Origin of the sequence: Rhodanobacter sp. OR87 (assembly GCF_000473345.1) — a bacterium.
GTDB classification, from domain to species: Bacteria; Pseudomonadota; Gammaproteobacteria; order Xanthomonadales; family Rhodanobacteraceae; genus Rhodanobacter; species Rhodanobacter denitrificans.
The window spans coordinates 1-54444 of the sequence record NZ_AXBJ01000012.1 but is presented as its reverse complement, the minus strand read 5'-3'; the positions used below and the strand labels follow the sequence as shown (position 1 = coordinate 54444).

61 protein-coding genes (1 of these 61 only partly in view) are annotated in these 54444 nt (G+C 67.5%); 21 read left to right on the top strand and 40 right to left on the bottom strand.

What is annotated here, in order from left to right; genetic code table 11:
• From RHOOR87_RS0112115 to dnaE, 11 genes are all read left to right on the top strand, one after another.
• A protein-coding gene (locus tag RHOOR87_RS0112115) for a 1-deoxy-D-xylulose-5-phosphate reductoisomerase (RefSeq protein WP_007512035.1) crosses the window boundary here: on the top strand, window positions 1-618 show its 3' portion. It extends 558 nt beyond the left edge of the window; 618 of the gene's 1176 nt are visible here — the last part of the coding sequence; its start codon lies off the left edge, out of view; its stop codon occupies window positions 616-618.
• Window positions 619-654: 36 nt separating this feature from the next.
• Complete coding sequence (rseP, locus tag RHOOR87_RS0112110) at window positions 655-2001, top strand: RIP metalloprotease RseP (RefSeq protein ID WP_015447104.1); 1347 nt, start codon at window positions 655-657, stop codon at window positions 1999-2001.
• A 192-nt stretch (window positions 2002-2193) separates the two neighbouring features.
• Window positions 2194-4614: an outer membrane protein assembly factor BamA gene (bamA, locus tag RHOOR87_RS0112105; protein ID WP_007512033.1), complete on the top strand. Its 2421-nt coding sequence runs from the start codon at window positions 2194-2196 to the stop codon at window positions 4612-4614.
• Between the two features lie 131 nt (window positions 4615-4745).
• Window positions 4746-5774, top strand: a complete 1029-nt coding sequence (gene lpxD / locus RHOOR87_RS0112100) for a UDP-3-O-(3-hydroxymyristoyl)glucosamine N-acyltransferase (protein WP_007512032.1) — start codon at window positions 4746-4748, stop codon at window positions 5772-5774.
• Window positions 5767-6240: a 3-hydroxyacyl-ACP dehydratase FabZ gene (gene fabZ, locus RHOOR87_RS0112095; protein WP_007512031.1), complete on the top strand. Its 474-nt coding sequence runs from the start codon at window positions 5767-5769 to the stop codon at window positions 6238-6240. Before lpxD ends, fabZ begins: the two co-directional genes overlap by 8 nt.
• Window positions 6237-7010, top strand: a complete 774-nt coding sequence (gene lpxA, locus RHOOR87_RS0112090; RefSeq protein ID WP_015447103.1) for an acyl-ACP--UDP-N-acetylglucosamine O-acyltransferase — start codon at window positions 6237-6239, stop codon at window positions 7008-7010. The genes fabZ and lpxA overlap by 4 nt, the downstream gene beginning before the upstream one ends.
• A 51-nt stretch (window positions 7011-7061) precedes the next feature.
• The gene (lpxB, locus tag RHOOR87_RS0112085; RefSeq protein ID WP_027485153.1) at window positions 7062-8276 is read left to right on the top strand and encodes a lipid-A-disaccharide synthase; all 1215 of its coding nucleotides are present in this window, start codon (window positions 7062-7064) and stop codon (window positions 8274-8276) included.
• Window positions 8269-8922: a ribonuclease HII gene (gene rnhB, locus RHOOR87_RS0112080; protein WP_007512028.1), complete on the top strand. Its 654-nt coding sequence runs from the start codon at window positions 8269-8271 to the stop codon at window positions 8920-8922. The genes lpxB and rnhB overlap by 8 nt, the downstream gene beginning before the upstream one ends.
• Window positions 8923-9136: 214 nt before the next feature.
• Complete coding sequence (locus RHOOR87_RS0112075; protein WP_015447101.1) at window positions 9137-9340, top strand: hypothetical protein; 204 nt, start codon at window positions 9137-9139, stop codon at window positions 9338-9340.
• A gap of 67 nt (window positions 9341-9407) precedes the next feature.
• A complete protein-coding gene (locus tag RHOOR87_RS0112070; RefSeq protein WP_007512027.1) occupies window positions 9408-9947 on the top strand; it encodes a TlpA disulfide reductase family protein in 540 nt (179 codons plus the stop codon).
• 111 nt (window positions 9948-10058) lie between these two features.
• Complete coding sequence (dnaE, locus tag RHOOR87_RS0112065; RefSeq protein WP_027485152.1) at window positions 10059-13598, top strand: DNA polymerase III subunit alpha; 3540 nt, start codon at window positions 10059-10061, stop codon at window positions 13596-13598.
• Window positions 13599-13719: 121 nt separating this feature from the next.
• Here dnaE and RHOOR87_RS0112060 read toward each other — a convergent pair whose 3' ends face one another.
• Window positions 13720-14094, bottom strand: coding sequence for a YajD family HNH nuclease (locus tag RHOOR87_RS0112060; RefSeq protein WP_027485151.1), 375 nt, complete (start codon window positions 14092-14094; stop codon window positions 13720-13722).
• A 159-nt stretch (window positions 14095-14253) separates the two neighbouring features.
• On the opposite strand from RHOOR87_RS0112060, the gene RHOOR87_RS0112055 reads away from it, so the two are divergent.
• The 5 genes from RHOOR87_RS0112055 (at window position 14254) to RHOOR87_RS0112035 (ending at window position 18525) form a co-directional block, all read left to right on the top strand.
• Entirely contained in the window at window positions 14254-15210 is a 957-nt protein-coding gene (locus tag RHOOR87_RS0112055) for an acetyl-CoA carboxylase carboxyltransferase subunit alpha (RefSeq protein WP_015447098.1), read from the top strand.
• A 63-nt stretch (window positions 15211-15273) separates the two neighbouring features.
• Window positions 15274-16008, top strand: coding sequence for an NYN domain-containing protein (locus tag RHOOR87_RS0112050; RefSeq protein WP_007512021.1), 735 nt, complete (start codon window positions 15274-15276; stop codon window positions 16006-16008).
• The gene (tilS, locus tag RHOOR87_RS0112045; RefSeq protein WP_027485150.1) at window positions 16005-17309 is read left to right on the top strand and encodes a tRNA lysidine(34) synthetase TilS; all 1305 of its coding nucleotides are present in this window, start codon (window positions 16005-16007) and stop codon (window positions 17307-17309) included. Before RHOOR87_RS0112050 ends, tilS begins: the two co-directional genes overlap by 4 nt.
• 75 nt (window positions 17310-17384) lie before the next feature.
• Window positions 17385-17642, top strand: a complete 258-nt coding sequence (locus tag RHOOR87_RS0112040) for an exodeoxyribonuclease VII small subunit (RefSeq protein WP_007511994.1) — start codon at window positions 17385-17387, stop codon at window positions 17640-17642.
• Window positions 17626-18525, top strand: a complete 900-nt coding sequence (locus RHOOR87_RS0112035; RefSeq protein WP_015447096.1) for a farnesyl diphosphate synthase — start codon at window positions 17626-17628, stop codon at window positions 18523-18525. The genes RHOOR87_RS0112040 and RHOOR87_RS0112035 overlap by 17 nt, the downstream gene beginning before the upstream one ends.
• Before the next feature lie 66 nt (window positions 18526-18591).
• Here the strand turns inward: RHOOR87_RS0112035 and RHOOR87_RS0112030 are convergent, their stop codons facing one another.
• Together RHOOR87_RS0112030 and pmbA are read right to left on the bottom strand one after the other, a co-directional pair.
• Window positions 18592-18993: a DUF4870 domain-containing protein gene (locus RHOOR87_RS0112030; protein WP_015447095.1), complete on the bottom strand. Its 402-nt coding sequence runs from the start codon at window positions 18991-18993 to the stop codon at window positions 18592-18594.
• A gap of 238 nt (window positions 18994-19231) precedes the next feature.
• Window positions 19232-20599 (bottom strand): metalloprotease PmbA, encoded by a 1368-nt coding sequence (gene pmbA / locus RHOOR87_RS0112025; RefSeq protein WP_027485148.1) that lies wholly within the window; start codon window positions 20597-20599, stop codon window positions 19232-19234.
• 107 nt (window positions 20600-20706) lie between these two features.
• Between pmbA and RHOOR87_RS0112020 the strand changes: the two genes are divergently transcribed.
• On the top strand, window positions 20707-20976 hold the full coding sequence (locus RHOOR87_RS0112020; protein WP_007511986.1) for a DUF1653 domain-containing protein: 270 nt from the start codon (window positions 20707-20709) through the stop codon (window positions 20974-20976).
• A gap of 29 nt (window positions 20977-21005) precedes the next feature.
• Entirely contained in the window at window positions 21006-21557 is a 552-nt protein-coding gene (yjgA, locus tag RHOOR87_RS0112015) for a ribosome biogenesis factor YjgA (protein ID WP_007511983.1), read from the top strand.
• A gap of 313 nt (window positions 21558-21870) precedes the next feature.
• On the opposite strand, the gene RHOOR87_RS0112005 is transcribed toward yjgA, so the two are convergent.
• The 4 genes from RHOOR87_RS0112005 to rng all read right to left on the bottom strand — a co-directional run bounded on the left by RHOOR87_RS0112005 (window position 21871) and on the right by rng (window position 30591).
• Entirely contained in the window at window positions 21871-23256 is a 1386-nt protein-coding gene (locus RHOOR87_RS0112005; protein WP_231381784.1) for a cytochrome C, read from the bottom strand.
• Window positions 23257-23591: 335 nt separating this feature from the next.
• The gene (gene tldD / locus RHOOR87_RS0112000; protein ID WP_027485146.1) at window positions 23592-25031 is read right to left on the bottom strand and encodes a metalloprotease TldD; all 1440 of its coding nucleotides are present in this window, start codon (window positions 25029-25031) and stop codon (window positions 23592-23594) included.
• Between the two features lie 61 nt (window positions 25032-25092).
• Window positions 25093-29082: a YhdP family protein gene (locus RHOOR87_RS0111995; RefSeq protein WP_027485145.1), complete on the bottom strand. Its 3990-nt coding sequence runs from the start codon at window positions 29080-29082 to the stop codon at window positions 25093-25095.
• Window positions 29083-29118: 36 nt separating this feature from the next.
• Window positions 29119-30591: a ribonuclease G gene (gene rng, locus RHOOR87_RS0111990; protein WP_007513409.1), complete on the bottom strand. Its 1473-nt coding sequence runs from the start codon at window positions 30589-30591 to the stop codon at window positions 29119-29121.
• 153 nt (window positions 30592-30744) lie between these two features.
• Here rng and RHOOR87_RS0111985 point away from each other — a divergent pair, with 153 nt between their 5' ends.
• Window positions 30745-31464 (top strand): ATP-binding protein, encoded by a 720-nt coding sequence (locus tag RHOOR87_RS0111985; RefSeq protein ID WP_027485144.1) that lies wholly within the window; start codon window positions 30745-30747, stop codon window positions 31462-31464.
• Window positions 31442-31969: a mismatch-specific DNA-glycosylase gene (locus RHOOR87_RS0111980; protein WP_027485143.1), complete on the top strand. Its 528-nt coding sequence runs from the start codon at window positions 31442-31444 to the stop codon at window positions 31967-31969. Before RHOOR87_RS0111985 ends, RHOOR87_RS0111980 begins: the two co-directional genes overlap by 23 nt.
• Before the next feature lie 111 nt (window positions 31970-32080).
• Here the strand turns inward: RHOOR87_RS0111980 and RHOOR87_RS0111975 are convergent, their stop codons facing one another.
• Together RHOOR87_RS0111975 and RHOOR87_RS0111970 are read right to left on the bottom strand one after the other, a co-directional pair.
• Window positions 32081-33370: a cytochrome c gene (locus RHOOR87_RS0111975; RefSeq protein ID WP_027485142.1), complete on the bottom strand. Its 1290-nt coding sequence runs from the start codon at window positions 33368-33370 to the stop codon at window positions 32081-32083.
• A complete protein-coding gene (locus RHOOR87_RS0111970; protein ID WP_196806981.1) occupies window positions 33367-34140 on the bottom strand; it encodes a c-type cytochrome in 774 nt (257 codons plus the stop codon). Before RHOOR87_RS0111970 ends, RHOOR87_RS0111975 begins: the two co-directional genes overlap by 4 nt.
• Before the next feature lie 98 nt (window positions 34141-34238).
• Here RHOOR87_RS0111970 and RHOOR87_RS0111965 point away from each other — a divergent pair, with 98 nt between their 5' ends.
• Window positions 34239-35852: an amidase gene (locus RHOOR87_RS0111965; protein ID WP_027485140.1), complete on the top strand. Its 1614-nt coding sequence runs from the start codon at window positions 34239-34241 to the stop codon at window positions 35850-35852.
• Window positions 35853-35859: 7 nt separating this feature from the next.
• Here the strand turns inward: RHOOR87_RS0111965 and RHOOR87_RS0111960 are convergent, their stop codons facing one another.
• From RHOOR87_RS0111960 to tuf, 31 genes are all read right to left on the bottom strand, one after another.
• Window positions 35860-36669: a hypothetical protein gene (locus tag RHOOR87_RS0111960; RefSeq protein ID WP_027485139.1), complete on the bottom strand. Its 810-nt coding sequence runs from the start codon at window positions 36667-36669 to the stop codon at window positions 35860-35862.
• Window positions 36670-36769: 100 nt separating this feature from the next.
• Entirely contained in the window at window positions 36770-38149 is a 1380-nt protein-coding gene (locus RHOOR87_RS0111955) for a 3-deoxy-7-phosphoheptulonate synthase class II (RefSeq protein WP_007513393.1), read from the bottom strand.
• A gap of 29 nt (window positions 38150-38178) precedes the next feature.
• Complete coding sequence (locus RHOOR87_RS0111950) at window positions 38179-38682, bottom strand: disulfide bond formation protein B (protein ID WP_007513391.1); 504 nt, start codon at window positions 38680-38682, stop codon at window positions 38179-38181.
• A gap of 187 nt (window positions 38683-38869) precedes the next feature.
• Window positions 38870-39253, bottom strand: coding sequence for a 50S ribosomal protein L17 (gene rplQ / locus RHOOR87_RS0111945; protein ID WP_007513389.1), 384 nt, complete (start codon window positions 39251-39253; stop codon window positions 38870-38872).
• A 104-nt stretch (window positions 39254-39357) separates the two neighbouring features.
• Complete coding sequence (gene rpoA / locus RHOOR87_RS0111940; RefSeq protein ID WP_007513388.1) at window positions 39358-40356, bottom strand: DNA-directed RNA polymerase subunit alpha; 999 nt, start codon at window positions 40354-40356, stop codon at window positions 39358-39360.
• A gap of 17 nt (window positions 40357-40373) precedes the next feature.
• Window positions 40374-41000 carry a 30S ribosomal protein S4 gene (gene rpsD / locus RHOOR87_RS0111935; protein WP_027485138.1) on the bottom strand — a complete coding sequence of 209 codons (627 nt, stop codon included), beginning with the start codon at window positions 40998-41000 and terminating at the stop codon, window positions 40374-40376.
• A gap of 81 nt (window positions 41001-41081) precedes the next feature.
• Window positions 41082-41468, bottom strand: a complete 387-nt coding sequence (gene rpsK / locus RHOOR87_RS0111930) for a 30S ribosomal protein S11 (RefSeq protein ID WP_007513384.1) — start codon at window positions 41466-41468, stop codon at window positions 41082-41084.
• A 16-nt stretch (window positions 41469-41484) separates the two neighbouring features.
• Window positions 41485-41841, bottom strand: coding sequence for a 30S ribosomal protein S13 (gene rpsM, locus RHOOR87_RS0111925; RefSeq protein ID WP_007513382.1), 357 nt, complete (start codon window positions 41839-41841; stop codon window positions 41485-41487).
• 135 nt (window positions 41842-41976) lie between these two features.
• Window positions 41977-43299 (bottom strand): preprotein translocase subunit SecY, encoded by a 1323-nt coding sequence (gene secY / locus RHOOR87_RS0111920; RefSeq protein WP_015447082.1) that lies wholly within the window; start codon window positions 43297-43299, stop codon window positions 41977-41979.
• A 4-nt stretch (window positions 43300-43303) separates the two neighbouring features.
• Entirely contained in the window at window positions 43304-43735 is a 432-nt protein-coding gene (rplO, locus tag RHOOR87_RS0111915) for a 50S ribosomal protein L15 (RefSeq protein ID WP_015447081.1), read from the bottom strand.
• A 5-nt stretch (window positions 43736-43740) separates the two neighbouring features.
• The gene (gene rpmD, locus RHOOR87_RS0111910; RefSeq protein WP_007513375.1) at window positions 43741-43938 is read right to left on the bottom strand and encodes a 50S ribosomal protein L30; all 198 of its coding nucleotides are present in this window, start codon (window positions 43936-43938) and stop codon (window positions 43741-43743) included.
• Entirely contained in the window at window positions 43931-44440 is a 510-nt protein-coding gene (gene rpsE, locus RHOOR87_RS0111905) for a 30S ribosomal protein S5 (RefSeq protein ID WP_007513373.1), read from the bottom strand. The genes rpmD and rpsE overlap by 8 nt, the downstream gene beginning before the upstream one ends.
• A 107-nt stretch (window positions 44441-44547) precedes the next feature.
• Complete coding sequence (rplR, locus tag RHOOR87_RS0111900) at window positions 44548-44907, bottom strand: 50S ribosomal protein L18 (RefSeq protein WP_174315851.1); 360 nt, start codon at window positions 44905-44907, stop codon at window positions 44548-44550.
• Window positions 44908-44992: 85 nt separating this feature from the next.
• Complete coding sequence (gene rplF, locus RHOOR87_RS0111895; RefSeq protein WP_007513369.1) at window positions 44993-45520, bottom strand: 50S ribosomal protein L6; 528 nt, start codon at window positions 45518-45520, stop codon at window positions 44993-44995.
• A gap of 11 nt (window positions 45521-45531) precedes the next feature.
• Entirely contained in the window at window positions 45532-45927 is a 396-nt protein-coding gene (rpsH, locus tag RHOOR87_RS0111890; protein WP_007513367.1) for a 30S ribosomal protein S8, read from the bottom strand.
• Between the two features lie 219 nt (window positions 45928-46146).
• Window positions 46147-46452, bottom strand: a complete 306-nt coding sequence (gene rpsN, locus RHOOR87_RS0111885; protein WP_007513366.1) for a 30S ribosomal protein S14 — start codon at window positions 46450-46452, stop codon at window positions 46147-46149.
• Between the two features lie 18 nt (window positions 46453-46470).
• On the bottom strand, window positions 46471-47013 hold the full coding sequence (gene rplE / locus RHOOR87_RS0111880) for a 50S ribosomal protein L5 (protein WP_174315863.1): 543 nt from the start codon (window positions 47011-47013) through the stop codon (window positions 46471-46473).
• A 9-nt stretch (window positions 47014-47022) separates the two neighbouring features.
• Window positions 47023-47337 (bottom strand): 50S ribosomal protein L24, encoded by a 315-nt coding sequence (rplX, locus tag RHOOR87_RS0111875; protein WP_027485137.1) that lies wholly within the window; start codon window positions 47335-47337, stop codon window positions 47023-47025.
• 14 nt (window positions 47338-47351) lie between these two features.
• Window positions 47352-47720, bottom strand: coding sequence for a 50S ribosomal protein L14 (gene rplN, locus RHOOR87_RS0111870; protein ID WP_007513359.1), 369 nt, complete (start codon window positions 47718-47720; stop codon window positions 47352-47354).
• A 14-nt stretch (window positions 47721-47734) separates the two neighbouring features.
• On the bottom strand, window positions 47735-47995 hold the full coding sequence (gene rpsQ, locus RHOOR87_RS0111865; RefSeq protein ID WP_027485136.1) for a 30S ribosomal protein S17: 261 nt from the start codon (window positions 47993-47995) through the stop codon (window positions 47735-47737).
• A gap of 12 nt (window positions 47996-48007) precedes the next feature.
• Entirely contained in the window at window positions 48008-48193 is a 186-nt protein-coding gene (gene rpmC, locus RHOOR87_RS0111860; RefSeq protein ID WP_007513354.1) for a 50S ribosomal protein L29, read from the bottom strand.
• Window positions 48193-48606, bottom strand: a complete 414-nt coding sequence (gene rplP / locus RHOOR87_RS0111855) for a 50S ribosomal protein L16 (protein ID WP_007513352.1) — start codon at window positions 48604-48606, stop codon at window positions 48193-48195. The genes rpmC and rplP overlap by 1 nt, the downstream gene beginning before the upstream one ends.
• Window positions 48607-48617: 11 nt before the next feature.
• A complete protein-coding gene (rpsC, locus tag RHOOR87_RS0111850; RefSeq protein WP_007513351.1) occupies window positions 48618-49373 on the bottom strand; it encodes a 30S ribosomal protein S3 in 756 nt (251 codons plus the stop codon).
• 15 nt (window positions 49374-49388) lie between these two features.
• Window positions 49389-49724 carry a 50S ribosomal protein L22 gene (rplV, locus tag RHOOR87_RS0111845; RefSeq protein ID WP_007513348.1) on the bottom strand — a complete coding sequence of 112 codons (336 nt, stop codon included), beginning with the start codon at window positions 49722-49724 and terminating at the stop codon, window positions 49389-49391.
• Window positions 49724-49996 carry a 30S ribosomal protein S19 gene (rpsS, locus tag RHOOR87_RS0111840; protein ID WP_007513347.1) on the bottom strand — a complete coding sequence of 91 codons (273 nt, stop codon included), beginning with the start codon at window positions 49994-49996 and terminating at the stop codon, window positions 49724-49726. The genes rplV and rpsS overlap by 1 nt, the downstream gene beginning before the upstream one ends.
• 12 nt (window positions 49997-50008) lie before the next feature.
• Window positions 50009-50833, bottom strand: coding sequence for a 50S ribosomal protein L2 (gene rplB, locus RHOOR87_RS0111835; protein WP_007513344.1), 825 nt, complete (start codon window positions 50831-50833; stop codon window positions 50009-50011).
• 17 nt (window positions 50834-50850) lie between these two features.
• Window positions 50851-51144, bottom strand: a complete 294-nt coding sequence (gene rplW, locus RHOOR87_RS0111830; RefSeq protein ID WP_007513343.1) for a 50S ribosomal protein L23 — start codon at window positions 51142-51144, stop codon at window positions 50851-50853.
• Complete coding sequence (gene rplD, locus RHOOR87_RS0111825) at window positions 51141-51743, bottom strand: 50S ribosomal protein L4 (protein ID WP_027485135.1); 603 nt, start codon at window positions 51741-51743, stop codon at window positions 51141-51143. The genes rplW and rplD overlap by 4 nt, the downstream gene beginning before the upstream one ends.
• An 11-nt stretch (window positions 51744-51754) precedes the next feature.
• Entirely contained in the window at window positions 51755-52396 is a 642-nt protein-coding gene (gene rplC / locus RHOOR87_RS0111820) for a 50S ribosomal protein L3 (protein ID WP_027485134.1), read from the bottom strand.
• A 20-nt stretch (window positions 52397-52416) separates the two neighbouring features.
• On the bottom strand, window positions 52417-52728 hold the full coding sequence (rpsJ, locus tag RHOOR87_RS0111815) for a 30S ribosomal protein S10 (protein ID WP_007082173.1): 312 nt from the start codon (window positions 52726-52728) through the stop codon (window positions 52417-52419).
• Window positions 52729-53252: 524 nt separating this feature from the next.
• Window positions 53253-54443: an elongation factor Tu gene (gene tuf, locus RHOOR87_RS0111810; protein WP_027485133.1), complete on the bottom strand. Its 1191-nt coding sequence runs from the start codon at window positions 54441-54443 to the stop codon at window positions 53253-53255.
• Between the last annotated feature and the right edge of the window lies 1 nt (window position 54444).

Below are 54444 nucleotides of genomic sequence, written 5' to 3'. Positions count from 1 at the left end.
CGCACGCGCGCCGAGCTGGCCGACATCACGCCGGACCAGGCCTGCAAGCACCCGAACTGGGTGATGGGGCGCAAGATCTCGGTCGATTCGGCCACGCTGATGAACAAGGGCCTGGAGGTGATCGAGGCGCACCACCTGTTCGGCGCGCCGGCCGAAGCGATCGACGTGGTGGTGCACCCGCAGAGCCTGGTGCATTCGATGGTGGAGTACGTCGACGGCTCGGTGCTGGCCCAGCTCGGCAACCCGGACATGCGCACCGCGATCGCGCACGCGCTGGCGTGGCCGGAGCGGGTCGAATCCGGCGTGGCGTCGCTGGACCTGGCCGCCTGCGCGCCGCTGCAGTTCGAATCGCCGGACCTCAACACCTTCCGTTGCCTGGCGCTGGCATTCCAGGCGCTGCGTGCCGGCGGCGATGCCCCGGCCGTGCTGAACGCTGCCAACGAGATCGCCGTGGAAGCCTTCCTGGCCGGCGCGCTGCCGTTCCTGTCGATCGCCGACGTGGTCGAGGCCGTGCTTGCGGAACTGCCGGCACAAGCCGTGGTCGATGTTGAAACCCTTTGTGAACGCGACCGCACGGCCCGGGAGGCGGCCCGCCGCATCCTGCGCAATGCTTGCTGATATTCTTGCTTCGATGACTTTTCGCCACGGTACTTGATGACTTCCTTCTTCGGCTCGGTGTTCTGGCTGCTGGTCACGCTTGGCGTGCTGGTGACCTTCCACGAATTCGGCCACTACTGGGTCGCGCGCCGTTGTGGGGTCAAGGTGCTGCGCTTCTCGGTCGGTTTCGGCAACGCGATCTGGAAGCGCATCGGCCGCGACGGCACCGAGTACCAGATCGCCGCGATCCCGCTCGGCGGCTACGTGAAGATGCTCGACGCGCGCGAAGGCGAGGTCGACCCAGCCCTGCGCGAGCAGGAATTCACCGGCAAGCCGGTGTGGCAGCGCATCGCCATCGTCGCCGCCGGACCGGGCTTCAACCTGATCTTCACCGTCGTCGCGTTCTGGCTGATGTTCATGCTGGGCCGCCCGGACGTGGCCCCGGTGGTGACCGCGGCGCCGCAAAGCCTCGCCGCCAGCGCCGGCATCCAGTCGGGCGACCGCATCCTTCGCATCGACAACCGCACCGTCGCCACCTGGACCGACACGATGGACGCGGTAGCCAACGCCCTGCTCGGGCGCGCACCGCTGCCGCTCACCGTGTGCGGCCAGGACGGGCGCACGCGCGAGCTGGTGTTGCCGCTGGACGAACTGCCGCCGGGGCAGGACGTGGGCCAGTACCTGGGCAAGCTCGGCCTGAAGCTGGCGCCGCCGCCGGCGGTCGCCGCCACCGTGATGCCCGGCCAGCCGGCCGCACTGGCCGGCATGCGCGGGGGCGACCGCATCGTCAGCGTCAACGGCCAGCCGGTGGAGGACTTCGTCGCATTCGGCAAGCTGGTGCAGACTGCGGCAGCCAAGTCGCTGACGCTGGCGATCGGCATCGAGCGCGAGGGGCAGCCGCTGCGGCTGAACGTCACCGCCAAGTGGGAATCGCTGGAAGGCCAGCCGCCGAAGTGGGTGCTTGGCGTCGGCGCGCCGCCGGTCGAAGCGGCTACCGTGAGCTACGGCCCGCTGAAAGCAATGACCGCCTCGCTCGACACCACCTGGCGCAACACCACGCAGACTTTCGGCATGCTCGGCAAGATGCTCACCGGCGAGGCCTCGACCCGCAACCTGTCCGGCGTGATCGGCATTGCCGAGGTGGCCAACGCGTCGGCCGGCATGGGCCTGCCGTGGTTCCTGCAATTCCTCGCGCTGGTGTCGCTGAGCCTGGCGATCCTCAACCTGCTGCCGATCCCGGTCCTCGATGGTGGGCACCTGCTGTATTATCTCGTCGAATTGATCAAGGGCAGCCCGGTCAGCGAACAGGCGATGGTGGTGGGCCAGTACATCGGCCTGGCGTTGCTGTTCACCCTGATGGGGCTGGCGTTCTACAACGATATCCACCGCATGCTGCTGTCGTGATGCCGATGGTCGGCGAACGCAGCATGTCGGCGACACGCCAGTCCGCGGCGGCACGGCGCGGCGATGTGTCCGCCGACGCACTCCCGCGGTGGAGTGCAGATTCATTTTCGAGGCGGGGCCTGTCCCTGCCTCATGCGTTGATCGGGGCGGCCGCGCCGGCCGCTCCATCGAAATAACCCAACGGAATCGACGATGAAGCGTATCGCCGCGCTGATCCTGCTTGCCTCCCTCTCCGCCAATGCGTTCGCGTTCGACCCATTCGTGGTGTCGGACATCCGCATCGACGGCCTCAGCCGGATCTCGGCCGGTACCGTGTACAACTACCTGCCGATCAACAAGGGCGACCAGTTGACCAACGACGGCGCCCAGCGCGCCATCCGCGCGCTGTACCGCACCAAGTTCTTCAGCGACGTGGAGTTCGAGCGCGAAGGCAGCATCCTGGTGATCAAGGTGGTCGAGCGGCCGTCGATCGCCAAGCTGACCCTGCGCGGCAACAAGGACATCAAGACCGACGACCTGAAGAAGGGCCTGAAGGAAATCGGGCTGTCCGAGGGCGAGACGTTCGACCGCCTGGCGCTGGACAACGTGCAGCAGGAACTGATCCGGCAGTACTACAACCGCGGCAAGTACAACGTCTCGGTCGATCCGCACGTGACCCGGCTGGACCGCAACCGCGTCGCCGTCGAGATCGAGATCCGCGAAGGCAAGGCCGCCAAGATCAAGGAACTGAACATCCTCGGCAACCATGCGTTCACCGACAAGCAGATCCGCGAAGGTTTCGAATCGGATACCACCAACTGGATGTCGTGGTACTCGAAGGACGACCAGTACTCGCGCGAGAAGCTCTCCGGCGACCTGGAGAAGCTGCAGTCCTACTACATGGACCGCGGCTATGCCGATTTCGGCGTCGACTCCACCCAGGTGGCGATCGCGCCGGACAAGCGCGCGATGTACATCGACGCCAGCATCAAGGAAGGCGAGATCTACAAGGTCGCCGACGTCAAGCTGCTCGGCGAGCTGATCCTGCCGGAGGCGACCATGCGCCAGCTGGTCTTCATCAAGGCAGGCGAGACCTTCAACCGCGCCGCCGTCGAAGCCAGCACCAAGGCGATCAAGGCGATCCTGGCCAACATCGGCTACGCCTACGCCAAGGTCACCCCGATCCCGAAGCTGGACAAGGAAAAGCGCACGGTCGACCTGACCCTGTACGTCGAACCCGGCCAGCGCGTGTACGTGCGGCGGGTGGTGTTCCAGGGCAACACGCGCACCGAGGACGACGTGCTGCGCCGCGAGATGCGCCAGCTCGAGGGCTCCTGGTACTCGCAGGCGGCGATCGACCGCTCCAAGGTCCGCCTGCAGCGGCTGGGCTACTTCAAGAAGGTCGACATCGACCAGAAGATGGTGCCCGGTACCCAGGACAAGGTGGACGTCACCGTCAAGGTCGAGGAGCAGTCCGCCGGCAGCATGCAGTTCGGCATCGGCTATTCGCAGTACTCCGGCATCATCCTGAATGCCTCGGTGTCGCAGAACAACCTGTTCGGCACCGGCGACAGCTTCTCGATCAGCGGCGAGCGCAGCACCTACTACACCCGCCTCGGCCTCAACTACTACAACCCGTACCTGACCGACAGCGGCATCGGCATCGGCTACAGCGCCTCGTACTCGAAGACCGACTACGGCAACACCGATTTCGCCAACTACGCCACCAGCGCGAAAAGCTTCTCCACCTACCTCGGCATCCCGATCAGCGAAACCGACGGCCTGCGCGTGGGCCTGGGCATCAGCAGCAACAAGGTCAACCTGTTCCAGGGCTACAGCCCGCAGGTGCTGCTCGACTACCAGAACGAGATCGGCAACAAGACCATCCACACCTGGACCGGCACGCTGGGCTGGAACCACGACACCCGCAATGGCTACTGGGCGCCGACCCGGGGCGGCCTGATCTCCGCCTCGACCGACATCGCCCTGCCCGGCTCGACCGTGCAGTACTGGAAGCTCAGCACCGAGCTCAACCACTACTGGCCGATCGGCAAGGGCTTCGTGCTGTACCTCGACGGCCAGGTCGGCTACGGCAAGACCTACGGCGGGAACGGCATCAGCGACGACGCCTTCACGGCATTGAAGGACGCCAGCCTGGCGCAGAGCCCCGGTCACGTCATCACCGACATGCGCCAGGACCTGCCGTTCTGGCAGAACTACTACGCCGGCGGCGTGCGCGACGTGCGCGGCTACCAGGACAATACGTTGGGACCGCGGGTCTGCATCGACGGCAGCGCGCCCGACGCCAACGGCATGTGCAACAACGGCGCCTATTACGCACAGCCGATCGGCGGCGCGTTCAAGGTGCTCGGCACCGCACAGGTGTTCCTGCCGCTGCCGTTCCTGAAGGACGTCAACACCGCGCGCGTGTCCTGGTTCATGGACGTCGGCAACGTCTACAAGGACTACAAGAGCTTCGACGCCAGCGAGCTGCGCGCCTCCACCGGCCTGTCGCTGCAGTGGCAGGCGCCGATCGGCCCGCTGATCATCAGCTTCGCCGTACCGCTGCGTTCCAAGGCCGCCGATCGCCACTACGAGGAGCGCATCCAGTTCACCTTCGGCAGCCAGTTCTGAGCTGACCCCAAGTCGGGGATCGAAGGAAAGCGCGGCCGGGCCGCGCTTTCTTTTGCCGGCCTGCCGTCGCCTGGCGCACTGCAGGCCATGGTGCCACCCCCTACAATGGCCGGCAGGTTCCGGAGCCACGCATGAGCGCAATCAACTACACGGTGACCGAGCTGGCCGAACGCTTCGGCCTCGGCTTCAGCGGCGATGGCGCACGAGTCATCGGCGGCGTCGGCACGCTGACCGGCGCCGACCCCGGCCAGCTGAGCTTCCTCGCCAACAGCAAGTACACCGCCCAGCTGGCCGCCACGCGCGCCGGGGTGGTGGTGCTGCGCGAGGAGAACCTTGCCGACTGCCCCACCGCGGCGCTGATCGCGCGCGACCCGTACGTCGCCTACGCAAAGATCGCCGCACTGTTCGAACGGCTGCCGGCCGCACCGGCGGGCATCCACCCCACTGCCGTGGTCGCCACTGGGGCGCAGGTCAGCGCCAGCGCCAGCATCGGGCCGGGCTGCGTGATCGCGGACGGCGCGGTGATCGGCGACGGTGCCGTGCTCGGCCCGCACTGCCTCATCGGCGAGGACTGCACCGTCGGCGCGCAGTCGCGGCTGGTCGCGCGCGTCACCCTGGTGACGCGGGTCACGCTGGGCCGGCGCGTACTGGTGCACCCGGGCGCGGTGATCGGCTCGGATGGCTTCGGCCTCGCTTTCGACACCGACCACTGGATCAAGCTGCCGCAGCTCGGCGGCGTGCGCATCGGCGACGACTGCGAGATCGGCGCGAACACCACCATCGACCGCGGCGCGCTGGACGACACCGTGCTGGAAGAGGACGTGCGGCTGGACAACCAGATCCAGATCGCGCACAACGTGCACGTCGGCGCGCACACCGCGATGGCCGGCTGCGCCGCGGTGGCCGGCAGTGCGAAGATCGGCCGCTGGTGCATGATCGGCGGCAACGCCGGCGTGCTCGGCCATCTCGAACTGGCCGACCGGGTTACCATTACCGCCAAGAGCCTGGTCACGCACTCGATCCGCGAGCCCGGCGAATATTCATCCGGCGTGCCGCTGCAGGACAACCGCCAGTGGCGGAAGAACGCGGCGCGCTTCAAGCATCTGGACGAGTACGCGCGTCGCGTGTCGGCGCTGGAGAAGGACAGCGACAATGAGTGAGCAAGGCGACTTCACGGCACTGCCGATCAACGTGGAACAGATCCAGGAACTGCTGCCGCACCGCTACCCGTTCCTGCTGGTGGACCGCGTGGTCGAGATCGTGCCCGACGTCAGCGTGGTCGCGCTGAAGAACGTAACCATCAACGAGCCGTTCTTCCAGGGCCACTTCCCCGGCCACCCGGTGATGCCCGGCGTACTGCTCATCGAGGCGATGGCGCAGGCCGCCGGCCTGCTGACCCAGCTGAGCCGCCACGCGAAGGGCGACAAGGGCAGCCCGCTGTTCTACCTGGTCAAGGTCGACAACGCGCGCTTCAGCGCGCCGGTGGTGCCCGGCGACCAGTTGCGCTTCGAGGTCAGCCAGAAACGCCTGGTGCGCGGCATGGGTCTGTTCGTGGCACGCAGCCTGGTCGACGGCAAGGAAGTGGCCAGTTGTGAACTGATGTGCGCCGCGAGGGCCGGGAAATGATCCATCCCACTGCGCTGATCGATCCTTCCGCCGTCATCGGCGCCAACGTCGGCATCGGCGCCTACAGCGTGATCGGCGCCGAAGTCGAGATCGGCGACGGCACGGTGATCGGTCCGCATGTGGTGATCGAAGGCCCCACGAAGATCGGCCGTGACAACCGCATCGCCCAGTTCGCCTCGCTGGGCGGCGCACCGCAGGACAAGAAGTGGGAAGGCGAGCGCACCGAGCTGGTGATCGGCGACCGCAACCTGATCCGCGAATTCACCACGCTCAACCGCGGCACCGGCCACGGCGGCGGCGTCACCCGCATCGGCAACGACAACTGGGTGCTCGCCTACGTGCACATCGCGCACGACTGCCAGATCGGCAACAACGTAGTGTTCTCCAACTATTCCGCACTGGCCGGCCACGTCACCATCGGCGACTGGACGATCCTGTCCGGCTATTCCGGCGTGCACCAGTTCTGCAAGGTCGGCGCGCACGCCTTCATCGGCATGGGCTGCCTGGTCGGCCACGACGTGCCGCCGTTCGTGATGATGGCGAACGAGCAGCAGGGCCGCCCGCGCGGTATCAACAGCGAAGGCCTGAAGCGCCGCGGCTTCGACGCCACGCGTATCGCCGCGATCAAGCGCGCCTACCGCACGCTGTACATGGCCGGCCTGCCGCTGCCCGAGGCGCGCGAGAAGCTGGTCGAGCTGGCGCGTGAGAGCGATGACGTGCGCGCGATGCTGGAATTCCTCGACCACAGCGAGCGGGCGCTCGCCCGATAAGCGTCTCGCTTGTCGGGCAATCAGGCACTCGCTCTGGCTTATGCTTCCGGCATGACTGACCACCCGCCGCTCGAATCCCCCCTGATCGCCATCCTCGCCGGCGAAGACTCCGGCGACCAGCTCGGCGCCGACCTGATCGCGGCGTTGCGCCAGCGCTACCCGCAGGCGCGTTTCGTCGGCATCGGCGGCGCGCGCATGCAGCGCGAGGGCTTCGAATCCTGGTACGACATCCGCGAGCTGTCGCTGTTCGGCTTCAGCGAGGTGATCCGCCACCTGCCGCGCCTGCTGCGCCTGCGCAAGGTGCTGCTCGCGCGCCTGCTCGAGGAGCGGCCGGCGGTGGTGGTCGGCATCGACGCCCCCGACTTCAACCTCGGCGTGGAGCAGCGCCTGAAGCAGGCCGGCGTACTCACCGTGCACTACGTCAGCCCGTCGGTGTGGGCCTGGCGCGAGCAGCGCGCGCAGAAGATCGGCCGAAGCGCCAGCCGCGTGCTGTGCCTGTTCCCGATGGAGCCGGCGATCTACGCGAAGCACGGCGTCGACGCCCGCTTCGTCGGTCACCCGCTGGCCGACCGTTTCGCGCTGGTCTCCGACCGCGTCGGTGCACGCGAGCTCCTGCAGCTGCCGCAGCAGGCGCCGGTGCTGGCCGTGCTGCCCGGCAGCCGGCTGTCCGAGGTCAGCCGGCTGGGGCGGGCCTTCATCGAAGCGGCGAATCGCGTGGCCGCCGCCGTGCCCGGGCTGCGCGTGGTGATCCCGGCCGCCAACCCGCAGGTGCGCGCCCGACTCGGCGAACTGCTCGCCGACAGGCCGCAGGACGAAACCGCGCCGCTGCTGCTGGACGGCCACGCGCACGAGGCGATACTGGCCGCCGACGTGGTGCTGCTGGCTTCCGGCACCGCCACGCTGGAGGCGATGCTGGCCAAGCGGCCGATGGTGGTGGGCTACCGCGTCGCACCGCTGAGCTACCGCATCGCCCTCGCGCTGAAGATGCTGAAGACCGACATCTACGCGCTGCCGAACATCCTGGCCCGCGCCTGCGGCCTCGGCGACGGCCTGCTGGTGCCCGAGCTGATGCAGGACGACTGCACCGCCGACAAGCTGGCCGCCGCCACCCTGGCGCTGTTCAAGGACAGCGAGCGGCGCGGCGCGATCGTGGCCGCATTCGAGCAACTGCACCAAGCCCTGCGCGGCGGCCTGGAAGGCCACGCGGGGGATCGTGCGGCGGCGGCGATCGCCGAGCTGATCGACGCGCAACGCCGCGATGGATAAGCGCCCGGCCGACCCCTGCCGGGGCGAACCTTCCCCGCGGCGGGAGGAACCGGCGAACGCAGGCAGCATCTTCATCGCCGGCGTCGACGAAGCCGGCCGCGGCCCGCTGGCCGGCCCGCTGGCGGTGGCCGCGGTGATCCTCGATCCGGCCCGCCCGATCGTCGGGCTGAACGACTCCAAACAGCTCAGCGAGGCGAAGCGCGAGGCGCTGTATCCGCTGATCATCGAGCGCGCGCTGGCGTACCGCATCGTGCTGATCGAGCGCGACGAGATCGACCGCCTGAACATCCTCCAGGCCACCATGACCGGCATGTGCCGCGCGCTGGCCGGCCTTGCGCCGGCCGCCCACGCGGCGCTGATCGACGGCAACCAACTGCCGCGCGACCTGCCCTGTCCCGGCCGCGCGATCGTCGGCGGCGACGCGCTGGAGCCGGCGATCAGCGCGGCCTCGATCCTGGCCAAGGTCAGCCGCGACCGCGTGATGGTGGCGCTCGATGGCGAGTACCCCGGCTACGGTTTCGCCGCGCACAAGGGCTACTCGACGCCGGCGCACCTGGCCGCGCTGCAGCGGCTCGGGCCATGCGCGCAACACCGCCGCAGCTTCGCGCCGGTGCGCCTGCTGCTGGACCAGGGCCAGCTGTTCTAACTGCCGCGCCGGCCGCTGATCGCGCACCGGATGAGACTGACCGGCATAGGCCATCGGTCTATGCAACTTTCTCCCGATCGGGAGCATCATTGACATCAGGGAACGCCACCCGCACGGACGCATCCGCAGCAGCAGCGATGTCCAGCCGGCGCCGACCCGCCGACCCGCTGCCACAGGTGCCTCGATGCACCACGCAGACCGCAGGAGTCGTGCCATGATGCCTCCGTCCATCCGCCCATCCGTTCCACCGATGCCGGCCAGCATGGCCGTGCCCGAGTCGGTCCATCTCGCACCCGACGGCGTCGACGAGGCGCTGCCGCTGCATGCCGACTACAACCTCCGCCCGCTGGCGGTGAACAGCCTGGAGCATTACGTGTTGCCCGCCGGGGAGGATGGCGAACGCTTCCGCGTCCGCTGAGGCGCGCCGCTTCCCCTGCCCCGGGCATCCCGCTACGCTGGCGGCATACCACAGGGAGATGGAAGACATGCGCCGCCTCGGCATCGCACTGCTCGGACTGCTGTTCTGCCTGGCCGCCCATGCCGGCGTGCAACCGGGAGATGCACCGCCAGACGCGCTGGGCACGACCCAGGACGGCAAGACGGTGAGCGTCTCGTCGCTGCATGGCAAAGTGGTAGTGGTCAGCTTCTGGGCCACCTGGTGCGGCTACTGCATGAAGGAACTGCCGATACTGGCGGGCCTGCAGACGCTGGCAACCGAGCGTGGCCTGCCCCTGCAGGTAGTCACCATCAATCACGAAGAAGACCGGCAGACCTACGTGCGGACCGTTCGTGCCCTGCGCCCGCGCCTGCCCGGCCTGCTGATGACCTGGGACCGCGACGGCACCCTCGGCAAACCGTACGGCACCGACAAGGGCATCCCGGTCATGGTGATGCTGCATCGCGACGGCACCGTGGCCCATGTGCACGTGGGCTATGGCGAAGACATGCTGGACAGCCTGGTCGCCGAGATCAACGCACTGCTGGCCGAGCCGGCACCGCCGGCGGTGGCCGTCGCGCCGGGCTGAGCGGCAAGCTCCGGCGAGGCGCCGCCGCGCTTCGCGCAAACCGCACGGAAGTCAATCTTGCCGCTGGACAAGGTGCCGGGTAGCCTGCGGGGACTCACCGCGCAAGAACGCATGACCGTCCGCTATACCCACCTGCACCTGCACAGCGAATACTCGCTGGTCGATTCGACCATCCGCATCAAGGCGCTGGTCGCCGCCTGCGTGCGCGACGGCATCCCGGCGCTGGCGCTGACCGACGACAGCAACATGTTCGCGCTGGTGAAGTTCTACAAGGCCTGCAGCGCCGCCGGCATCAAGCCGATCGGCGGCTGCGACCTGTGGATGGCCGCGCCGGACGACCCGCGCCCGTGGCGGCTCACCCTGCTGTGCCAGCACCGCGCGGGCTATCTCAATTTGTCGCGACTGGTTTCGCGCGCCTGGCAGGAAGGCCAGCACCGCGGCCGTGCGCTGGTCGAGGCCGGCTGGCTGAGCGTCGATGCCAGCGACGGGCTGATCGCCCTGCTCGGCCGCGAGAGCGAAGTCGGCCGCCTCGCGCTGAACCAGGGCAACGAGGCCGCACTGGCGAAGCTGCGTCCGCTGGCGCGGCTGTTCCCCGAGCGGCTGTACCTGGAGCTGACCCGCTGCGGCCGCGAGGGCGAAGAAGCCTGGAACACCGCCGCGCTGGCGCTGGCCGCCGAACTGGGCCTGCCGGTGCTGGCCAGCAACGACGTGCGCTTCCTCACCCAGGACGATTTCGGCGCGCACGAGGCGCGCGTGTGCATCCAGCAGGGCCGCGTGCTGGCCGACCCCAAGCGCCCGCGCGACTACAGCGACCAGCAATACCTGAAGACGCCGGAGGAAATGGCCGCGCTGTTCGCGGACCTGCCCGAGGCGCTGGAAAACACCGTCGAACTGGCGAAACGCTGCACCCTGGAACTGAAGTTCGGCACCTACTACCTGCCCGACTTCCCGGTGCCCGCAGGCCACGACCTCGACAGCCACATCCGCGAGCTGGCACGGCAAGGTCTCAAGGAACGCCTGGCCAACGCGCCGCTGGCCGCCGACCACACGCTCGCCGACTACCAGGCGCGGCTGGAGCGCGAGCTGGACGTCATCGTCAAGATGGGCTTCCCCGGCTACTTCCTGATCGTGGCGGACTTCATCAACTGGGGTAAACAGAACGGCATCCCGGTTGGCCCCGGCCGCGGTTCCGGTGCCGGCTCGCTGGTGGCCTGGGCGCTGAAGATCACCGACCTGGACCCGTTGCAGTTCAACCTGCTGTTCGAGCGCTTCCTCAACCCCGAACGCGTGTCGATGCCCGACTTCGACATCGACTTCTGCATGGACCGCCGCGACGAGGTGATCGACTACGTGGCGCGCAAGTACGGCCGCGACCGCGTCAGCCAGATCATCACCTACGGCTCGATGGCCGCCAAGGCCGTGCTGCGCGACTCCGGCCGCGTGCTCGGCTTCGGCTACACCCAGGTCGACCGCATCGCCAAGCTGATCCCGGCGCGGCCGCTCGACCTCACGCTGTCGTGCGCGCTGGGCCGCAGCGAGAAGGCGAAGAAGGAGCCCGAGCGCGTCGTCAAGGAATTCTGCGAGCTGTACGAGCAGGACGAGGAAGCGCGTGCGCTGATCGACCTGGCGCTGAAGCTCGAAAACCTCACCCGCAACGCCGGCAAGCACGCCGGCGGCGTGGTGATCGCGCCCAGCCCGCTCACCGACTTCGCGCCGCTGTACTGCGAAGCCGGCGGCGGCGGCGTGGTGACCCAGTACGACAAGGACGATGTCGAGGCGGTCGGCCTGGTCAAGTTCGACTTCCTCGGCCTGCGCACGCTGACCATCATCGACTGGGCGGTGAAGGCGATCAACGCGCGCCGCGCGAAAGCCGGCGAGGCCCTGCTCGACATCTCGGCGCTGCCGCTGGACGACCCGGCGTCGTACGAGCTGCTGAAGAAGGCGCAGACCGTCGCGGTGTTCCAGCTGGAATCCTCCGGCATGCAGCGCATGCTGAAGGACGCGAAACCCGACCGCTTCGAGGACATCATCGCGCTGGTGGCGCTGTACCGCCCCGGCCCGATGGACCTGATCCCCAGCTTCGTGGCGCGCAAGCACGGCCGCGAGGACGTGGAATACCCCGACCCGCGCGTCGAGCCGATCCTGAAAGAGACCTACGGCATCATGGTCTACCAGGAACAGGTGATGCAGATGGCGCAGATCGTCGGCGGCTACTCGCTCGGCGGCGCCGACCTGCTGCGCCGCGCGATGGGCAAGAAGAAACTCGAGGAGATGGCCAAGGAGCGCGCCAAGTTCCGCGAAGGCGCGGCGAAGGACGGCCTCAGCGGCGAGAAGGCCGATTCCATCTTCGACCTGATGGAGAAGTTCGCCGGCTACGGCTTCAACAAGTCGCATGCCGCCGCCTACGCGCTGGTCTCCTACCAGACCGCCTGGCTGAAGGCGCACTACCCGGCCGAGTTCATGGCCGCGACGATCTCCTCGGACATGGACAACACCGACAAGGTGGTGACCTTCCTCGACGAGTCGCGCGCCATCGGCATCGCCGTGCAGCCGCCGGACGTCAACGCGTCCGAGTACATGTTCGTGGCAGTGGAACCGAAGGTCATCCAGTATGGCTTGGGCGCGATCAAGGGCGTCGGCCAGGGCGCCTGCGAAGCCATCGTCGCCGAGCGCGCCAACGGCAGGTACGCCGACCTGGCCGACTTCTGCCGCCGCGTCGATCCGACCCGGCTCAACCGCCGCGTGCTGGAGGCGCTGATCCTCTCCGGCGCTCTGGATGCGCTCGCCGCCAACCGCGCCAGCCTGATGCTGCAGCTGCCCGACGCGATCAAGGCCGCCGAACAGCACCTGCGCGACCGCCAGTCCGGCCAGAACGACATGTTCGGCGCAGCGATGGGCAACGCCACGCCGGTGCTGAAGATCGAGTTGCCGACCGTGCCCGAATGGCCGCTGGAGCAGAAGCTGCAGGGCGAGCGCGACACGCTCGGCCACTACCTGTCCGGCCATCCCACCGACCCGTGGAAGGACGAGCTGGCGCAGCTGTCGACCTGCCCGCTCGGCGAGATCGCCGACCGCTACCAGCCGCCGAAGCCGCGCAAGAACGACCACGACGACGGCAACCGTTTCCGCCGCGGCCCCGACACGCCATGGACCGTCGCCGGCATGGTCACCGCCGTGCGCAAGCGCGGCGACAGCGACGCGTTCGTGCGGCTGGAGGACGGCAGCGGCATCATCGAGGTGAGCTTCTTCGGCGAGCTGTACCAGCAGATGGCGCCGCTGCTGACCCGTGACGAGATGCTGGTGGTCGACGGCGGCCTGCGCATCGACGACTTCTCCGGCGGCGGCTTCCAGCTGCGCGCGCGCAGCGCCTGCTCACTGGCCGACGCCTGCCGCCGGCACGCGCGATTGCTGCAGCTGAAGTTGAACGGCATCGGCCCGGGTTTCGTCGGCCAGCTGCAGCAGGCGCTGGCCGGCTACCGCGGCGGCCGCACCAGCGTGACCCTGCACGGCTACCGCAACCGCCATGCGCAGGCCGATCTCGAACTCGGCGAAGCCTGGCGTGTGGAAGCCATCCCGGAGCTGCTGCGCACCGTGCGCGCGCTGCCCGGCGTGCAGGCCGCGCGCCTACGCATCGTCAAGCAGCAGGACTGAGCCGCTTCGCCCCCGCAGGAGCCCGCTCGCGGGCGATGCTTTGAAAGCCCGGATGACCAGACATTCGTCTGTTGAGAGCCGGAATTCGCAAAAGCAAAAAGCATCGCCCGCGAGCGGGCTCCTACGGCTTGCCTCGTTCCATCATCGCCTTCAAATCCGCGAACGGATTGCCGGTGGCCGGCGCCGCCGCCTCCACCGCCATCACCCCACCGCGCACATGGTCGATGTACCGCGCGTGCTCGTTGTCGTGGCAGTACACGCACAACAGTTCCCAGTTGCTGCCGTCCGGCGGGTTGAAATCGTGGTCGTGGTTGCGGTGGTGCACGGTCAGTTCCTGCAGGTTGGCGCGGGTGAACTCGCGCGCACAACGACCGCACACCCACGGGTACATCTTCAGCGCGCGCTCGCGATAGCCCAGTTCGCGCTGTTCGGCGGCGTGCCGGGCCTCGGCCACGATGCGGTCGAGTTTCGCGTTGTCGATGGGCTTGCTGGGCATGGCGAGGATCCGGCGGCGGCGTTCGATGGGGCGGACGATAGCGCAACCGCCCGGCCTGCGGCAGGCATCTGTCGATCCCGTCACAGCCATACGGCGGCGTTCTCGCGTTTTTCTGCGGGACGGTATACTGAGTCGCTTCTGTGCCATGAATAGCAACGAATGAACCCCAACTTCCTCGATTTCGAACAACCGATTGCCGAACTGGACGCGAAGATCGAAGAGCTTCGCCACGCCAGTGACGGCCAGGCGTTCAACATCGAGGATGAGGTGGGCCGCCTGCGCGAGAAGCTGAAGATCAAGACCGCCGAGATCTTCCGCAACCTCAACTCGTGGCAGACCACCCAGCTCTCGCGCCACCCGGCGCGGCCGTACACGCTGGACTACATCGGCGTGATCTGCGAGGAGTTCCACGAGCTGGCCGGCGACCGCATGTACGCCGAGGACGCTGCCATCGTGGGCGGGCTGGGCCGCATCAACGGTCGACCGGTGGTGATCATCGGCCACCAGAAGGGCCGCAACACCAAGGACAAGGTGCGCCGCAACTTCGGCATGCCGCGCCCCGAGGGCTACCGCAAGGCACTGCGCCTGATGAAGATGGCCGAGCGCTTCGGCCTGCCGCTGCTGACCCTGATCGACACCCCCGGCGCCTACCCCGGCGTGGGCGCCGAGGAACGCGGCCAGAGCGAGGCGATCGCGCGCAACCTGCTGGAGATGGCCGAGCTGAAAGTGCCGATCATCTGCACCGTGATCGGCGAGGGCGGCTCCGGCGGCGCGCTGGCGATCGGCGTGGGCGACCGCACCAATATGCTGCAGTACTCGACCTATTCGGTGATCTCGCCGGAAGGCTGCGCCTCGATCCTGTGGAAAAGCCCGGACAAGGTGAAGGACGCCGCCGAGGCGCTGGGCATGACCGCACCGCGCCTGTTCGAACTGGGCCTGGTCGACAAGCTGATCCGCGAACCGCTGGGCGGCGCGCACCGCAACCCGCGCTCGATGGCGATCCGCCTGAAGGCGGTGCTGCTGAACCAGCTCGACGAACTGCAGGCGATGCCGCTCACCGATCTGCTGCAGCAACGCTACCAGCGGTTGCGCGGCTACGGCGCGTACCAGGAATAGCCGCCTGCAGCCGGCCCGGCCGCGCGCTACCATCGGCGGCATTCCCGCCGCCGGTAGCCGACCATGGCCCACGACAAGCTCGCCGTACTGATCGACGCCGACAACGCCCGCCCGGCGATCGTCGAGGGCCTGCTGGCCGAGGTGGCCAAGTACGGCACCGCACACGTCAAGCGCATCTACGGCGACTGGACCAAGCCCGATCTCAGCGGCTGGAAGGAAGTGCTGCTGCGCCATTCGATCCAGCCGATCCAGCAGTTCCGCTACACCGTCGGCAAGAACGCCACCGACTCGGCGATGATCATCGACGCGATGGACCTGCTCTACGCCGGGCGCTTCGACGGCTTCTGCATCGTCTCCAGCGACAGCGACTTCACCCGGCTTGCCTCGCGCATCCGCGAATCCGGCCAGACCGTGTACGGTTTCGGCGAGAAGAAGACGCCCGAGCCGTTCCGCACCGCCTGCGACAAGTTCATCTACACCGAGGTGCTGGCCGGCATCGCCGAGACCGAGACCGCGGCGGCGCCGAAGCAGCGCTCGGCGAAGGAGCTGCGCGGCGACACGCGCCTGATGAACCTGCTGCGCGGCGCGCTGGAGGCCGCCTCGGACGACACCGGCTGGGCCAGCCTGGGCACCATCGGCAACATCATCAGCAAGCAGTCGCCCGACTTCGACTCGCGCAACTACGGCTACGCCAAGCTCAGCGGCCTGATCAAGGGGATCGGCCTGTTCGACACCGAGGAACGGCAGATCGGCAACGGCAAGCACCTCTACGTGCGGCCCCGCGAAAGCAGGAAGTGAACGAGCCGCTGCACCAGCACCTGCAGGCCGCACTGGCGTCCATGCCGTTGCCGGCAGGGCTGTGCGTGGCGTTCAGCGGCGGCCCGGATTCCAGCGCCCTGCTGCATGCGCTGGCGCAGTTGCCGGCCGCACGCACGCACGGGCTGCGCGCGCTGCATGTCGACCACGCGCTGCACCCGGACAGCGCGGCATGGGCGGCGCACTGCGAGCGCTTCTGCGCCGCCCTGGACGTGCCGTGCGAGGTGCTGCGCGTGCGGGTCGACGGCGACACCGGGCTGGGCGTGGAAGCCGCCGCACGCGACGCGCGCTACGCCGCGCTGGCGATGCAACTGCGCGAAGGCGACTGCCTGCTGCTCGGCCACCATCGCGACGACCAGGCCGAGACGGTACTGCTGAAACTGTTGCGCGGCGCCGGACCGGAAGGACTCGGCGGCATGCGCGCGCTGCGCCCGTTCGGCCGCGGCCAGCTGTGGCGCCCGCTGCTGGCGCTGTCGCGGCGGCAGTTACGCGATTACGTGGCGGCACACCGGCTCGAATGCATCGACGACCCCTCCAACGCCGACACCCGCCTCGCGCGCAACCAGCTGCGCCACGAGATCCTGCCGCGGCTGGCGCGGCACTGGCCGCAAGCAGTGGATTCGATCCTGCACAGCGCCGCCCTGTGCCGCGCCGCGGCGGACGCACTGCAAGCGCACTGGCTGGCCGCCTTCGACGCGCTGCACGACGCGGCCAGCGGCAGCCTCGACGCCCACGGCTGGCTGGCGCTGGCGCCGGCGCTGCGCGAGCCCTTGCTCGACCACTGGCTGCACGCGCGCGGCCTGCGCGCCCCCGGCAAGGCGCAGCGCCGGCAGATCGAACGCCAGTGCGGTGCGCGTGCCGGCCAGCTGCCATGCGTCCGCTGGGCCGGTACTGAACTGCACATCTGGAAAGGCCGGCTGTGGGCGCTGCCGCCCGGGCGCGCCGTCGACGCCGGCTGGCAGGTGCGCTGGCGCGGCGAGCCGCTGGCACTCCCCGACGGCGGCGAGCTGACCCTGGCCATCGAGGACACCCGCCTCGACGAGCCGCTGCTGGTGTGCCTGCGCCGCGGCGGCGAGCGCATCAAGCCCGACGGCGACGCGCACACGCGCGAGCTGCGTGACCTGTTCCAGCAGGCGCAGCTGCCGCCGTGGCGGCGCCACGCCTGTCCGCTGCTGTACGCCGACGACGAGCTGGTCGCGGTGGCCGACCGCTGGATCAGCGCCCGTGGCGCGGCAATTTTCCGCCAGGCCGGCACATCGCCGCGCTGGCGCGCGGGGCGCTGATCCAGGTCACGCCAACGCCGCTCCGCAGCCCGCGCAGATTGATTCCGGACAGCCGCTGCGCTAGCGTTGCGGGCCATGGCCAAGACCGCTCCCACCCCCGGCAAGACCCCGCCCGCCGCCGATTTCGAACACTCCCTCGACGAGCTGGAGCAACTGGTCGCGAAGATGGAGAGCGGCGAGATGAGCCTGGATGAATCGCTGGCCTCGTTCGAGCGCGGCATCGGCCTGTTCCGCCATTGCCAGCAGTCGCTGGAGCAGGCCGAACTGCGCGTGCGGCTGCTGCTCGACCCCGAAGCCCCCGACAGCGCCGAACCGTTTGAACCCGAACTCTGAGCTTGGCCCCGCCCTGCAGTCGCTGATCGCCCGCGCCGAACAGGCGCTGGACCACAGCCTGCCGCCGGCCGACTACTCCCCCGCCGAACTGCATCGCGCGATGCGCTACGCCGTGCTCGGCGGTGGCAAGCGGCTGCGCCCGCTGCTGGTCTACGCCGGCGCGCATGCACTGGGCGAAGACGGTCCGTCGCTGGATGCCGCCGCATGCGCGGTGGAACTGATCCACGCCTACTCGCTGGTGCATGACGACCTGCCCGCGATGGACGACGACGCGCTGCGCCGCGGCCGCCCGACCTGCCATGTGGTGTTCGGCGAGGCGATGGCGATCCTCGCCGGCGACGCGCTGCAGGCGCTGGCGTTCGAGATCCTCGCCGACGATGCCGCACGCCGCGCCGACGCGGCCACCGGCGTCGCCATGCTGCGTGCGCTGGGCCGCGCCTGCGGCGCCGAGGGCATGGCCGGTGGCCAGGCACTGGACCTGGCGGCGGTCGGCCAGGCGCTGACGCTGGACGCACTGGAACACATGCACGCCTGCAAGACCGGCGCGCTGATCCGCGCCTCGGTGCAACTGGGCGCGCTCGCAGCCGGCGCCGACGCCAACGCGCTGCAGGCGCTGGACCGCTACGCGCACGCGGTCGGCCTGGCCTTCCAGGTGCGCGACGACATCCTCGACGTGGAAGGCGAATCGGCGGTGATCGGCAAGACCGCCGGCAAGGACGCCGCCGCCGCCAAGCCCACCTTCCCCTCGATCATCGGCCTCGACGCCTCGCGCGCGCGACTGGCCGAGCTGACCGACGCCGCGCTGGCCGCGATCGTCCCGCTGGGCAAACGTGCCGGGCTGCTGGAAGAACTGGCGCGGTACGCCGCCCATCGCCGCTACTGAAGCCCCTCGCGCCGCACGAAAAAGGGCGGCTTGCGCCGCCCTCGTTTCACCGCAGCGTCGACTGGCTCAGCTGACCAGCCGCAGCGTGAACGGGTAGCGGTAGGTGGTGCCTTCGTTCGCCTTGATCGTGGCGATGATCACGAACACCACCCAGCCGACCGCCAACACCGCCAGCAGCAGGAAGCCGATCAGGATGAAGCACAGGATCCAGCTCACCACGGCGGCGATCCCCACGGTGATGTTGAAGTTCAGCGCTTCCTTGCCCTGGTCGTTGACGAACGGCATGGTGTCCTTCTTGATCAGCCAGATCACCAGCGGCCCGATGATGCTGCCCAACGGGATGATCACGCCGACCAGCGCGGACAGGTGCGCGAACATCGCCCATTGACGCTCCTCGGCGGAAGGCCCCCCGGCCATCGGCGGCTCGCTCGGCGGGGGCGGAATGACGGACTCGGGTGGAACGCTCATGCGCATCTCCTTGTAGTGGGAACTTGCGTCGACGGCTCGCCGGCGACTGGCCGGTTGCGCCGATGCTAGCAAGGCTCGCGTCGCTTTGCCGCATGAATCTGCGAGCCGTCAACGCCGGGGCGCGCCCTGTGCGCGATGTTCTTGTCTCTTTGCTCCTGCTGCATCCAGGGCAGAGAGCATCAGAGGCAAGAGCTTTGAGGGCGACAAGGGGGCAACCGCACTCTTACGGCAATCGCTACTACTCGCCCGCCACGGTCATGCGCTCGAGCAGGATCGAGCCGGTGAGGATGTGCGAGCGCGGGTCGACGTCGGCGCCCACCGCGACGATGCCGGCGAACATTTCGCGCAGGTTCGCCGCGATGGTGATGCCCTCGACCGGGTAGGCGATCGCGCCGTTTTCCACCCAGAACCCCGCCGCGCCGCGCGAATAATCGCCGGTGACGGTGGACACGCCCTGGCCCATCACTTCGGTCACCAGCAGGCCGTTGCCCAGGCGCTGCAGCATGCCGTCGAAGTCGCTGCGCTCGCCGTCGACGCTGCCCGGCTCCACGATCAGGTTGTGCACGCCACCGGCATTGCCGGTCGATGGCAGTCCGAGCTTGCGCGCCGAATAGCTGCCCAGCACGTAGCGCGCCAGCACGCCGCCCTCGACCAGCGCGCCGTCGACGGTGGCCACGCCCTCCGCGTCGAAGTTGCCCGAGCCCTGGCCGCGCGGCAGATGCGGCCGCTCGTCGATGTTCAGCCACGCCGGCATGATCCGCTTGCCGGCGTGGTCGAGCAGGAAGCTGGCCTGGCGGTACAGCGCGCCGCCGCTGACCGCGCCGAGCAGATGGCCGACCAACCCGCGCGCCAGCTCCGGCGCGAACAGCACCGGGCACTGCCGCGTCGACAAGCTGCGCGCACCCATGCGCGCCAGCGTGCGTTCGGCGGCCTTGTCGCCGAGCGCCTGCGCACTGATGAAATCGCCGGCAGCGCGCACGCTGTCGTACCAGTAGTCGCGCTGCATGCCGTCGCCCTCGCCGGCGATCAGCGCCAGCGACAGCGCATGCCGCGTGCCGCGCTCGCGCCCGACGAAGCCGTGCGAATTCGCGTACACCGACAGCCCTTCGCCCGCCTGCACGCTGGCGCCGTCGGAATTGCTGATGCCGGCATGGGCGCGGCCGGCGTCCTCGATGGCGACGCCCAGCGCGATCGCCTGCGCGGTGTCGATGGCCCACGGATGCCACAGGTCGAGATCGGGAAACGCGGTGGCCATGCGCGCCGCATCGGCCAGCCCGGCGGCCGGGTCGGCCTCGGTGTAGCGGGCGATCGCGCAGGCCTGCTCCAACGTGGCCTGGATCGAATCGGGGTGGAGATCGGCGGTGCTGGCCGAGCCCTTGCGCTGGCCGAAATACACGGTGAGCCCGAAACCGCGGTCGCGGGTGTGTTCCACCGTTTCCACCTCGCCCAGGCGCACGTTCACGCTCAAGCCCGTGTCAATGCTCGCCGCCACCTCGGCCTGGCTGGCGCCGGCGGCGCGGGCGCGGCGGATCACGTCCTCGGCCAGCTCCGCCAGGCGATCAAGCTCGTAAAGACTGCGGTCCTGGCTGATGGCAACTTCGCTCACGTTCGGGTTTTCCTGAGAGATAGGCGGGTAGAATAAGCGGTTCGCGACCGCCGACCCCGAAACGTGGGGGCGCGGCGGCGAAATGAAAAGAGCTGCGGAGAACGTCCATGCAACCCACCGCCGGCATCTATCGTCACTACAAGGGTCAGCGCTACCGCGTGCTGGGCACCGCCCGCCATAGCGAAACGATGGAACCGCTGGTGGTCTACCAGGCGCTCTACGGCGATCACGGCCTGTGGGTGCGCCCTGCCGCGATGTTCAGCGAGACCATCGAGCTGGACGGCGAGCCGATCGCCCGCTTCGCGCTGGAACAGGCCGAGCTGGACCCGGCCGGACCAGGCCCGACCGGGCTAGCCAGCAACGACCCGCACGCCTGATCCACCCGTTTTTCCTCTGGAATGAACCCGTGAGCCCGAGCCGCAGCCGCAACCAGACCGAACTCGACGACGCGGACTACGGCCCCAGCCGTACCCAGCAGCGCCGCGAGGCGCTGGCCATCCTGACCCTGGCCGGCCAGCTGATCGAGTTGCCGCCGAGCAAGCTGGCCAAGCTGGCCCTCCCCGAAGACGTGCGCCGCGAGGTCGACGTCACCCGCCGCATCACTTCGCACGGCGCGAAGAAGCGCCAGCTCGCCTTCCTCGCCAAGGTGATGCGCCGCTACGGCGACGAGGACTTCGCCGCCGTGCGCGCCGAACTCGGCGAGAACCGCGAGAAGCAGCGCCAGGAAACCGCCGCGATGCACCGCCTGGAGGCGATGCGCGACCGGCTGGTTGCCGAGGACGAAAGCGCGCTCTCCGAACTGATCGCCGAGCATCCGCAGGTCGATCGCCAGCACCTGCGCTCGCTGGTGCGCCAGGTGCGCATCGAGAAGGACACGCCGAACAAGCCGCCGCGGGCGTACCGGGAGATCTTCCAGTTGCTGAAGGATCTGCAGGCGGGCGATTCGGCCGAAGGCTGACGCATCAGCCCGCAGGAGCGCTCCTGTCCACAAGGGACTTCCTTTGGTCGTGCGCGATGCCCTTGGCTCTCCGTGGCATTCAGAACAAAGGGCCTTCGGCCACTTGCGGCAGCCGAAAGCCCTTCGCTTTAGCTCCACCAGTCAAGCATCGACATAACTTCGCGGCAATCGCCCTTCGACTTCACTGCGCCTGCCCTGGGCTCGTCGAAGGACTCATGGCCAACGAACTCTGTTGCCATATGGACGTCCATCTGATCCCAATGGGCATCCGTGACCGCTTGCACCAGCACCGCCCATTTTCATCGACGCACGCTCAGATCGCCAGCCACACGTAGAAGTAGAGTGTGTTGTTGTCGCTGGCGTTGCGTCCTGCTCCGTCGATGTTGTGCACGCGTCCGCTGAAACGGTTGAAGTACGTGTACTCCAGGCCCAGCCGCACGTTGGCCCACGGCTGCGCCCACGAGTTGGACTGGCCAAACGGGCTGTAGCCGAGCTCGATGCTTTCGCCCTGGGTGTTCGGTGAGCCGTCGTTGCCGTAGAGCGTGGCGTCCTTGCTGCCGTTGTCGACGAAGGTTGCCAGGGTCACGCCGTAGGTATGGCGGTACCAGTAGCTGGCCTTGAGGTTGAGCGACTGCAGGCTGTTGCGCAGATGGTCCGATCCGCCACCGCCGTAGGTGGCATCCAGGCGCTGGTTCTCGTGGACGTACAGTCCGTCGACGGTGATCGCGTGATCGTCCTTGATGTACATGTAGCTGGCATCGATGCCGAAGTCGCGGAACCGGTCCGTCGGCCCGGGCAACGCCACCGCGTCACCGGCCGCGTTGGTGCCGACCTGTCCGCGGCGCATGTTCAGCATGAAGCCGCCGAGGGAGACGCTGCCGGTGGGCAGGTTCCACGTATAGGCCAGGCGCGCATAGGGCGTGACCCCGCTCAGGCGGCCGTCGAAATGGCCATTGACGCTGCGCAGGAAGGCCGGCGACAGCGAGCGATAGCCGCCCAGCTCCATGTACCAGGCGCCGTCCAGCTGCATGTAGGCGCTGACACCGACCACCTGGGCGGCGAGGCCGCCGAGCAGCATCGGCTGGGCGGGCGCCCCGGGGGCCAGGTCGGCCGACATGTAGGGGTACTTCCACGCCGGTGCGGTGTTGAACACGTCGCTGACGGTGGGGTTGTTGTTGAGCGAGATGCCCCAGATGCCGCTGTGGCTGCCATGGCTGAACATGCGCGCATAGCGCCAGTCCATGTTGTCCCAGCCGAGCAGGCCGCCGTTCTCGGAGTAGGTCGCCTGCGCGAAGACGCCGATATGCTCGCTCAATCGGCCGGCCAGGAACGCCGACGCCTGCTGCAACTCGGTGTTGTTGTTGGTGCCGAAGCCGTTGGCCGGGGCCTCCGGCTGGGCTTTCTGCGTGTGGGTGAACGACTCGACCAGCATTGCCGAAAGCGGCACGTCGGTCTGCTCGCCGACCTTCATGGTGTAGCCCATCAGCTTGAACTGGCGTCCGAACTGGGTGAGCTCCGGCCCGAAGCCGCCCACATGGCAAGCCACGCAGGGCTGCTGGGTCTGTCGCGCGTACGAGGGCACCGCCGATGCCAGGGTGGGTATCCCCAGCCATGCGAGCGCGATCAGCGCGACCCAGCGCGGTGGTCGAGCGAGGGCGGTGAACCAGCTCGAAATGAGGCTATTCTGGCAAGTGTTCATGACATGCTCCCCACGATTCCAGTGTGATGGCTGGATGCAGGCGCAGTCTTTGCCGATCGGATGACCCCGATATTGACGTCCATCAAACGCCGGCGATACGTCTCTCGCGCGCAATGTCGCAGGCGCTGCAGCAGCACACGGAATATCGCCGGGCCATCACGGGCGCACCCGATCGGCGGCCACCGGCGCAAGGAAAGCATGCAGGAAATTGCGAATCGCCGCGCTGGGACATCTGCGCAAAACTCGCTCGGAGTGCACGTTCGAGCGATCGCTTCCGGCCGATGGCGGACATGAGCTGCGCATGCGTGAGTACGCAAAGAGAAGGTGACTCGGCCCTACGCCGCCGTACCACCCACCGTCATCGCATCAATCTTCAACGTAGGTTGCCCCACGCCCACCGGCACGCTCTGCCCGTCCTTGCCGCACACGCCGACGCCCTCGTCCAGCGCCAGGTCGTTGCCGATCATCGAGACGCGGTTGAGCACCTCGGGGCCGGAGCCGATCAGCGTGGCGCCCTTCACCGGGCGAGTGATTTTCCCGTCCTCGATCAGGTAGGCCTCGCTGGCGGAGAAGGTGAACTTGCCGTTGGTGATGTCGACCTGGCCGCCGCCGAAGTTCGGCGCGTACAGGCCCTTCTTCACCGAGCGGATGATCTCGGCCGGGTCGTGCGATCCAGCGAGCATGTAGGTATTGGTCATGCGCGGCATCGGCAGCGCGGTGAAGGATTCGCGGCGACCGTTGCCGGTGGGTGCCATGCCCATCAGGCGCGCGTTGAGCTTGTCCTGCATGTAACCCTTGAGGATGCCATCCTCGATCAGCGTGGTGCACTCGCTCGGGGTGCCTTCGTCGTCGATGCTGAGCGAGCCGCGTCGACCGGGCAAGGTGCCGTCGTCGACGATGGTGACGCCCTTCGCCGCCACGCGCTGGCCGAGGCGGCCGGCGAAGGCGGAGCTGCCCTTGCGGTTGAAGTCACCTTCGAGGCCGTGGCCGATCGCCTCATGCAGCAGCACGCCGGGCCAGCCGGGGCCGAGCACCACGGTCATCTGGCCGGCCGGGGCGTCGACCGAATCCAGGTTCACCAGCGCCTGGCGCACCGCCTCGTCGGCGAAGCGCAACGCGCGGCCGTTCTCGATCAGCTCGCGGTAGCCGTAGCGGCCGCCGCCACCGGCATAACCCTGCTCGCGCCGGCCGTTCTGCTCGGCGATCACCTGCACGTTGATGCGTACCAGCGGGCGCACGTCGGCGGCCAGAGTACCGTCGGAGGCGGCGATCAGCACGGTGTCAATGGTGGCGGCCAGGCTGACGATGACCTGCCGGATGCGCGGATCGCGCGAGCGCGCGTACGCGTCGACCTCGCGCAGCAGTGCGATCTTGTCGGGGTTGGGCAGGCTCTCGACCGGGTCGAGCGCCGGGTACAGCGCGCGTACGCCGTTCAGCGCCAGCGGCTTGCCGGCGCCCTGGCCGTCGCGGGCGATCGCGCGGGCGGCCCTGGATGCCTCCAGCAGCTGCGGCAGCACGATCTCGTCGGAATAGGCGAAGCCGGTCTTCTCGCCGCTGATCGCGCGCACGCCCACGCCCTGCTCGATCGAGTGGCTGCCGTCCTTGACGATGCCCTCCTCCAGCGTCCACGACTCGCTGCGCGAATGCTGGAAGTACAGGTCGGCAGCATCGATCGATGGACCCATCAGCTGGGTGAACACGCGGTCGAGGTCGCCGGTGGCGATGCCTCCGGGGAACAACAACTTGCTTTCGGCAAGGGCGATCAATGAATCCATGGGGGTCAGCTTGCCTATGGTCGAACCTGGACTATCCCACATGGGGCTCGCGCCGGCGGCTTTAAAGCCTGGAGGCGGGCGGCGGAACCGAGCTTGGCGCGGCCGGCAACACGGCGCTGCCGGCCGCTGCCGGCAGGCCGAGCGCAGGCAGCTGCGTCGCGCCCCCGCCGGCAGCCGGCCGGCTGCCGGCGGGGTTGAGCAAGGGCGCTGCCGGCGGGGGCATGCTGCCGCGCTTCTCGACCAGGGTGATCACCGGCTCATCCCAGCTGCCGGTGATGCGGTAGCGCGCGCTGGCGGCCTGGTTGAGGCCGCGGCCAAGAATGCCCTGCACGGCGAAGCCTGCCGCGGCGCCGACCGGGCCGCCGACCATCGCGCCCACCAGCGGCAGGCTGTTGCCGACGTGCGGCACCACCACCATCTGCTGGTCGTAGTCGCGCGCGCGCAGGCCGGTGCGACCGTTGACGCTGATGTTGGCGGCCGGGCCGACGATCGACAGGTTGTCGGTGATGGCATTGCCGTTGGCCAGCTTGAAGTCGCCGCTGATCGAGTCGAACGCCAGCCCCTTGCCGAATACGTCGCCGAAATCCAGGGTGAGCCGGCGCGGCAGCTCGGTCAGCGAGACCAGCCCGAGCAGCCGCCCCACGCCGGGCGAGGTTGCCTCGGGGATGCGGCCGTCGTCGACGCGGATGCTGAGGGTGCCGTCCATGGTGGCCAGCGCCAGCCCGCTGGGCGCGCCCGGCCAGCTGGCGTCGAGCTGGTCGCGCGTCTTGCCGCCGTTGACCAGCCCGTCGAAACCGAGTGCGCCCAGCATCGCGCCGAGATCCTCGGCGGCGAAGTTGATCTTCATGTGCGTGTGGCTGTTGCTGGCATTGCCGTTCCAGTCGCCGCTGCCGGTGATCTGCACGCGGCTGGACAGCGCGCGCAACTGCTCGATGTGCAGGCCTTCGGCGGTGGGCCAGGTCTCCAGGCGCGCTTCGCCGAGCTTGGCGTCGCCCATGCGCAGGTCACCAACCCACACGTGGAACGGCGGCAATGCCGCCGGGTTGATGCCGGTGTTGGCCGGGTCGGGCGCCGGCGCCGCCGGTGTCGCGGCGGCCGGCAGCGCGGCGCCGGCATCGGGCTTGGGTGGATGGCTGGCGGCTTCGGCGCCGGGGTCCTTCGGCCAGTACAGCCGCTTCAGCCGCGCGGTGATGCCGCGCTTGTCCAGTTCCTGCCTCGGGATGCTGTAGTTGCCGAGCATCGCCGGGCCGTCCACGTCCACGCTGAGCAGATCCGCCTGCGGCGTGGCATGCAGTTTCAGCGCGCCCAGCTCGCGACCGAACCACTCGGTCTGGTCGGCGCTGACCTCCAGGCTCTCCAGCCCCGGCCCATCGCTGCCGCTGCCGGCCGCCACGTGCTGCACCCAGCCGGTGACGTCGAGCCGGCCGGCATGGCCGCGGATGCGCAGGTCGCGCGATGGCAGTTCCGCGGGCACCCGGCTGCCGAACGCAAGGGTGCCGGCCAGCGGGCGCTGCGCGTCGGCCAGGCGCAGGTAGCCGCGCATCGCATCACCCAGGCCGAGCCGCAGCTCGCTGCCCTCGATTGGCAGACTCATCGTCAGGTGCAGCGGCAGGCTGGCCGCCGCCGGCTTGTGCAGCGGCGCGGGCAGCTCCAGCGCGATGCCGTCCAGCGGCGAGTCGACGCTGAGCGTCTGCGCCAGCGCGTCGCGACCCGGCACGCGGGCGATGGTGAAGCCGATGTCGAACGCGCCACGCCCGTCGCCCAGCTTGCCGATCCAGTCCAGGGTCGGATAATCCTGCACCAGCTCGGCCAGGCGGTAGTTGCCGTGCAGCTGCGCCGACAGCACGGTGGCCGGGTCGCTGTTGGCCCCAGCGATCGCCAGTTGCAGGGTCGACGGCTGGCCGCGGAAGCCGGCGTCCAGCGGGCCGGCGCGCATGCCGTGCAGGTCGAAGCTGAGCGGGCCGTTGAGCTTGTCCAGCTGGAGTTTCCACGCCGGCGCGCTGAGGTCGGCGTCCTTCAGCTCGGCCAGGCCGTCCAGCCGCGGCTCGCCGAGACCCTCCTTCAACGGCAGTGCCAGGTGGAAGCCGAACGTGCCGCTGCCGCCCAGCTTCAGCTTGGCCAGAGTGTCGGCCTCGCGGCTGGCGATCGGGCTCTTGCGCACGAACTCCATCAGGCTGGCGCCGTTGCCGCTGCCCTGCACGTTGAGGTCGAGCAGCGCGTCGTGGAAATCCGGGATCAGCGCGACCGCCCGGTCCGCCTTCACGCCCAGCGCGTGCCCGCCGTCGGCCTCGACCAGCATGCCGTTGTCGATGAAGTTGGCCACGGCGCTGACGCCTTCGGCGCGCGGCCAGCCCTTGCCGTAGTCGAGGGTGAGGTCGCCGATCACCGCGCGCGCCTCGAAGCGGCCTTCGTTGTGCCGGAACGGCCAGTCGCGCAGGTCGCCGCGCAGCAGCACGTCGGCGTGGTCGAGGCGGCCGGCGACCAGGGCGCGGTCGAGCCAGGCAACGGTGCCGGGCGACATCGAGTCGATCGGCCAGAACAGCTTGGCGGCGACCACGTCGGCCTGCGTCAGCTTCGCGTACATCTCCATGAACGGGGCGCCGCCCTGCGCCGGCAACATCAGCTCGCCGCGGGCCTGGCCGGCGTAGCCGGCGCCGTTGAAGTCCAGTGCGTCAACGCCAATGTGCCAGTCGCCGTCCTGCGGCCAGAACGCCAGCGTGCCGGCCAAACGCGACAGCACGAACGGCTGGCGGAAGGTGTGTGGGAAGGCCAGCGTGGTGGCCTGGGCGGGCAGTTCCAGCGACAGCGCCTCGGCGTCGCCGCGCAGCTCGCCGTGCAGGCTGCTCACGCCCGGCAGCTTGCCGACCGGGTCGATGCCCAGGCCGCTGAACGCCAGCTCGACCGAACGCAGGCCCTGTGCGCGGCTCCAGTGCAGCACGAGCCGATCCAGCACGCCGCGCGGATGGCCGCTGCCCAGCCACTGCGCCAGCGCCGGCGACAGCGCCGGCTTCAGCGCCAGCCACGGCAGCAGCGGCGCCAGCTGCAGCTGGCGCGCGGCCACGTCCACGCTGGCGTTGCCGCTGCCCTGGCGCAGGTTCAGCGCCAGGGCGCTGCCGTCGTCGCCAGCCCAGCGCAGGTCGTAACCGTCGTCCGCGTGGCGCACGCCGGCCAAGCCGTGCAGCGAGGCCACGCTGGCCTTGCCGCCAGCCGGCGCGGTCACCGCCAGCGTGTCGAGGTCGAAACGGATCAGGCTGCGGCTCAGCTGGCCGTTGCGCCAATCGAGCCAGGCATTCAGCTGGCCGCGACCGTGGTCGATGGTGTAGCCACCCAGGTCGATGCCGTCCAGCAGCGGTTTCAGCTCGGCGCCACCCACCTCGACCCAGACCTGGCCCGCACTGCCGTCGTCGCGGAAGCGCCCGGCCGTGCGCAGCGCGGCGCTTACCCCGTCGCGCCGCAGCACACCGCCGAAGCGGATCTGGTTGCCCTGGTGGCTCAGCCGCAGCTGCTTCGACAGCAGCGTGTAGTGCTTGCCCAGGGTGGCGTCGGTGACCACCACGCGCAGGTCTTCCAGCCACAGGTCGGCCGACAGCCGGCCCGGCGACAACGGTTGCCGTGCGCTGTCGCCGGCCACGCCGATGCCGTTGACATGCCAGCCGCCGGCGTCGCGCAGCAGGTCCAGCTGCAGGCCGCGCACGTGCAGGTTGAGCAGGTGCCGCGACGGCAGCAGCCAGCCGCCGAAGTCGAGTTTCAGCTCCGATTCGGGCAGCTGCAGCACGGCACCGCTCTCGCCGGCGGCCGCGCCGACGCTTACCCCATGCATCACGAACACCGGGCCGGAGCCAGTCCAGCGCCCCTCCATCGAGGCGAAGCTGACCGGCCGCTGCAGCCGCGCGCTGAGCTGCGCGGCCACCCAGTCCGGATGCCGCGCCAGCAGCGGCAGCAGCAACTGGGCCAGCGCCGCGACCACGGCAAGCAGGATCAGCGCCACCCCGGCGACCCAGCCCGACGCGCGCGCGCAACGATGCAGCCGGCGCCGCCACAGCGCGTTCACGCGCGGCGGTTCCGCATGGATGGGCAGCCGCCGGAATTACAGCAACACAACATCAAACTGTTCCTGCGAATAATGCTCTTCGGCCTGGAAGCGTATGCTCTTGGAGATGAACTCTTCCAGTTCGGCCACCGCGCCGGATTCCTCTTCCAGGATCCGGTTGACCACCGCCGGGCTGGCCATCACCAGCAGCTTCCGCGCGTTGAACTGGCGCACCGCGCGGGTGATCTCGCGGAAGATCTCGTAGGTCACCGTTTCGGCGGTCTTCAGCACGCCGCGGCCGTTGCAGGCCGGGCACGGCTCGCACAGCTGGCGGGCCAGGCTTTCAGTGGTGCGCTTGCGGGTCATCTCAACCAGGCCCAGCGCCGACATCGGGTACACCGTGGTCTTGGCGTGGTCGCGCGCCAGCCCCTTGCCGAGCATGCGCAGCACCTGCCGCTTGTGCTCCTCGTCGCTCATGTCGATGAAGTCGATGATGATGATGCCGCCGAGGTTGCGCAGGCGCAGCTGGCGCGCCGCCGCCTGCGCCGCCTCCAGGTTGGTGCGGTAGACGGTTTCCTCCAGGTTGCGCGTGCCCAGGTAGGCGCCGGTGTTGACGTCGATGGTGGTCATCGCCTCGGTCTGGTCGACGATCAGGTAGCCGCCTGACTTCAGCGGCACTTCCTTCTTCAGCGCGCGCTGCATCTCGTCCTCGACGCCGTACAAGTCGAAGATCGGCCGTTCGCCGTCGTAGTGCTCGACGCGGTCGTCCAGGTTCGGCATGAACTTGTGCACGAACTTGACCACGTTCTCGAACGTCGCGCGCGAATCCACCCGCACCTTCTCGATGTCCTCGTTGAGCATGTCGCGCAGGCTGCGCAGCGGCAGCGACAATTCCTCGTACACGCGCTCGCCGACCTTCGCCCTGGCGATGTTCTCCTGCACCACCCGCCACACCTTGCCGAGGTAGGTCACGTCGAACGCCAGCGACTCGGCGCTCTGCCCCTCGGCATTGGTGCGCACGATGTAGCCCAGCGGAGTGTCGCCGAGCAGCGGGGTCAGTACCTCGCGCAGGCGCTGGCGCTCGGCCTCGTCCTCGATCCGCGCGGAAATGCCCAGCGTGCGCGCGTACGGCAGCAGCACCAGGTAGCGCGAAGGGATCGACAGGTGCGCCGACAGCCGCGCGCCCTTGGTGCTGATCGGGTCCTTGACCACCTGCACCACGATCTCCTGGCCTTCGTGCACCAGTTCGCTGATCGAGGGCAGGTGGCCGTTGCCGTTCGACTCGGCGCCCTCGGCCGGTGCCGGGCGCACGATGTCCGAGGCGTGCAGGAACGCCGCGCGCTCCAGCCCGATCTCCACGAACACCGCCTGCATGCCCGGCATCACCCGCTGCACGCGACCCTTGTAGATGTTGCCGACATAGCCGCGCCGCGACGCCCGCTCGACGTGTACCTCCTGCAGCATGCCGTTCTCGACCACCCCGACCCGCGTCTCGCGCGGGGTCACGTTGATCAGGATTTCTTCGCTCACCGCATACTCCCCCGGACAGGTGATCTTTATAGCGGTGCAGCCACGGACTGTCGATGAACCACGGCATGGAATCCGCAGGCCGGCGCCGGATGACGCAAAATGGGCGCTGGCGCGCGACAAGCTCTGCCACCCGACCACCCCGGAAGCGAACGCATGACGACCCCCACGCCTACGCCTACCCTGCTGGCCTGGAGCGGCGGCAAGGACTGCCTGCTGGCCCTGCAGCGGCTGCTGGCCGATCCGCAATGGCAGGTGGCCGGCCTGCTCACCACGGTCAACCGCAACTACCAGCGCGTGGCCATGCACGGCACGCCGCGCGAGGTGCTGCAGGCGCAGGCCGCCGCGCTCGGCCTGCCGTTGCTGGAGGTGATGCTGGACTGGCCCGGCAGCAACGAAGCCTACGAGGCGGCCCACGCGCAGGCGCTGGTCGAGGCGCGCATGCGCTGGCCGGGAATCCGCCACTGCGCGTTCGGCGACCTGTTCCTGGAGGACGTGCGCGACTACCGCGTGCGCCAGCTCGGCCGCGAGAACTGGCGCGCGGTGTTCCCGCTGTGGGGCGAAGACACCGCCGCGCTGGCGCGCCGCTTCGTCGGCGAAGGCCACCGTGCGGTGCTGTGCTGCGTGGATACCCAGCAGCTCGACGCGGACTTCTGCGGCCGCCCCTACGACGCCGCCCTGCTCGACGCGCTGCCGGCCGGCGTCGACCCCTGCGGCGAGCGCGGCGAGTTCCACACGCTGAGCTACGCCGGGCCGCTGTTCCGCCGGCCGCTCAAGCTGCGCCACGGCGAATCGGTACTGCGCGACGGTCGCTTCCAGTTCACCGATTTCCTGCTGGACGACAGCCGGCCCGATGGCCATGCCGCGGCGGACTGAGCGCCCGATCCTGCCCGACCTGCTGCAACCCGGGCTGGCGCTGGTGTTCTGCGGCACCGCTGCAGGCAGGCGCTCGGCCGCCGAGCGCGCCTACTACGCCCACCCCGGCAACCTGTTCTGGCGCGCGCTGCATGCGTCCGGCCTCACGCCGCGCCTGCTGGCGCCGGCGGAGTTTCCGCTGCTGCCGCAGTTCGGCATCGGCCTCACCGACCTGGCCAAGCGCCACAGCGGCAACGACGACGAGCTGCCGCCCGATGCGTTCGATGCGCCTGCCCTGTTCGCCCGGATCGAACGCCACGCTCCGCGCCTGCTCGCCTTCACCAGCAAGAACGCGGCGCGCGCCGCACTCGGCCATGCAGTCGGCTATGGCTTGCAGGGCGACACCGTCGGCGGCACGCGGCTGTTCGTGCTGCCCTCGCCATCCGGCCAGGCGCGCGGGCACTGGGACCTGGCGTCATGGCTGGCACTGGGCAAGCTGTATCACGCGGCCCGGGCGGACGTGTAGGAGTGCGCTTGCGCGCGATGCTCTTGCTCTTGCCTCTGAAGCTCTCGGCTCTGAATGCAGTAAGCGCAAGAGCATCGCGCACAGAGTGCGCTGCTACACGCGAAGCCGGAGTCAGTCGATCGGCGTGTGCCGGTACGTGCTGACCGCTTCGGCGCGCACGATCGAAGCCTGGTTGGTCCACGTGCGGCGGATGTAGGTGACCACCGCCGCCACCTCGGCGTCGCTCAGCTGCTGCGCGAACGGCGGCATCGAGTACGGCCGCTGGTTCGCCGCAGTGACCGGCGCGAAGCCGCCGAGCAGCACCATGCGGGTCGCGTTGATGCCGGTCGGCTCGGTCACCGAGGAGTTGCCGTCCAGCGGCGGATAAACCCCGGCCACGCCCTTGCCGTGCTTGCCATGGCATGCGGCGCAGTGCTTCGCGTAGACCTTCGTGCCCTGCTCGGCCAGCGTCCTGGCGTCGAACGGCGTGGTCGGTGGCGCCGGCTGTTCCCGCGACGGCAACGACTGCAGGTAGCTGGCGATCGCGCGCAGGTCGGCGTCGCTCAGGTGCTGGGTGCTGCCCGACACCACCGCGGCCATCGGACCGAATGCCGCGCCCCGGGCCGACTGGCCAGTCTTCAGCAGGTCGACGATGTCCTGCGCGCTCCAGCCTTCCAGGCCGCCGTTCCTGCCGGTGCTGAGGTCGGGCGCGTACCAGTTCTGCATCGGGATCTGGCCACCGCTGAGGTGCACGTCCTGCGGCGTGCCGCCGAGCGTGTCACGCGCGGCGTGGCATTCGTTGCAGTGGCCCAGTCCCTGCACCAGGTAGGCGCCGCGGTTCCACTCGGCCGACTGCGCCGGGTCGGGCTTGAACTCGCCTTCGCGGAAGTACAGCACGCGCCAAGCCTTCAGACTGTTGCGCACGCTGTACGGGAACGCCAGCGCCGGCGTCATGTTCTTCTGCCGCACCGGCGCCAACGACTGCAGCCAGGCGAAGATCGCCAGCGCATCGTCGTGGCTGACCTTGGTGTACGAAGTATAGGAGAACGCCGGATACAGCAGCTCGCCATGGCGGCCCTTGCCGCTGTGCAGCGCCTGCCAGAAATCCTCGAAGCTCCAGTCGCCCAGGCCGGTTTCGCGGTCGGGCGTGATGTTCGGCACCGGAATGTTGCCGAACGGCGTGGCCAGCGCCCGCCCGCCGGCGTAGCGCGCGCCGCCCTGCGCGGTATGGCAGCCGGCGCAGTCGCCGACCGTAGCCAGATACTCGCCCTTCGCGAGCAGCGCCGGATCGCGCAGGCTGGCCGCCGCGACCTTGCTCGCGGCCGGTGGCGTCGGCTGGCTGCGGCCGCCGAACAGCACCCAGCCCAGCGCCAGCACGACCAGCAGCGCCACCGACGGCAACAGCCAGCGCAGCCACTTCACGACGGGTCTCCCGGCGCGCCCAGCACGCCGCAGGCCAGCGGCGGTTTCACCGAACCGGCCGGCTGCGGGTGCGTGTCGGCCGGCAGCTCGCGGCTGGCCAGCGCGGCGGCCACCGCAGTGATGTCCGACGCGCCGAGCCGGCTCGCCACCTCGGCCATGCAGTCCGGCGCCACCGTGGCGCGGGTGTGCGTGCGCCACGAGCCCAGCTGCGCACTGATGTAGTCGTACGGCAGGCCGACCAGCCCCGGCGTGGACGGCTCCACCCCGGTCAGCTGGCTGCCGTGGCAGCTGCTGCAGGCAGGAATCCTGCGGGCCGGATCGCCCTTGCCGATCAGTTCCTCGCCGCGCGCAAGCGTCGCGGCGGATACCGGCGGCAGCGGCGAACGGCCGTACGGCACCTGCTGCGCCGCGAAGTACTCGGCGATCTCGCGCATGTACGCGGGCGGCAGCTGGCGCACGGTGTATTCCATCGGCGCGTACTTGCGCAGGCCGTTCTGGAAATCCTGCATCTGGCGCGCGAGATACGCCGCCGGCTTGCCGGCAAGGCGCGGGAAGTAGCCGCTGCCGGGCGTGCCTTCGCCATGCACGCCATGGCAGGCGGTGCAGGCGGCGATACGCTGCTGCAGGGTGTCGGGAACCGGCGGCGTAGCGTCCGTATCGGCGGCACGGGCAGGAGCGCCAGACAACAGCGTGGTCACCAGCAGGATCGCGACACCGAAGGAACGGACTGAGCGGAAACGGACTGGACAGGCGCGGGCGTTCGTCATCATCCGGGGATTGTACTGCGGCCACCACCGCACGCCGGTCACGCTGGCGCTAAGCTTGGCCGACACGGCTGCGTGCCGCGCTCGTCATATCGGGGGTCATCGTGAAGCATTCAGCGGTCCATCTCGCCGCCTTCGTCGCCACCTTGCTTGCCGGCTCCGCACTGGCCGCCGAGGCCGCTACGCCGGAGACCGCCTACGCATCGATCGCGCAGCTGCAGCAGCGTATGGACGCCGGCACGCTGGACAGCCGCCAGCTGACCCAGGCGTTGCTCGACCGCATCCAGCGCATCGATCGCTCCGGCCCGACCCTGCGCGCGGTGATCGAGACGAACCCCGAGGCGCTGGCGCTGGCCGGCGCACTCGACACGAAGCGCACGAAGGCTCACGGCCCGCTGTACGGCATTCCGGTGCTGCTGAAGGACAACATCGACACCGGCGACCGCATGCTCACCACCGCCGGCTCACTGGCGCTCATCGACGCGCCGGCGCCGCGCGACGCCGGCCTGGTCGAACGGCTGCGCAAGGCCGGCGCGCTGGTGCTGGGCAAGACCAACCTGAGCGAGTGGGCCAACTTCCGCTCCAACCACGCCAGCAGCGGCTGGAGCGGACGCGGCGGGCAGACCAAGAACCCCTACGTGCTCGACCGCAACCCCTGCGGCTCCAGTGCCGGCTCGGCCGCCGCAGTGGCGGCCGGGCTGGCTACGCTGGCGATCGGCAGCGAGACCGACGGCTCGATCATCTGCCCGGCGGCGATGAACGGCATCGTCGGCATCAAGCCCACCCTGGGCCTGGTCAGCCGCAGCGGCATCGTGCCGATCAGCCACAGCCAGGACACCGCCGGCCCGATGGCGCGCAGCGTGGCCGACGCCGCCGCCCTGCTCACGGTGATCGCCGGCAGCGACCCGCGCGATCCGGCCACCGCCGAAGCGGACCGGCACGCCACCGACTACACCCGCTTCCTCGACCCGAACGGACTGAAGGGCAAGCGCATCGGCGTGGTGCGCCAGCTCGCCGGCGCCGAGCCTAACGCCGACCGCGTGCTCGAGCAGGCGATCGCGCTGATGAAGGCGCAGGGCGCGATCATCGTCGACCCGGTCACGCTGCCGCACCTGGCCGAGCTGGGCGAGCCGGAGATGACCGTGCTGCTGTACGACTTCAAGCACGACATCAACGCCTACCTCGCCAACCGCCGCGACCTCAAGGCAAGGACGCTGGCCGACCTGATCGCATTCAACCAGGCACACGCCGGCGAGGAGATGCCCTGGTTCGGCCAGGAGCTGTTCGAACAGGCGGAGAAGAAGGGACCGCTCAGCGACAAGGCGTACACGGATGCGCTGGCCAAGGCGAAGCGGCTGTCCGGACCGGAGGGCATCGACGCCGCCTTGCAGGCGCAGCACCTGGACGCCCTGCTGGCGCCGTCGTGGGGTCCGGCCTTCATGACCGACCCGGTGCTCGGCGACCACATCGTCAGCGGCGACCCCACCGTGGGCGGCGCCTCGCAGCCGGCGGCCGTGGCCGGCTACCCCTCGATCACCGTACCCGCCGGCTTCGCCCACGGCCTGCCGGTCGGCATCGTGCTGTTCGGCGCGAAATGGAGCGAGCCCACGCTGATCTCGATCGCCTACGGCTTCGAGCAACATGCCGGCGCGTGGCAGCCGCCGCAGTTCCTGGAGACGGTGGGCGGCAAGTCCGTGGCAACTGGAAAACGGCCGTAGCGCGTCGCTAGCGCAGGTAGACCGTCGGCCCCAGCACCACCGCGAACACCAGCGTCACCAGCACGCCGGCGACCACGATGGCGCCATGGCGGCCGATCGCGAAATCGCGCGGCGGTTCGTTGCAGGCACGGGCATAGGCCACGTTGAACAACCCTGCCGTGCCGCCGAACGTTGAAGCGACTGCCGACATCAGGGTGATCGCAATACCCAGCGGATTCAGCAGGCTGACGAGCGCGGCGACCATGCCGCCGATCGCGTACACGGTCATGGCAATCTTCCGCTGCTCATGCCGGGCCTGCCCGCCGCCGCCCAGCATTGCCCACATCATGCGTATGGCCCGACGGACCACCGCGATGTAGACGTACAGGCCTACGGCGAACATCACACCGCGCCACAGCCACGGCCACGGCAGCGGGCCGATGCCGCCACCCGTGTCCGGCCCCCAGTCGCCGAGGTTGGTCGCCCCGGAAAACATCCAGTAACCCGCGGCGACCATGCCCTTCACGGCGAACACGATCCACAGCACCAGCCGCGGCAGCGGCCGTTTCGCCCGACTCCAGGCGAGACAGGCCAACGTTGCCAGTATCGCGTCCACGCCCGTACCGGCCATCGCCACGATGCGTCTGCTCCAGCTACCCGTCCCGGGGCACTCGACGTAATACGCGCCCAGCTCGCTGGGCCGATGGCCACTGGCGACGCAGGCAAGCGCGTGTCCCATCAGCTCATGCGCCATGGTCAGCAAAGGCAACAGCAGCAGCACCAGCCCCAGCAGCGTCCAGAGGTCGACGCGCGGCGACGCCGGATTCTTTTCGGTCACCGTTCGATGCTCCCCGTCAGAGGAACCCATGGTCACGCTTCCGGCACACGCACTCCAGTGCACAGTGCCAGTCTGCGGCCATGACATCTGTCATGGCTGATCACTCGGGCGCCGGCATTGCCCCGGCCGACTTGCGCACGATCAGCATCGCCAGCTCCAGCGACTGCTCGTAGTTCAGGCGCGGATCGACCATCGACTTGTAGGCGCGGTCGAGGTCACTCTCCGACAGGTCGCGGGCGCCGCCCATGCATTCGGTGACGTCCTCGCCGGTCAGCTCCAGATGCACGCCGCCCAGCCGGGTGCCGGCGGCGGCATGGATGTCGAACGCCTGGTCGAGCTCGCCGCGGATGTTGTCGAAACGGCGGGTCTTGTAACCGTTCGAGGTACTCTCGGTGTTGCCGTGCATCGGGTCGGCGACCCACAGCACGCGGCGGCCGGACCGCTTCACCGCGTCCAGCAGCGGCGGCAGCGCCGCGGCGATCTTCGCGTTGCCCATGCGGTGGATCAGGGTCAGCCGGCCCGGCTCGTCGTCCGGGTTCAACGCGTCGATCAGCGGCAGCAACTGGTCCGGCGTCACCGAAGGACCGACCTTCACCGCCACCGGGTTGCGGATGCCGCGGAAATATTCCACGTGCGCGCCATCCAGCGCGGCGGTGCGCATGCCGATCCACGGGAAGTGGGTGGACAGGTTGAACCAGCCGGGATGGCGCGGCACCTGGCGGGTCAGTGCCTGCTCGTAGTGCAGCAGCAGCGCCTCGTGCGAGGTGAAGAAGTCCACCTTGGAGAAACCGGCGATCGGACCGGCCAGGGTCTCCATGAAGCGCAACGAGTCGCCGATGGCCGCGACCATCTGGCGGTACTCGGCAGCCAGCGGCGAGTGCTCGACCCAGGCCAGATCCCAGTACTCCGGGTGATGCAGGTCGGCGAAGCCGCCGTCGATCAGCGCGCGCACGAAGTTCATGGTCAGGGCGGAATGCGCATGCGCCTGGATCAGCCGCTGCGGATCGGGCCGGCGCGCGGCGGCGGTGAACTCCGGGCCGTTGACGAGGTCGCCGCGAAAGCTCGGCAGGCTCACGCCGTCGCGGGTCTCGCTATCGGTCGAACGCGGTTTCGCGTACTGCCCGGCGAAACGGCCCACCCGCAGCACCGGCTTCTTCAGCCCGTGCACCAGCACCAGGCTCATCTGCAGCAGCACCTTCAGCCGGTTCGAGATCACCGGGCTGGTGCAGTCGGCGAAGCTCTCCGCGCAATCGCCGCCCTGCAGCAGGAAGCGCCCGCCCTCCTGCGCCTCGGCCAGCGCCTGCTTCAGCGCAAGCACTTCCCACGAGGTCACCAGCGGCGGCAACCGGGCGAGCTGGGCGCCGGCGGCGGCCAGTTCCCCCGCATCGTCGTAATGCGGCTGCTGCAGCGCCATGCGCTGCTGCCACGAGTCGGGCGCCCAGTCGGCGGGGAGACGGAAGTTGGACACGGCGGGATTCATCACACGACCCTGGATGGCAACGGGAACGCTCACTTCACGGCCGACCGGCGCCGCGCCGCCACGATCGCCAGCACGGCCAGCGCGATGTACCACAGCAGGGTCCAGGTCGGCATCGGCAGACCGAGGATCGGTTCGACCTTGGCGCACTCACCCGAACCGGTGAAGACCAGCTTCAGCATCTTCGAAAACGGGAACGCGTCCAGCATGTAACCGAGGCCGGGACCGCAGGAGGGCACCTGGTCGGCCGGCAGGGTCTGCAGCCAGAGATGGCGGCCGGCGCTGGCGATGCCGCCCGCTGCGCCGGCCAGCACCAGCCCCGTGTAGGCCCAGCGGCCGCCGCCACGCGGCGCATGCAGGGCGCCCAGCAGGAAGAACAGCGCCATGACCAGGAACGCGATGCGCTGGAAGACGCACAGCGGGCACGGCGTCATGCCCAGTCCGTATTCGGCGTACAGCGCAAAGCCGAGCAGCCCCGCGCAGACCAGGAAGCCGACGAGGAAACTGACACGGTACGACCAACGGAATGGATTCATGGTGGATTGCTGCGTTGCGGAACCAATGACATTACCCGTTCGCCTGGACGCTGTCAGCAGGCAAGCGGCATCGGACAGAAATACCCGGCCCGGCGAAGCCCCCATACGCGAAAACCCGGCAGGTCACCCGGCCGGGCTTCGCGTATGGACGTCTGAACGCCGGGCCTGATCGACCGCGGCCGCCGCCTTACTCGGCGTCGACGGCCTCGACCTGCGGGCGGCCGACCAGCTCGACGTACGCCATCGGCGCGTTGTCGCCATCGCGGAAGCCGCACTTCAGGATGCGCAGGTAGCCGCCGGGGCGCTCCTTGTAGCGCGGGCCCAGCTCGACGAACAGCTTGCCGACCGCTTCCTTGTCACGCAGGCGCGAGAAGGCGAGGCGACGATTGGCCACGCCGTCGGCCTTGGCCAGGGTGATCAGCGGCTCGGCCACGCGGCGAAGTTCCTTCGCCTTCGGCAGGGTGGTACGGATCAGCTCGTGCTTGAACAGCGACGAAGCCATGTTCTTGAACATGGCTTCGCGATGGCTGCTGGTCCGGTTGAACTTGCGTCCGGATTTCATGTGGCGCATGACGGAACTCTCTTTGGTCTGTTGTTATGAAAGACCGGCACCTGCGTCCGGCCTTCCGCGGCTATCCGCTTATGTTTTTCGGGATACGGGATCCCGGCTTTCCATCAACCCAGCTGCATGCCGTGCGACAAGCCCGGCGGCGGCCAGTTCTCGAGCTTCATGCCCAGCGCGAGGCCACGACCGCCCAGCACGTCCTTGATCTCGGTCAGCGACTTCTTGCCCAGGTTCGGCGTCTTCAGCAGCTCGACCTCGGTCTTCTGCACCAGGTCGCCGATGTAATAGATGCTCTCGGCCTTCAGGCAGTTCGCCGAACGCACGGTGAGCTCCAGATCGTCGATCGGGCGCAGCAGCAGCGGATCGAAACCGCTCTTCTCCGCCTTGTCGGTGGCGCTCTCGCGACGCGAGAAATCGCCGAACACCGACAGCTGGTCGTTGATGATCTCGGCCGCCTTGCGCACCGCATCCTCGGCGCCGATGGTGCCGTTGGTCTCGATGTCCAGCACCAGCTTGTCGAGGTTGGTACGCTGCTCGACACGAGCCGCGTCCACTTCGTAGGCCACGCGCAGCACCGGCGCGAACGACGCGTCCAGTTGCAGGCGGCCGATCGGACGCGCCTCGTCATCCGGATGCTGCCGCGCGCTGGCCGGCTGGTAGCCGACGCCGCGACGCACCTTCAGGCGCATGTTGAGCGCGATGTCCTTGGTCAGGTGGCAGATCACGTGCTCGGGGTTGATGATCTCCACCGAGTGGTCGACGACGATGTCGCCGGCCGTGACCACGCCCTTGCCCTTCTTGGACAGGGTCAGGGTGACCTCATCGCCGCTGTGCTGACGGATCGCCACGTCCTTGAGGTTCAGCAGGACTTCGATCACGTCCTCCTGCAGGCCTTCCAGGGTGGTGTATTCGTGCAGCACGCCATCGATTTCCACCTCGACGATGGCGCTGCCGGGGATCGAGGAGAGCAGCACGCGACGCAGCGCGTTGCCCAGGGTGTGGCCAAAGCCACGCTCGAGCGGCTCGACCACCACCTTGGCGCGGTTGGCCCCGAGCTGTTCGACGCTGAGACCACGCGGCCGCAGCACGCTAGTTGACGAAACTGCCATGCAGAGCTCCGGTAAAATTACTTCGAGTAAAGCTCGACGATCAGGGCTTCATTGATGTCGGTCGGCAGATCGCCGCGATCCGGCACCGACTTGAACATACCTTCAAACTTCTTGCTGTCGACTTCGACCCAACCCGGACGCAAGTCCATGGTGTCGAACACAGTCGCCGCCTCCTGCACGCGTAGCTGGCTGCGGGCGCGCTCGGTCAGCGCGATCGCATCGCCCGGGCGCACCTGGTACGAAGGAATGTTCACCTTCTTGCCGTTCACCAGGATGGCCTTGTGCGCGACCAGCTGGCGGGCCTGGGCGCGGGTGACCGCGAAGCCCATACGGTAGACGACGTTGTCCAGGCGGCTCTCGAGCAGGCGCAGCAGGTTCTCGCCGGTGTTGCCCTTGAGGGTCGATGCCTTGGTGTAGTAGTTGCTGAACTGGCGCTCAAGCACGCCATAGATGCGCTTGACCTTCTGCTTCTCGCGCAACTGCACGGCATAGTCGGACATGCGCATGCGCTTGTTCGCGCCATGCTGACCGGGCTTGTTTTCCAGCTTGCACTTGGAATCCAGCGCGCGCGCCGGGCTCTTCAGGCTGAGATCTGCACCCTCACGACGGGCGAGTTTGCAGGTAGCTCCACGATAACGGGCCATGTTTTTTCTCTTTCGATAGTCCGGCCAAGGAAGGCCGGTTTTTGATTTTCGCGATCAGGGATGATCGCAAAAAACAACCTCTTAGACTCGACGCTTCTTGGGGGGACGGCAGCCGTTGTGCGGAATCGGCGTGACATCGATGATGTTGAGCACCTTGTAGCCCAACGCGTTCAGCGAGCGCACCGCCGACTCGCGGCCCGGGCCCGGACCCTTGATGCGCACTTCCACCGTCTTCACGCCGTAGTCGCCGGCGGCACGACCGGCCTTCTCGGCGGCCACCTGGGCGGCGAACGGGGTCGACTTGCGCGAACCGCGGAAACCCGCGCCGCCGGCGGTCGCCCACGACAGGGCATTGCCCTGGCGATCGGTAATGGTGACGATGGTGTTGTTGAAGGAGGCCTGCACGTGGGCCACGGCATCCGTGACAACGCGCTTGATCTTCTTCTTGGTCTTGACAGGCTTGGCCATGTTCGGAATCCGTTACTTACTTCTTGATGGCGCGACGCGGGCCCTTGCGGGTGCGTGCGTTGGTACGCGTGCGCTGGCCGCGCACCGGCAGGCCGCGACGATGACGCAGGCCGCGGTAGCAACCCAGGTCCATCAGGCGCTTGATGGCCATGCCCACCTCGCGGCGAAGATCGCCCTCGACGGTGTACTTGGCGATCTCGTGGCGGATCTTCTCCACCTCGCCTTCACTGAGGGACTTGATCTGGGTGGTGGGAACCACGCCAGCATCCACGCAGACCTTCCTGGCCCGGCTGCGGCCGATACCGTAAATGCTCTGCAGACCGACCCAGACATGCTTCTGGACCGGCAAATTGACACCCGCGATGCGCGCCATGATGTACTTTCTCCGATGCGTTTCTTGCGCGGTAAACGCGCAATTCTAACCTGAATTACCCTGACTGGAAAGCCCTGCGGCACCAAGGCGCCGCCAGCCTCCGACTTCGACCAGACCCGTTCGCCCCAGCAGCCACTAGTTGCGACGGAGATTGGCCTTCTTGAGCAGACTTTCGTACTGGTGACTGACCAGGTGCGCCTGCACCTGTGCCGTGAAATCCATCACCACCACCACCACGATCAGCAGCGACGTGCCACCGAAATAGAACGGTACGTGCCAGGCGCTCTGCATGAACGACGGCACCAGGCAGACCAGCACCAGATACAGCGCGCCGACACCGGTCAGGCGCGTCATCACCGCATCGATGTAGCCGGCCGTGGCCTTGCCCGGACGGATACCCGGGATCAACGCTCCGGAACGCTTGAGATTGTCGGCAGTCTCGTCGGCGTTGAACACGATCGCCGTGTAGAAGAACGCAAAACCGATCACCAGTACCGAAAAGACGGTCTCGTACAGCGGGTTGCCCGGACTCAGCGCCTGGGTCAGGTCCTGCAGCCAGCGCGATTTCTGACCCGTGCTGAACCAGCTCACCGCAGTCGCCGGGAACATCAGCAGACTGGAGGCGAAGATCGGCGGAATCACGCCCGACATGTTGATCTTCAGCGGCAGGTTCGAGCTCTGGTTCATGTAGGCCTTCTGCCCACCGGAACGCCGCGCGTAGTTCACCGTGATGCGCCGCTGGGCACGCTCCATGAACACCACGAACCCAGTCACGCCCAGCGTTACAACAAGTACCATCAACAACTTGATCAACGACAGCTCGCCGTTGCTGGCCATGCCCAGGGTATGCACCACCGCCCCCGGCAGACCGGCCACGATACCGGCGAAGATCAGCAGGGAAATGCCGTTGCCGATGCCGCGCTCGGTCATCTGCTCGCCCAGCCACATCAGGAACATGGTGCCGGCGGTAAGCCCGACCACGGACGAGAAGATGAAGCCGAAGCCCGGGGTGTAGACCACCGGTGCGCCACCCGCGGCAACCTGCCCCTGCAACGCCACTGCGATACCGAACGACTGGAACGCCGCCAGGGCCACCGTGGCATAGCGCGTGTACATCGTCATCTTACGCTTGCCGGCCTCGCCTTCCTTGCGCAGGCTCTGCAGGCTCGGTACCACCGCGCCCATCATCTGGAACACGATCGACGCCGAGATGTACGGGATCACGCCCAGCGCGAATACCGAGAAGCGCTCCAGCGCGCCGCCCGAGAACATGTTGAACATGTCCATCAGGCCATTGCCGTTGACCAGGTTGGTCATCGCCTCCGGGTTGACGCCCGGAACCGGAATGAACGAACCGAGCCGAAACACCACCAGCGCACCGATCACGAAGAAGATACGCTGGCGAAGCTCCGTCAGCTTGCCGAGCTTGCCGAGTGCATTGCCCTTGGCTGCTGCCACCTGATTACTCCACGCTGCCGCCGGCAGCCTCGATGGCTGCCTTGGCGCCGGCGGTAGCCAGCAGACCGGACAACTTCACCGCGCGACCGATCTCGCCCTTGAGGACCACCTTGACCTTCTTCGCGCGGCCGTTGATCAGGCCAGCCTGATGCAGCGCGACGACGTCGATCACGTCACCCTTGAGGCTGGCCAGCTGGTACAGGAACACTTCCTGGCTCTCGGCCTGCTTCTTCGAACGGAAGCCGATCTTCGGCATCCGGCGATTCAGCGGCATCTGGCCGCCCTCGAAGCCATACTTGTGGGTGCCGCCTGCGCGAGCGTGCTGACCCTTGTGGCCGCGGCCGGCGGTCTTGCCCAGGCCCGAACCGATGCCGCGGCCGACGCGCAGGCGCGTCTTGTGGGAACCGGCGGCCGGCTTGATGTCATTCAGACGCATGATGCTTACTCCTCGACCCGAACCAGGTAGTAGACCGTGTTGATCAGGCCACGGACCTGCGGGCTGTCCTTCAATTCACGGACGTCATCGATCTTGCCCAGGCCCAGCGCCTTGACGCTCAGGCGGTGCCGGGCCTGCACGCCGCGCAGGCCCTTGACCAGGCGCACGCGCACGGTGGCGGCGGTTTCGTTCTTCTTAGCCATTGCCGAGCACCTCTTCCAGGCTCTTGCCACGCTTGGCGGCGATCTTCTTGGGCGAGGCGACTGCCTGCAGGCCCTTGATGGTGGCGCGCACCAAGTTGATCGGGTTGCGCGAACCCACGGCTTTGGCCAGCACGTTCTTGACGCCGACCACTTCCAGCACCGCACGCATGGCGCCGCCGGCGATCACGCCGGTACCCTCGGAGGCCGGCTGCATGTAGACGCGGGCCGCGCCATGGTTCGCCTTCACGGCATACCACAGGGTGCCGTTGTTCAGCTCGATGTTCACCATCTGGCGGCGGGCGCGCTCCATCGCCTTGGAAATGGCCACCGGCACTTCACGCGCCTTGCCATAGCCGAAGCCGACCTTGCCCTCGCCGTCGCCGACCACGGTCAGCGCGGTGAAGCTCATCTGGCGGCCACCCTTGACGGTCTTGGCCACACGGTTGACGGCAATCAGCTTTTCCAGCAGGCCGTCGGAATTTTCGCGATCGGTAGAAGACATGTTCTTTTCCATGTGCCCGGCGGACCGGGACTTCGTTTGCGGCTGGGCCGCTTGGAGTTGTAGGTGATGCAATGGAAATCAGGGACGTGCCCTGACCCGGGTGTCGCTCAGAACTGCAGACCGGCCTCGCGGGCCGCGTCGGCCAGTGCCTTGATGCGGCCGTGATAGCGGAAACCGGAGCGATCGAACGCCACCGCTTCGATACCCGCGGCCTTCGCACGCTCGGCGACGGCCTTGCCCACCGCAGCGGCGGCAGCCAGGTTCTTGGTCCCCTTCAGGCCCTCGGCCACCGACTTCTGTACGGTGGATGCAGCCGCCACCACGTTCTTGCCGGAGGCGTCGAACACCTGCGCATAGATGTGCTGGCCCGTACGGTGCACCGACAGGCGGGCGACCGCCAGCTTGCGGATATGGGCCCGCGTGGACTTGGCACGGCGCAGGCGGTTTTCGTTCTTGTTCATCGTCATGTCTCCAGAAAGCGGATTGGCTAGTATGAGCGGCTCTTTCGAAGAGTCCGGCCATGGATGGCCGGTCTTCGCGGAGGGACCCGCATCAAGCCTTCTTTGCTTCCTTCAAGGTGATCTTCTCGCCGGCATAACGCACGCCCTTGCCCTTGTACGGCTCCGGCGGACGGAAGCCGCGAATCTTGGCCGCCACCTGGCCCACCGCCTGCTTGTCCGCACCCTTGATCAGGACTTCGGTCTGCGTCGGGGTCTCGATGCTGATGCCTTCCGGCGCATCGAACACCACCGGGTGGGAAAAGCCCAGGCTCAGGTTCAGCGACTTGCCCTGCATGGAAACACGGTAGCCGACGCCGACCAGCTCAAGCTTGCGCTCGTAGCCGGTGGAGACACCGGTGACCATGTTGGACAGCAGTGCGCGCGCGGTGCCGCCGAACTTGTCGTCGGCGCCTTCCACCAGGCTGATGTTCGCCACGCCGTTGTCCACGGCGATGCTGACGCCCGGCAGGTGATGCACGGACAGCGTACCCTTGGGGCCCTTCACGGAGATTCCGTCGTTACCGACCGTCATCTCGACGCCCTTGGGCAGGGAAATTGGTTGTTTGGCAACACGTGACATTGATGGACTCCTTATGCCACTTGGCCGATGACTTCGCCGCCCAGACCCTTGGCGCGGGCCTGCGCATCGGTCAGCAGACCGGCGGAAGTCGAGATGATCGAGATGCCCAGGCCACCCAGGACCTTCGGCAACTCGTCCTTGCCGCGATAGACACGCAGGCCGGAGCGGCTGACACGGGAAATGCGCTCGATGGCCGGCTGGCCCTCGAAATACTTGAGCTTGAGCTCGAGCACCGGCTTGCCTTCCTCGGTGGAAGTCTTGGCGTCGAGGATGTAGCCCTCGTTCTTGAGAAGGTCGGCGATCGCCACCTTCAGTTTCGACGACGGCATACGCACGGTCGGCTTGCCCATGGCCTGGGCATTGCGGACACGCGTGAACAGATCGGCGATGGGATCAGTCATGCTCATGAAAACATCCTTCAGAGTGCACCGATATCCGATAAAACCGGAAATCAATCAGATTGTGAGCCGGCACGGACGCCGGCCTGCCTTGCGCAGACCGCCGACTATAACAGCATTTTCAGGTTTTGGCGAATAGCGATGCGGTAGTCGCATCTACCGGCGGCACGCTGAGCCCGCCGGGTGAGCCGGCGACGGAATATCCCGTCGACCGGCCCGGAAAGGTGGTTACCAGCTGGCCTTGCGCAGGCCGGGCACGTCGCCACGCATGGTCGCTTCGCGCAGCTTGTTGCGGCCCAGGCCGAACTTGGCGTAGACGGCACGCGGACGACCGGTCAACGCGCAACGGGTGCGCTGGCGCACCGGGCTGGCATCGCGCGGCAGCTTCTGCAGCTTGGACTGGGCCGCCATCTTCTCGTCGTAGGAAGCGCTGGGGCTCAGCACGATCGCCTTCAGCTCGGCACGCTTGGTGGCGAATTTCTGGACGAGCTTGGTCCGCTTGATGTCGCGGTTGACCATCGAGGTCTTTGCCATGGGTATCTCTCGCGTCTATCAGTTGCGGAACGGGAAGCTGAACGCTGCCAGCAAGGCCTTCGCTTCTTCGTCGGTCTTGGCGGTGGTGGTGATGGAGATATCCATGCCACGCAGCGCATCGACCTGGTCGAAGTCGATCTCAGGGAAGATGATCTGTTCCTTGATGCCGAAGTTGTAATTGCCGCGGCCGTCGAAGGCCTTGCCCGAAACACCGCGGAAGTCGCGCACACGCGGCAGCGAAATGTTGATCAGGCGATCGAGGAACTCGAACATCTGGGCGCGGCGCAAGGTGACCTTGCAGCCGATCGGCCAGCCGTCGCGGATCTTGAACGAGGCCACGGACACGCGCGCCTTGGTCGTGATCGGCTTCTGGCCGGAGATCTTGGCCATGTCGGCCACGGCATTCTCGAGCACCTTCTTGTTGCCCGCGGCTTCGCCCACGCCCATGTTCAGCGTGATCTTGGTGATGCGGGGAACCTGCATCACGTTCTGGTAGCCGAACTGCTCGGTGAGCTTCGGCACTACCTGCTCTTTGTAGAAATTTTCAAGGCGGGTCATGATCGTGATTCCTTACGCGTCCACCACCTCGCCAGACGAGCGGAACACGCGAACCTTGCGCCCATCAGCGAGCGTTTTGGCACCGACGCGTTCACCCTTGTTCGTGGCGGGGTTGAACAGCTGCACATTGGAGAGATGGATCGAGGCTTCACGCTCGACGATGCCGCCAGCCTGGTTGGCCTGGGGGTTCGGCTTGGTGTGGCGCTTGACCAGATTCACGTTGGAGACGAACACGCGATCGCCTGCAACACGCAGCACATCGCCGCGCTGACCCTTGTTCTTGCCGGTGATCACCAGGACCTGATCACCCTTGCGGATACGGTTCATTGTCTTGACTCCGCTCAGAGCACTTCGGGCGCAAGCGAGACGATCTTCATGAACTTCTCGCTGCGCAGCTCGCGGGTAACCGGCCCGAAAATACGGGTGCCGATCGGCTCGAGCTTGTTGTTGAGGAGGACCGCTGCATTGCCGTCGAAACGGATCAGCGAGCCATCGGGACGACGCACACCCTTGGCAGTACGCACCACCACGGCGTTGTAAACCTCGCCCTTCTTCACCTTGCCGCGAGGGATCGCATCCTTCACGGTGACCTTGATCACGTCACCGATCGCGGCGTAACGGCGCTTGGAGCCACCGAGTACCTTGATGCACATCAGTTCTTTCGCGCCGCTGTTGTCTGCTGCGGAAAGCGTGCTTTGCATCTGGATCATGTCTGCACCCTCCCTTAGACGTTGGCGCGCGTGATGATTTCGACCACGCGGTGATGTTTGGTCTTGGACAGCGGACGGCACTCCGCGATGCGCACGAGGTCGCCCTCGTTCGCACCCAGGTCGTCCTGCGCATGCAGTTTGGTCGACCGGCGGATGATCTTGCCGAGCAGCCAGTGCTGCTCCTGGCGCTCGACCAGGACGGTGACCGTCTTGTCCATCTTGTTGCTGGTGACGCGGCCCTCAAGGGTGCGCGTCTGCTTGTTGTTGTCGCTCATGTCGGCCGTCCCTTACTTCTTGCCGCCGAGCACGAATTTCGTGCGGGCGATGTCACGCCGAACGCGGCGGAGCTGGTGCGGCTGAGTGAGCTGGCCGGAACCCTTCTGCATGCGCAGGTTGAACTGCTCCTTGCGCAGGTCCAGCAGATGCTGCTGCAGCTCTTCGGCCGACTGGTTGTTGATATCTTTGCTGGCCATCACATCACCGCCCGGGTCACAAACTGGGTCTGCACCGACAGCTTGGCGGCGGCCAGGCGGAACGCCTCGCGCGCCGTCAACTCGTCGACACCCTCGATTTCATAGAGCATGCGACCGGGCTGGATCGGCGCGACCCAGAACTCGACACTGCCCTTGCCCGAGCCCATGCGGACTTCGATCGGCTTCTTGGTGATCGGCTTGTCCGGGAACACGCGGATCCACAGCTTGCCGCCACGCTTGACGAAGCGGGTGATGCAACGACGGGCGGCTTCGATCTGACGTGCAGTGAGCGCGCCGTGGGTCGTAGCCTTCAGGCCGTACTCGCCAAAGCTGACGAGGTTGGAGCACTGCGCCAGACCGTTGTTACGGCCCTTGAACTGTTTGCGGTATTTGGTTCGCTTGGGTTGCAACATGGCAACTCTCCTTACTTCGCAGACCGCTCGCGGCGGCCGTCACCGGCCTCGCGACGCGAATCGTTACGACGACCTTCGCCACCTTCGCGGCGCGGCTGCGCGGGCGACTCGTCCTTCGACTCCTGGCCGATCTGGGTCAGGTCGAAGATCTCGCCCTTGTTGACCCACACCTTGATGCCGATGATGCCGTAGGTGGTGCTCGCCTCGGCGAAGCCGTAATCGATGTCGGCACGCAGCGTGTGCAGCGGCACGCGGCCTTCACGGGCCCACTCGGAACGGGCGATCTCGGCACCGTTCAGGCGGCCGGACACGTTGATCTTGATGCCCAGCGCGCCCAGGCGCATCGCATTGCCGACCGAACGCTTCATCGCGCGGCGAAACATGATGCGACGCTCCAGCTGCTGCGCGATCGACTCGGCCACCAGCTGCGCGTCAAGCTCGGGCTTGCGCACTTCGTTGACGTTGATGTGCGTCGGGACGCCCATCATGTCGCTGACTTCCTTGCGCAGCTTCTCGATATCCTCGCCCTTCTTGCCGATCACCACGCCCGGGCGGGCGGTGTGGATCGTCACGCGCGCCGTCTTGGCCGGGCGCTCGATCTGGATCTTCGAGATACCGGCGGCAGCCAGCTTCTTCTTCAGCATGTCGCGGACCTTGATGTCGGCCACGAGATACTTGGCATAATCGCCCTTGTTGGCGAACCACTTCGAGTTCCAGTCCTTGGCAATGCCGAGGCGGATACCGGTGGGATGAACTTTGTGACCCATCGTCTATGTCCCCGGTCAGTTACCAACAACCACAGTAATGTGGCTGGTGCGCTTGAGAATGCGCGAACCGCGGCCTTTGGCGCGGGCATACATGCGCTTCATCGCCGGACCTTCGTCGACGAAGATGCTGGCCACCTTCAGCTCGTCGACATCCGCGCCGAGATTGTTCTCGGCGTTGGCGACGGCCGACAGCAGCACCTTGCGAACCAGGTGCGCGGCCTTCTTGTTGGTGTAGGTGAGCACGTCGCTGGCCCGGCCCACGGGAAGACCGCGGACCAGATCAGCCACCAGGCGTGCCTTTTGCGCCGAGATGCGGGCGCCGCGCAGGATCGCTTTGGCTTCAGTGCTCATCACTTGCCCTTCTTGTCGCCGACATGGCCTTTGAACGTACGGGTCACCGCGAACTCGCCGAGCTTGTGCCCGACCATGTTCTCGTTGATCAGGACAGGCACGTGCTGACGGCCGTTGTGGATGGCGATGGTCAAGCCGACCATTTCCGGCAGGATCATCGAGCGGCGCGACCAGGTCTTGATCGGGCGCTTGTTGTGGGCGGAAACCGCAGCTTCCACCTTCTTCGCGAGGTGAAGGTCGACGAACGGACCTTTCTTCAGAGAACGCGGCATGTCGGCTTCCTGTTACTTGGTACGACGACGCACGATGAACTGCTGCGTGCGCTTGTTGTTGCGGGTCTTGTAACCCTTGGCCGGCGTGCCCCACGGGCTGACCGGATGACGACCGCCAGAAGTCTTGCCTTCACCACCTCCGTGCGGGTGGTCGACCGGGTTCATCACCACGCCGCGGACGGTCGGGCGAATACCCACCCAGCGCTTGGCGCCGGCCTTGCCCAGCTTCTTCAGGCTGTGCTCGCCGTTGCCCACTTCGCCGATGGTGGCGCGGCAGTCGACCGAGACGCGACGCATCTCGCCGGAGCGCAGTCGCAACGTGGCGTACCCGGACTCGCGAGCGACCAGCTGCACCGAAGCGCCTGCGCTGCGGGCGATCTGCGCGCCCTTGCCGGGACGCAGCTCGATGCAATGGATGGTGCTGCCCATCGGGATATTGCGCAGCTGCAGGCAGTTGCCGGCCTTGATCGGCGCATCGCGGCCAGACACCAGGCGGTCGTCCACCTGCACGCCCTTCGGCGCAATGATGTAACGACGCTCGCCGTCGGCATAGCACAGCAACGCGATGTGCGCGGTGCGGTTCGGATCGTACTCGATGCGCTCGACGCGGGCAGCAATGCCCTCCTTGTCGCGCTTGAAATCGATGAGGCGGTAATGCTGCTTGTGGCCGCCGCCACGATGACGCGTGGTGATGCGACCGTGGTGGTTGCGACCGCCGGTCTTGGACTGCGACTCGGTCAACGCCGCGTACGGCGCGCCCTTGTACAGGCCTTCCGTGCGGACGCTCACCGCGTCACGGCGGCCCGGCGAGGTCGGCTTGTGGTTGATTAGTGCCATCTCACAGAACTCCTGGCTCAGGCCTTGGCGGACACGTCGATGGTCTGGCCATCGGCAAGACGCACATAGGCCTTGCGCTTGCCCTGGCGGCTGCCAGCGCGGAAACGGAAGGACTTGACCTTGCCCTTGGTGTTGACGAGGTTCACCTGCTCGACCTTGACGTCGAACATCTTCTCCACGGCAACGCGGACATCAGCCTTGGTTGCGGTCGGGGCGACCACGAATACGTACTGATTATGCTCGGCCAGGCGCGCCGACTTCTCGGAAATGTGCGGCGCGCGCAGCGTATCGAGAATGCGTTCGTTGTTCATGCCAGCCACTCCTCGACCTTCTTCACGGCGTCGACCGTCATCACCACATGGTCGGAACCGACCAGGCTGACCGGGTTCAGCGCCATCACGTCCAGCACATGGATATACGGGATATTGCGCGCGGCCAGGAACAACGCCTCGGAGGCATCCTCCGACACCAGCAGCACGCGACCGGAAACCTCCAGCTCAGCCAGCTTGGCCACCATCGCGGAGGTCTTCGGCGTCTCGACACCGAAGCTCTCGACGACCTTCAGGCGACCTTGGCGGGCCAGCTCGGAGAAAATCGAGCGGATCGCGACACGGTAGGCCTTGCGATTGACTTTCTGCTCGTAGCTGCGCGGCTTGGCGGCAAACGTGACGCCACCGCCGATGAAGATCGGCGCACGGTAGTCACCGTGACGGGCACCACCGCCCTTCTGCTTCTTGAATTTCTTGGTGGTGCCGGACATCTCGCCGCGCGACAGCTGCGCCTTGGTACCGGCGCGACCAGCCGCCTGGTAGGCAACCACCACCTGGTGAACCAGGGCTTTCTTGTACTCGCCGCCGAACACTTCGTCCGACACGCTGAGCGGCTTGGCGCCAATGACATTCAATTCCATGGCGACTCTCCTCAACCCTTGGTCGTCGGGCGAATGATGACGTCGCCACCGGTTGCACCCGGTACCGCGCCCTTCACCGCAATCAGGTGGCGCTCGGCGTCGACCTTGACCACTTCCAGCCCCTGCGCCGAGCGGCGCACGGCACCCATGTGACCGGCCATCTTCTTGCCGGGGAACACGCGACCCGGCGTCTGGCGCTGGCCGATGGAGCCCGGCGCGCGATGCGAGAGCGAGTTGCCGTGGGTGGCGTCGCCCATCTTGAAGCTCCAGCGCTTGATCGTGCCCTGGAAGCCCTTGCCCTTCGACACGCCGGCAACGTCGACGATCTGGCCGACGGAAAACACCTCATCCGCCTTGATCTCGGTACCCACGGCATACTTGCCGAGGTCCTCGGCCGCCACGCGGAACTCCCACAGACCACGACCCGGCTCAACCTTGGCCTTCGCGTAATGACCCTTCAGCGGCTGCGTCAGCAGGTTCGCGCGCTTGCTGCCCGCAGAAACCTGGACGGCGCTGTAGCCATCGTTGTCATCCGTCTTCAGCTGGGTCACCCGGTTCGGCGTCGCTTCAATCAGCGTCACCGGAATCGAACGACCATCTTCAGTGAAGAGTCGGCTCATGCCGCATTTGCGGCCAACCAATCCGATACTCATCTTCGTATCCTGTCTGTCGCTCAACCGAGCTTGATCTGAACATCGACGCCTGCGGCGAGATCAAGCTTCATGAGCGCGTCCACGGTCTTGTCGTTCGGGTCGACGATGTCGAGCACACGCTTGTGGGTACGGGTCTCGTACTGGTCGCGTGCATCCTTGTCGACGTGCGGCGACGTCAGAATGGTGTAACGCTCGATCTTGGTCGGGAGCGGGATCGGGCCGAGTACCGTGGCACCCGTGCGCTTTGCCGTCTCGACGATCTCGCTGGCCGAGCGGTCGATCAGGCGATGATCGTACGCTTTCAGCCGAATCCGAATCTTCTGGTTCGCCATAACCGTGTCCTGTTGTCGAAAGAACGTTCTGTGAAACGAAGCGGCTTCTCACCGCCCCGCACTGCCTTTTGCCACAAACCCGAGGCCTTCAATGATTCGTCGGCCCCTTTGAAAAACACCAGGCGAGCATCGGTTCGCTCGCCTGGCACCATCCGAATCTCGCACGAAACGACGTGTCAACAGGGCACACCCCGCGATCACGTCGACTTGCGAAGGCCGATCCGCGGCCAGCGAACTCGAAGCACGTCCTGCGCCTCATTTCGCGGTTGGTCGTCCAGAAACACGTCTGTCCGACAAGTGAGCTGCGAAGTATACCGGTAAATCTGGCATTAGTGAAGGGGTGCGAAACAACATCAACCTTGACTTGGCCGGCGTTAACCGGCGCGGCGCAGCCACGTCCGGTTCAACAGCGGGAGTTATCCCGGCAGCGTGTGGTTCCGTTCGCCCCGTGACCTTTACTTCAGCCATCCTCCCTGATCGCAAAGATCAACCCGGCATCCATGCCGGACTTCTCACAAGAGCTATTACTTGATGACCTTGGCCACCACACCGGCGCCGACGGTGCGGCCGCCTTCGCGGATGGCGAAACGCAGGCCTTCGTCCATCGCGATCGGGTGGATCAGGCTCACCACCATCTTCACGTTGTCGCCCGGCATCACCATTTCCACGCCTTCCGGCAGCGTCACCGCGCCGGTCACGTCGGTCGTGCGGAAGTAGAACTGCGGACGGTAGCCCTTGAAGAACGGCGTATGACGGCCACCCTCGTCCTTGCTCAGCACATAGACCTCGGCCTCGAAGTCGGTGTGCGGCGTGATCGTGCCCGGCTTGGCCAGCACCTGGCCGCGCTCGACGTCGTCACGCTTCAGGCCGCGCAGCAGCAGACCGGCGTTGTCGCCCGCCTGACCCTGGTCCAGCAGCTTGCGGAACATTTCCACGCCGGTCACGGTGGTCTTCTGCGTGTCGCGGATGCCGACCACTTCGATTTCGTCGCCCACCTTGATCACGCCGCGCTCGATACGGCCGGTCACCACCGTACCGCGGCCGGAGATCGAGAACACGTCCTCCACCGGCATCAGGAACGGCTTGTCGATCGCGCGCACCGGCTCCGGGATCCAGGTGTCCAGCGCATCCACCAGCTTGACGATCGACGGCACGCCGATCTCGCTCTGATCGCCTTCCAGCGCCAGCTTGGCCGAACCGTGGATCATCGGCGTGTCGTCGCCCGGGAAGTCGTACTTGGTCAGCAGCTCGCGCACTTCCATCTCGACCAGCTCGAGCAGCTCGGCGTCGTCCACCATGTCCGCCTTGTTCAGGTAGACCACGATGTACGGCACGCCCACCTGACGGCTCAGCAGAATGTGCTCGCGCGTCTGCGGCATCGGGCCGTCCGCCGCCGAGCACACCAGGATCGCGCCGTCCATCTGCGCCGCACCCGTGATCATGTTCTTCACGTAGTCCGCATGCCCCGGGCAATCCACGTGCGCGTAGTGCCGCTTCGGCGACTCGTATTCCACGTGCGCCGTCGAGATCGTGATGCCGCGCGCCTTCTCTTCCGGCGCCGCGTCGATCGCGCTGTAATCCTTGAACTCGCCACCGAAGCGCTCCGCACCGACCTTCGTCAGCGCCGCCGTCAGCGTCGTCTTGCCGTGATCCACGTGACCAATCGTGCCGACGTTGACGTGCGGCTTGGTGCGTTCGAATTTACCCTTTGCCATG

What these genes read in the sequence shown, in the direction of transcription:
- rpmD (WP_007513375.1), bottom strand. Translation starts at nt 43,938, where the DNA reads ATGGCTAAGAAGAACGAAACCGCCGCCACCGTGCGCGTGCGCCTGGTC.
- RHOOR87_RS0112030 (WP_015447095.1), bottom strand. Translation starts at nt 18,993, where the DNA reads ATGAGCGTTCCACCCGAGTCCGTCATTCCGCCCCCGCCGAGCGAGCCG.
- rplN (WP_007513359.1), bottom strand. Translation starts at nt 47,720, where the DNA reads ATGATCCAGATGCAAAGCACGCTTTCCGCAGCAGACAACAGCGGCGCG.
- lpxB (WP_027485153.1), top strand. Translation starts at nt 7,062, where the DNA reads ATGACTGACCACCCGCCGCTCGAATCCCCCCTGATCGCCATCCTCGCC.
- RHOOR87_RS0112020 (WP_007511986.1), top strand. Translation starts at nt 20,707, where the DNA reads ATGCAACCCACCGCCGGCATCTATCGTCACTACAAGGGTCAGCGCTAC.
- RHOOR87_RS0112040 (WP_007511994.1), top strand. Translation starts at nt 17,385, where the DNA reads ATGGCCAAGACCGCTCCCACCCCCGGCAAGACCCCGCCCGCCGCCGAT.
- RHOOR87_RS0111985 (WP_027485144.1), top strand. Translation starts at nt 30,745, where the DNA reads ATGACGACCCCCACGCCTACGCCTACCCTGCTGGCCTGGAGCGGCGGC.
- RHOOR87_RS0111955 (WP_007513393.1), bottom strand. Translation starts at nt 38,149, where the DNA reads ATGAATCCCGCCGTGTCCAACTTCCGTCTCCCCGCCGACTGGGCGCCC.
- rplB (WP_007513344.1), bottom strand. Translation starts at nt 50,833, where the DNA reads ATGGCACTAATCAACCACAAGCCGACCTCGCCGGGCCGCCGTGACGCG.
- rplV (WP_007513348.1), bottom strand. Translation starts at nt 49,724, where the DNA reads ATGAGCACTGAAGCCAAAGCGATCCTGCGCGGCGCCCGCATCTCGGCG.
- rnhB (WP_007512028.1), top strand. Translation starts at nt 8,269, where the DNA reads ATGGATAAGCGCCCGGCCGACCCCTGCCGGGGCGAACCTTCCCCGCGG.
- dnaE (WP_027485152.1), top strand. Translation starts at nt 10,059, where the DNA reads ATGACCGTCCGCTATACCCACCTGCACCTGCACAGCGAATACTCGCTG.
- RHOOR87_RS0112050 (WP_007512021.1), top strand. Translation starts at nt 15,274, where the DNA reads ATGGCCCACGACAAGCTCGCCGTACTGATCGACGCCGACAACGCCCGC.
- lpxD (WP_007512032.1), top strand. Translation starts at nt 4,746, where the DNA reads ATGAGCGCAATCAACTACACGGTGACCGAGCTGGCCGAACGCTTCGGC.
- rplC (WP_027485134.1), bottom strand. Translation starts at nt 52,396, where the DNA reads ATGAGTATCGGATTGGTTGGCCGCAAATGCGGCATGAGCCGACTCTTC.
- rplF (WP_007513369.1), bottom strand. Translation starts at nt 45,520, where the DNA reads ATGTCACGTGTTGCCAAACAACCAATTTCCCTGCCCAAGGGCGTCGAG.
- rpoA (WP_007513388.1), bottom strand. Translation starts at nt 40,356, where the DNA reads ATGGCAGTTTCGTCAACTAGCGTGCTGCGGCCGCGTGGTCTCAGCGTC.
- rpsQ (WP_027485136.1), bottom strand. Translation starts at nt 47,995, where the DNA reads ATGAGCGACAACAACAAGCAGACGCGCACCCTTGAGGGCCGCGTCACC.
- rpmC (WP_007513354.1), bottom strand. Translation starts at nt 48,193, where the DNA reads ATGGCCAGCAAAGATATCAACAACCAGTCGGCCGAAGAGCTGCAGCAG.
- RHOOR87_RS0112075 (WP_015447101.1), top strand. Translation starts at nt 9,137, where the DNA reads ATGATGCCTCCGTCCATCCGCCCATCCGTTCCACCGATGCCGGCCAGC.
- rplX (WP_027485137.1), bottom strand. Translation starts at nt 47,337, where the DNA reads ATGAACCGTATCCGCAAGGGTGATCAGGTCCTGGTGATCACCGGCAAG.
- RHOOR87_RS0111950 (WP_007513391.1), bottom strand. Translation starts at nt 38,682, where the DNA reads ATGAATCCATTCCGTTGGTCGTACCGTGTCAGTTTCCTCGTCGGCTTC.
- RHOOR87_RS0112005 (WP_231381784.1), bottom strand. Translation starts at nt 23,256, where the DNA reads ATGAACACTTGCCAGAATAGCCTCATTTCGAGCTGGTTCACCGCCCTC.
- rpsH (WP_007513367.1), bottom strand. Translation starts at nt 45,927, where the DNA reads ATGAGCATGACTGATCCCATCGCCGATCTGTTCACGCGTGTCCGCAAT.
- rpsK (WP_007513384.1), bottom strand. Translation starts at nt 41,468, where the DNA reads ATGGCCAAGCCTGTCAAGACCAAGAAGAAGATCAAGCGCGTTGTCACG.
- RHOOR87_RS0112060 (WP_027485151.1), bottom strand. Translation starts at nt 14,094, where the DNA reads ATGCCCAGCAAGCCCATCGACAACGCGAAACTCGACCGCATCGTGGCC.
- rpsN (WP_007513366.1), bottom strand. Translation starts at nt 46,452, where the DNA reads ATGGCAAAGACCTCGATGGTCAACCGCGACATCAAGCGGACCAAGCTC.
- rplO (WP_015447081.1), bottom strand. Translation starts at nt 43,735, where the DNA reads ATGCGTCTGAATGACATCAAGCCGGCCGCCGGTTCCCACAAGACGCGC.
- fabZ (WP_007512031.1), top strand. Translation starts at nt 5,767, where the DNA reads ATGAGTGAGCAAGGCGACTTCACGGCACTGCCGATCAACGTGGAACAG.
- rplW (WP_007513343.1), bottom strand. Translation starts at nt 51,144, where the DNA reads ATGAACAACGAACGCATTCTCGATACGCTGCGCGCGCCGCACATTTCC.
- rpsM (WP_007513382.1), bottom strand. Translation starts at nt 41,841, where the DNA reads ATGGCGCGCATCGCGGGTGTCAATTTGCCGGTCCAGAAGCATGTCTGG.
- rpsJ (WP_007082173.1), bottom strand. Translation starts at nt 52,728, where the DNA reads ATGGCGAACCAGAAGATTCGGATTCGGCTGAAAGCGTACGATCATCGC.
- lpxA (WP_015447103.1), top strand. Translation starts at nt 6,237, where the DNA reads ATGATCCATCCCACTGCGCTGATCGATCCTTCCGCCGTCATCGGCGCC.
- RHOOR87_RS0111970 (WP_196806981.1), bottom strand. Translation starts at nt 34,140, where the DNA reads ATGATGACGAACGCCCGCGCCTGTCCAGTCCGTTTCCGCTCAGTCCGT.
- tuf (WP_027485133.1), bottom strand. Translation starts at nt 54,443, where the DNA reads ATGGCAAAGGGTAAATTCGAACGCACCAAGCCGCACGTCAACGTCGGC.
- rplD (WP_027485135.1), bottom strand. Translation starts at nt 51,743, where the DNA reads ATGGAATTGAATGTCATTGGCGCCAAGCCGCTCAGCGTGTCGGACGAA.
- tldD (WP_027485146.1), bottom strand. Translation starts at nt 25,031, where the DNA reads ATGGATTCATTGATCGCCCTTGCCGAAAGCAAGTTGTTGTTCCCCGGA.
- bamA (WP_007512033.1), top strand. Translation starts at nt 2,194, where the DNA reads ATGAAGCGTATCGCCGCGCTGATCCTGCTTGCCTCCCTCTCCGCCAAT.
- rplR (WP_174315851.1), bottom strand. Translation starts at nt 44,907, where the DNA reads ATGACGATGAACAAGAACGAAAACCGCCTGCGCCGTGCCAAGTCCACG.
- rpsS (WP_007513347.1), bottom strand. Translation starts at nt 49,996, where the DNA reads ATGCCGCGTTCTCTGAAGAAAGGTCCGTTCGTCGACCTTCACCTCGCG.
- rpsD (WP_027485138.1), bottom strand. Translation starts at nt 41,000, where the DNA reads ATGGCCCGTTATCGTGGAGCTACCTGCAAACTCGCCCGTCGTGAGGGT.
- rplP (WP_007513352.1), bottom strand. Translation starts at nt 48,606, where the DNA reads ATGTTGCAACCCAAGCGAACCAAATACCGCAAACAGTTCAAGGGCCGT.
- rpsC (WP_007513351.1), bottom strand. Translation starts at nt 49,373, where the DNA reads ATGGGTCACAAAGTTCATCCCACCGGTATCCGCCTCGGCATTGCCAAG.
- rpsE (WP_007513373.1), bottom strand. Translation starts at nt 44,440, where the DNA reads ATGTCTTCTACCGATCGCGAAAATTCCGACGGCCTGCTGGAAAAGCTG.
- rplQ (WP_007513389.1), bottom strand. Translation starts at nt 39,253, where the DNA reads ATGCGCCACATGAAATCCGGACGCAAGTTCAACCGGACCAGCAGCCAT.
- RHOOR87_RS0112055 (WP_015447098.1), top strand. Translation starts at nt 14,254, where the DNA reads ATGAACCCCAACTTCCTCGATTTCGAACAACCGATTGCCGAACTGGAC.
- rseP (WP_015447104.1), top strand. Translation starts at nt 655, where the DNA reads ATGACTTCCTTCTTCGGCTCGGTGTTCTGGCTGCTGGTCACGCTTGGC.
- RHOOR87_RS0111980 (WP_027485143.1), top strand. Translation starts at nt 31,442, where the DNA reads ATGGCCATGCCGCGGCGGACTGAGCGCCCGATCCTGCCCGACCTGCTG.
- RHOOR87_RS0112070 (WP_007512027.1), top strand. Translation starts at nt 9,408, where the DNA reads ATGCGCCGCCTCGGCATCGCACTGCTCGGACTGCTGTTCTGCCTGGCC.